General features: G+C 70.7%; 49 protein-coding genes (1 of these 49 running past the window's edge). 26 read left to right on the top strand and 23 right to left on the bottom strand.

The window, feature by feature from the left end:
• Positions 1 to 351 carry the 3' portion of a hypothetical protein gene (locus ACFXOM_RS15380; protein WP_384929534.1) on the top strand. 51 nt of this gene lie to the left of the window's left edge, so only the last 351 of its 402 coding nucleotides appear in the window; its start codon lies beyond the left edge, outside the window; its stop codon occupies positions 349 to 351.
• Here ACFXOM_RS15380 and ACFXOM_RS15385 read toward each other — a convergent pair.
• Positions 330 to 1,214, bottom strand: coding sequence for a potassium channel family protein (locus tag ACFXOM_RS15385; RefSeq protein WP_385038126.1), 885 nt, complete (start codon positions 1,212 to 1,214; stop codon positions 330 to 332). The two genes, ACFXOM_RS15380 and ACFXOM_RS15385, sit on opposite strands and share 22 nt — an antisense overlap.
• A gap of 201 nt (positions 1,215 to 1,415) precedes the next feature.
• On the opposite strand from ACFXOM_RS15385, the gene ACFXOM_RS15390 reads away from it, so the two are divergent.
• The gene (locus ACFXOM_RS15390; RefSeq protein WP_384929701.1) at positions 1,416 to 3,344 is read left to right on the top strand and encodes an NAD-binding protein; all 1,929 of its coding nucleotides are present in this window, start codon (positions 1,416 to 1,418) and stop codon (positions 3,342 to 3,344) included.
• 591 nt (positions 3,345 to 3,935) lie between these two features.
• On the opposite strand, the gene ACFXOM_RS15395 is transcribed toward ACFXOM_RS15390, so the two are convergent.
• Positions 3,936 to 4,955, bottom strand: coding sequence for an SPFH domain-containing protein (locus tag ACFXOM_RS15395; protein WP_384929529.1), 1,020 nt, complete (start codon positions 4,953 to 4,955; stop codon positions 3,936 to 3,938).
• Positions 4,956 to 4,958: 3 nt separating this feature from the next.
• Positions 4,959 to 5,390 (bottom strand): NfeD family protein, encoded by a 432-nt coding sequence (locus ACFXOM_RS15400; protein ID WP_384929526.1) that lies wholly within the window; start codon positions 5,388 to 5,390, stop codon positions 4,959 to 4,961.
• A gap of 500 nt (positions 5,391 to 5,890) precedes the next feature.
• Between ACFXOM_RS15400 and ACFXOM_RS15405 the strand changes: the two genes are divergently transcribed.
• The 3 genes from ACFXOM_RS15405 to ACFXOM_RS15415 are packed head-to-tail and all read left to right on the top strand — an operon-like array spanning position 5,891 to position 7,043.
• Positions 5,891 to 6,040: a hypothetical protein gene (locus ACFXOM_RS15405; protein ID WP_384929523.1), complete on the top strand. Its 150-nt coding sequence runs from the start codon at positions 5,891 to 5,893 to the stop codon at positions 6,038 to 6,040.
• Positions 6,037 to 6,603: a PRC-barrel domain-containing protein gene (locus ACFXOM_RS15410; RefSeq protein ID WP_384929520.1), complete on the top strand. Its 567-nt coding sequence runs from the start codon at positions 6,037 to 6,039 to the stop codon at positions 6,601 to 6,603. Before ACFXOM_RS15405 ends, ACFXOM_RS15410 begins: the two co-directional genes overlap by 4 nt.
• On the top strand, positions 6,600 to 7,043 hold the full coding sequence (locus tag ACFXOM_RS15415; protein ID WP_384929517.1) for a PRC-barrel domain-containing protein: 444 nt from the start codon (positions 6,600 to 6,602) through the stop codon (positions 7,041 to 7,043). Before ACFXOM_RS15410 ends, ACFXOM_RS15415 begins: the two co-directional genes overlap by 4 nt.
• Positions 7,044 to 7,171: 128 nt before the next feature.
• On the opposite strand, the gene ACFXOM_RS15420 is transcribed toward ACFXOM_RS15415, so the two are convergent.
• Positions 7,172 to 7,615, bottom strand: coding sequence for a hypothetical protein (locus ACFXOM_RS15420; protein ID WP_385038128.1), 444 nt, complete (start codon positions 7,613 to 7,615; stop codon positions 7,172 to 7,174).
• A 347-nt stretch (positions 7,616 to 7,962) separates the two neighbouring features.
• On the opposite strand from ACFXOM_RS15420, the gene ACFXOM_RS15425 reads away from it, so the two are divergent.
• Both ACFXOM_RS15425 and ACFXOM_RS15430 read left to right on the top strand, forming a co-directional pair.
• Positions 7,963 to 9,201: a cation:proton antiporter gene (locus ACFXOM_RS15425; RefSeq protein WP_384929511.1), complete on the top strand. Its 1,239-nt coding sequence runs from the start codon at positions 7,963 to 7,965 to the stop codon at positions 9,199 to 9,201.
• 156 nt (positions 9,202 to 9,357) lie between these two features.
• Positions 9,358 to 10,656: an SLC13 family permease gene (locus tag ACFXOM_RS15430; protein WP_384929508.1), complete on the top strand. Its 1,299-nt coding sequence runs from the start codon at positions 9,358 to 9,360 to the stop codon at positions 10,654 to 10,656.
• Positions 10,657 to 10,726: 70 nt separating this feature from the next.
• Here ACFXOM_RS15430 and ACFXOM_RS15435 read toward each other — a convergent pair whose 3' ends face one another.
• Positions 10,727 to 12,421 carry a multicopper oxidase family protein gene (locus ACFXOM_RS15435; RefSeq protein WP_385038131.1) on the bottom strand — a complete coding sequence of 565 codons (1,695 nt, stop codon included), beginning with the start codon at positions 12,419 to 12,421 and terminating at the stop codon, positions 10,727 to 10,729.
• 716 nt (positions 12,422 to 13,137) lie between these two features.
• Here ACFXOM_RS15435 and ACFXOM_RS15440 point away from each other — a divergent pair.
• On the top strand, positions 13,138 to 13,623 hold the full coding sequence (locus ACFXOM_RS15440; protein WP_384929502.1) for a CBS domain-containing protein: 486 nt from the start codon (positions 13,138 to 13,140) through the stop codon (positions 13,621 to 13,623).
• 138 nt (positions 13,624 to 13,761) lie between these two features.
• Here the strand turns inward: ACFXOM_RS15440 and nhaA are convergent, their stop codons facing one another.
• From nhaA to ACFXOM_RS15470, 6 genes are all read right to left on the bottom strand, one after another.
• Positions 13,762 to 15,078 (bottom strand): Na+/H+ antiporter NhaA, encoded by a 1,317-nt coding sequence (nhaA, locus tag ACFXOM_RS15445; RefSeq protein ID WP_384929499.1) that lies wholly within the window; start codon positions 15,076 to 15,078, stop codon positions 13,762 to 13,764.
• Between the two features lie 246 nt (positions 15,079 to 15,324).
• Positions 15,325 to 16,860 (bottom strand): alanine/glycine:cation symporter family protein, encoded by a 1,536-nt coding sequence (locus ACFXOM_RS15450; RefSeq protein ID WP_384929496.1) that lies wholly within the window; start codon positions 16,858 to 16,860, stop codon positions 15,325 to 15,327.
• Between the two features lie 651 nt (positions 16,861 to 17,511).
• A complete protein-coding gene (locus ACFXOM_RS15455) occupies positions 17,512 to 19,107 on the bottom strand; it encodes a ricin-type beta-trefoil lectin domain protein (protein ID WP_384929493.1) in 1,596 nt (531 codons plus the stop codon).
• Positions 19,108 to 19,597: 490 nt separating this feature from the next.
• The gene (locus ACFXOM_RS15460; protein WP_384929491.1) at positions 19,598 to 19,849 is read right to left on the bottom strand and encodes a hypothetical protein; all 252 of its coding nucleotides are present in this window, start codon (positions 19,847 to 19,849) and stop codon (positions 19,598 to 19,600) included.
• A complete protein-coding gene (locus tag ACFXOM_RS15465; RefSeq protein WP_384929489.1) occupies positions 19,846 to 20,142 on the bottom strand; it encodes a hypothetical protein in 297 nt (98 codons plus the stop codon). The genes ACFXOM_RS15460 and ACFXOM_RS15465 overlap by 4 nt, the downstream gene beginning before the upstream one ends.
• 380 nt (positions 20,143 to 20,522) lie before the next feature.
• Positions 20,523 to 21,584, bottom strand: a complete 1,062-nt coding sequence (locus ACFXOM_RS15470; RefSeq protein ID WP_384929486.1) for a PucR family transcriptional regulator — start codon at positions 21,582 to 21,584, stop codon at positions 20,523 to 20,525.
• 268 nt (positions 21,585 to 21,852) lie between these two features.
• Here ACFXOM_RS15470 and ACFXOM_RS15475 point away from each other — a divergent pair, with 268 nt between their 5' ends.
• The 3 genes from ACFXOM_RS15475 to ACFXOM_RS15485 all read left to right on the top strand — a co-directional run bounded on the left by ACFXOM_RS15475 (position 21,853) and on the right by ACFXOM_RS15485 (position 29,607).
• Positions 21,853 to 22,458: a hypothetical protein gene (locus tag ACFXOM_RS15475; RefSeq protein ID WP_384929483.1), complete on the top strand. Its 606-nt coding sequence runs from the start codon at positions 21,853 to 21,855 to the stop codon at positions 22,456 to 22,458.
• Between the two features lie 48 nt (positions 22,459 to 22,506).
• Complete coding sequence (locus tag ACFXOM_RS15480) at positions 22,507 to 24,552, top strand: SPFH domain-containing protein (RefSeq protein WP_384929480.1); 2,046 nt, start codon at positions 22,507 to 22,509, stop codon at positions 24,550 to 24,552.
• Positions 24,553 to 24,648: 96 nt separating this feature from the next.
• On the top strand, positions 24,649 to 29,607 hold the full coding sequence (locus ACFXOM_RS15485) for a DNA repair ATPase (protein ID WP_384944029.1): 4,959 nt from the start codon (positions 24,649 to 24,651) through the stop codon (positions 29,605 to 29,607).
• A gap of 31 nt (positions 29,608 to 29,638) precedes the next feature.
• On the opposite strand, the gene ACFXOM_RS15490 is transcribed toward ACFXOM_RS15485, so the two are convergent.
• Both ACFXOM_RS15490 and ACFXOM_RS15495 read right to left on the bottom strand, forming a co-directional pair.
• Positions 29,639 to 30,181, bottom strand: coding sequence for a MarR family winged helix-turn-helix transcriptional regulator (locus ACFXOM_RS15490; protein ID WP_384929475.1), 543 nt, complete (start codon positions 30,179 to 30,181; stop codon positions 29,639 to 29,641).
• Positions 30,182 to 30,371: 190 nt separating this feature from the next.
• The gene (locus ACFXOM_RS15495; protein ID WP_384929698.1) at positions 30,372 to 31,370 is read right to left on the bottom strand and encodes a PP2C family protein-serine/threonine phosphatase; all 999 of its coding nucleotides are present in this window, start codon (positions 31,368 to 31,370) and stop codon (positions 30,372 to 30,374) included.
• A gap of 231 nt (positions 31,371 to 31,601) precedes the next feature.
• On the opposite strand from ACFXOM_RS15495, the gene ACFXOM_RS15500 reads away from it, so the two are divergent.
• The 7 genes from ACFXOM_RS15500 (at position 31,602) to ACFXOM_RS15530 (ending at position 38,564) form a co-directional block, all read left to right on the top strand.
• A complete protein-coding gene (locus tag ACFXOM_RS15500; protein ID WP_384929472.1) occupies positions 31,602 to 32,135 on the top strand; it encodes a nitroreductase family deazaflavin-dependent oxidoreductase in 534 nt (177 codons plus the stop codon).
• 153 nt (positions 32,136 to 32,288) lie between these two features.
• Complete coding sequence (locus tag ACFXOM_RS15505) at positions 32,289 to 33,026, top strand: DUF4142 domain-containing protein (protein ID WP_384929469.1); 738 nt, start codon at positions 32,289 to 32,291, stop codon at positions 33,024 to 33,026.
• Positions 33,027 to 33,286: 260 nt separating this feature from the next.
• Entirely contained in the window at positions 33,287 to 34,981 is a 1,695-nt protein-coding gene (locus ACFXOM_RS15510) for an acetolactate synthase large subunit (protein ID WP_385038133.1), read from the top strand.
• A 301-nt stretch (positions 34,982 to 35,282) separates the two neighbouring features.
• The gene (locus ACFXOM_RS15515) at positions 35,283 to 35,801 is read left to right on the top strand and encodes a hypothetical protein (protein WP_384929463.1); all 519 of its coding nucleotides are present in this window, start codon (positions 35,283 to 35,285) and stop codon (positions 35,799 to 35,801) included.
• A gap of 80 nt (positions 35,802 to 35,881) precedes the next feature.
• The gene (locus ACFXOM_RS15520) at positions 35,882 to 36,724 is read left to right on the top strand and encodes a DUF4097 domain-containing protein (protein WP_384929461.1); all 843 of its coding nucleotides are present in this window, start codon (positions 35,882 to 35,884) and stop codon (positions 36,722 to 36,724) included.
• An 80-nt stretch (positions 36,725 to 36,804) separates the two neighbouring features.
• Complete coding sequence (locus ACFXOM_RS15525) at positions 36,805 to 37,782, top strand: ATP-binding cassette domain-containing protein (protein ID WP_385038135.1); 978 nt, start codon at positions 36,805 to 36,807, stop codon at positions 37,780 to 37,782.
• On the top strand, positions 37,779 to 38,564 hold the full coding sequence (locus ACFXOM_RS15530) for an ABC transporter permease (protein ID WP_384929455.1): 786 nt from the start codon (positions 37,779 to 37,781) through the stop codon (positions 38,562 to 38,564). Before ACFXOM_RS15525 ends, ACFXOM_RS15530 begins: the two co-directional genes overlap by 4 nt.
• A 174-nt stretch (positions 38,565 to 38,738) precedes the next feature.
• On the opposite strand, the gene ACFXOM_RS15535 is transcribed toward ACFXOM_RS15530, so the two are convergent.
• Positions 38,739 to 39,212, bottom strand: coding sequence for a universal stress protein (locus tag ACFXOM_RS15535; RefSeq protein WP_384929451.1), 474 nt, complete (start codon positions 39,210 to 39,212; stop codon positions 38,739 to 38,741).
• Between the two features lie 5 nt (positions 39,213 to 39,217).
• A complete protein-coding gene (locus ACFXOM_RS15540) occupies positions 39,218 to 40,474 on the bottom strand; it encodes an SLC13 family permease (RefSeq protein ID WP_384929695.1) in 1,257 nt (418 codons plus the stop codon).
• Positions 40,475 to 41,556: 1,082 nt separating this feature from the next.
• Between ACFXOM_RS15540 and ACFXOM_RS15545 the strand changes: the two genes are divergently transcribed.
• The 3 genes from ACFXOM_RS15545 to ACFXOM_RS15555 all read left to right on the top strand — a co-directional run bounded on the left by ACFXOM_RS15545 (position 41,557) and on the right by ACFXOM_RS15555 (position 44,441).
• Entirely contained in the window at positions 41,557 to 42,999 is a 1,443-nt protein-coding gene (locus tag ACFXOM_RS15545) for a DUF2252 domain-containing protein (protein ID WP_384929449.1), read from the top strand.
• A gap of 57 nt (positions 43,000 to 43,056) precedes the next feature.
• Positions 43,057 to 44,004: a hypothetical protein gene (locus tag ACFXOM_RS15550; protein WP_384944033.1), complete on the top strand. Its 948-nt coding sequence runs from the start codon at positions 43,057 to 43,059 to the stop codon at positions 44,002 to 44,004.
• Between the two features lie 92 nt (positions 44,005 to 44,096).
• Entirely contained in the window at positions 44,097 to 44,441 is a 345-nt protein-coding gene (locus tag ACFXOM_RS15555; RefSeq protein ID WP_384929444.1) for a rhodanese-like domain-containing protein, read from the top strand.
• 225 nt (positions 44,442 to 44,666) lie between these two features.
• On the opposite strand, the gene ACFXOM_RS15560 is transcribed toward ACFXOM_RS15555, so the two are convergent.
• The 6 genes from ACFXOM_RS15560 to paaA all read right to left on the bottom strand — a co-directional run bounded on the left by ACFXOM_RS15560 (position 44,667) and on the right by paaA (position 49,484).
• Positions 44,667 to 45,827, bottom strand: coding sequence for an acyl-CoA dehydrogenase family protein (locus ACFXOM_RS15560; protein WP_384944034.1), 1,161 nt, complete (start codon positions 45,825 to 45,827; stop codon positions 44,667 to 44,669).
• 141 nt (positions 45,828 to 45,968) lie between these two features.
• Entirely contained in the window at positions 45,969 to 47,021 is a 1,053-nt protein-coding gene (locus tag ACFXOM_RS15565; RefSeq protein WP_385038141.1) for a 2Fe-2S iron-sulfur cluster-binding protein, read from the bottom strand.
• Positions 47,022 to 47,516 (bottom strand): 1,2-phenylacetyl-CoA epoxidase subunit PaaD, encoded by a 495-nt coding sequence (paaD, locus tag ACFXOM_RS15570; protein WP_384929435.1) that lies wholly within the window; start codon positions 47,514 to 47,516, stop codon positions 47,022 to 47,024.
• Complete coding sequence (paaC, locus tag ACFXOM_RS15575; protein WP_384929432.1) at positions 47,510 to 48,211, bottom strand: 1,2-phenylacetyl-CoA epoxidase subunit PaaC; 702 nt, start codon at positions 48,209 to 48,211, stop codon at positions 47,510 to 47,512. Before paaC ends, paaD begins: the two co-directional genes overlap by 7 nt.
• On the bottom strand, positions 48,208 to 48,498 hold the full coding sequence (paaB, locus tag ACFXOM_RS15580) for a 1,2-phenylacetyl-CoA epoxidase subunit PaaB (RefSeq protein WP_385038144.1): 291 nt from the start codon (positions 48,496 to 48,498) through the stop codon (positions 48,208 to 48,210). Before paaB ends, paaC begins: the two co-directional genes overlap by 4 nt.
• A complete protein-coding gene (gene paaA / locus ACFXOM_RS15585; protein ID WP_385038146.1) occupies positions 48,495 to 49,484 on the bottom strand; it encodes a 1,2-phenylacetyl-CoA epoxidase subunit PaaA in 990 nt (329 codons plus the stop codon). Before paaA ends, paaB begins: the two co-directional genes overlap by 4 nt.
• A gap of 111 nt (positions 49,485 to 49,595) precedes the next feature.
• Between paaA and ACFXOM_RS15590 the strand changes: the two genes are divergently transcribed.
• The 3 genes from ACFXOM_RS15590 to ACFXOM_RS15600 are packed head-to-tail and all read left to right on the top strand — an operon-like array spanning position 49,596 to position 52,239.
• Entirely contained in the window at positions 49,596 to 50,402 is an 807-nt protein-coding gene (locus tag ACFXOM_RS15590; protein ID WP_384929692.1) for a DUF5819 family protein, read from the top strand.
• Entirely contained in the window at positions 50,399 to 51,580 is a 1,182-nt protein-coding gene (locus ACFXOM_RS15595) for an HTTM domain-containing protein (RefSeq protein WP_385038149.1), read from the top strand. The genes ACFXOM_RS15590 and ACFXOM_RS15595 overlap by 4 nt, the downstream gene beginning before the upstream one ends.
• Positions 51,577 to 52,239, top strand: a complete 663-nt coding sequence (locus ACFXOM_RS15600) for a TrmH family RNA methyltransferase (RefSeq protein ID WP_384929422.1) — start codon at positions 51,577 to 51,579, stop codon at positions 52,237 to 52,239. Before ACFXOM_RS15595 ends, ACFXOM_RS15600 begins: the two co-directional genes overlap by 4 nt.
• A gap of 223 nt (positions 52,240 to 52,462) precedes the next feature.
• Here ACFXOM_RS15600 and paaN read toward each other — a convergent pair whose 3' ends face one another.
• Positions 52,463 to 54,124: a phenylacetic acid degradation protein PaaN gene (gene paaN, locus ACFXOM_RS15605; protein WP_384929419.1), complete on the bottom strand. Its 1,662-nt coding sequence runs from the start codon at positions 54,122 to 54,124 to the stop codon at positions 52,463 to 52,465.
• 124 nt (positions 54,125 to 54,248) lie between these two features.
• Between paaN and ACFXOM_RS15610 the strand changes: the two genes are divergently transcribed.
• Both ACFXOM_RS15610 and ACFXOM_RS15615 read left to right on the top strand, forming a co-directional pair.
• Entirely contained in the window at positions 54,249 to 55,820 is a 1,572-nt protein-coding gene (locus tag ACFXOM_RS15610; RefSeq protein ID WP_384929417.1) for a 3-hydroxyacyl-CoA dehydrogenase, read from the top strand.
• Positions 55,817 to 56,410 (top strand): TetR/AcrR family transcriptional regulator, encoded by a 594-nt coding sequence (locus tag ACFXOM_RS15615; protein ID WP_384944040.1) that lies wholly within the window; start codon positions 55,817 to 55,819, stop codon positions 56,408 to 56,410. The genes ACFXOM_RS15610 and ACFXOM_RS15615 overlap by 4 nt, the downstream gene beginning before the upstream one ends.
• Before the next feature lie 14 nt (positions 56,411 to 56,424).
• On the opposite strand, the gene ACFXOM_RS15620 is transcribed toward ACFXOM_RS15615, so the two are convergent.
• Complete coding sequence (locus ACFXOM_RS15620; RefSeq protein WP_384929689.1) at positions 56,425 to 56,934, bottom strand: Lrp/AsnC family transcriptional regulator; 510 nt, start codon at positions 56,932 to 56,934, stop codon at positions 56,425 to 56,427.
• Positions 56,935 to 57,000: the final 66 nt, after the last annotated feature.

A 57,000-nucleotide genomic window follows, 5' to 3' on the forward strand; every position in this document is an offset into this window, starting at 1 on the left:
TCCCAGCAGGACGTCGATCAGCTTCGCGACGACGTACAGAGGATCCTGCACCGGGCGACCGAGAGCGACAGGACCTCGTCCCGGGTCCTGAAGGCCATCGCCGACCAGGCGGAGTTCGGCTTCTCCGGCGCTGCGTACGGGGACCGCGATTCCGCGATCGATGCACTGCGCAAGGCCGAGGAGGCCGCGAAGCTCATCAAGGAGAAGGGCGACGAGATGTCGCCCGCGGAGTTCCAGAAACTCAATTCCGTGCTCGGCTCATACAAGAGTGGGCAGATCGGACGGAGGCATCGAGGAACCCGGGCGCGCGGGAACGCGGTACTCGTGCATCACCCGCCGTTTCTGCCGTGATCCTTCGCGTAGGCCCGGAAGACGTCGTGAGGGGCGCCGCCACTGTGGAGGAAGCGTTCGTCGAGGACGGTGGCGAGGTCCGCGAGGGCCGTGGTGAGCAGAGCTGCCGCGAGTCGTACTTCGGCGTTCCGGGCGCTCCTGCCGCGGTCGGCGAGTTCCATGGCGTACGCGATGTTGGCGGCCAGGGACGTCTGGTCCTGGCCTTCGTGGAAGTAGTAGGACTCGGCGTACTGGAGCAGGTCGACGGAGATCCCCGCCAACCGGTTGCCGAGGTCGTCGAGGACGCTCGCCCCCAATGAGGAGTCGAGCCTCGACCACGGATCGTCGCGCTGCAGGTCGTTGCGTTGCAGTTGGGACAGGCGGAGTGCCACGGCCCGTCTGCGGCTGAGTGCCGGGTAGATCTCGAGAATCCAGGAGACCGTCGCCGTGAGCAGTGCGAAGCCGACGAGTGCTTCCAGAGGGGCGACGATGCGCAGCCACGGTTCGGCCGGGGCGATGTCGCCGAGCCCCAGGGTCGTCACGGTGACCAGCGAGATGTAGAGCGAGTTGACGGGCCCGCCGTGCTGTGCCGGCTCCAGGCCGGTGGCGAAGGAGAAGGCACCCGGCAGGTGGGGCCAGTAGATCAGCGCCCATCCGATGACGACCGTGCCCGCCCACATGGCCACCACGGTCACCATGGCGAGCGGACCGGCCAGTCCCGCCGCCCGCTTTCGGAAGGGCAGGTGTTGGGACAGCTTCCACAGTCCGGCCATGACGTGCCGACTCAGCCCGCCGTGACGGGTCGGGTGCCACAGCGTGTGGAAGACGTCCCGCAGCGCGGCCATGGCCAGCCCGGCTCCGAGTAGTGAGACCAGCCATTTCATACGCGTCTCCCAAGGCGCGGCGCAGCCAGTGCCCAGCATGCACGCTGGGGTGCCGGGAAGGGTGTGCGGCGCGCCTCGAAGGACGCCCACGGACGGGCCGAGATCTCCGACGGTGCGTGCGACGGTGCGTGCCCGCACTGAGAGGCTAGAGGCGTGTCGTTTCTTCCTCAGCAGCCTCAACGCGTCGTGTCAGCAGGGCACATGATCGTCTGCGGCGATGACGCGCTCGCCACCCGTCTCGCCGCCGAGCTGCACGACGTGTACGGGGAGCGGGTGACGCTGCTCGTGCCCCCTTCCGGTTCTACCGCAAGCCGTCCGCCCGGCATCGCCCCGACCCGCCTGTGGCCATCAGCCCTTCTCGGACGTGTGTCGGCCGCGATCACCCAGCCCGATGACCCCGACCAGATCGGCGCGAGCGGTGAGTTCCTGCTCCCCGTACGGGAGTTGGGTGCGGACCAACCGTCGGAGGAAGCGCTGCGCGACGCCGACGTGGAACGGGCGGCAGCGCTGGCCCTCGTCTACGACGACGACGAGACGAACATTCGGGGGGCACTGACGGCCCGTCGGCTCAATCCGGGGCTCCGGCTGGTGATCCGACTCTACAACCGCAAGTTGGGCCAGCATCTGGAGGAACTGCTCGACCAGGCCGCGATGGTCGCGATGCCCGGACTGGACACCGTCGTGCTGGACGCCTCCACCACGGTGCTGTCCGACGCCGACACCGCCGCTCCGGCGCTGGCGGCGACCGCCGTCGCGGGGACGAGCAAGGTCGTCCAGGCCGACGGGCTGCTGCTGCGAGCTGCGGAGCGCACGCCACCCGGGCGTGGCGAGGTGCCCGCTCCCGGCCTGGTCACCCTGGCGCTGCTCTCGTCGACGACGAACGATCCGGCGGGGGCGGAGGGGTCGGACAGCAGCGGCACCCAAGGACCGATGCTGCTGCCCGACGACGCCACGCTCAGGGAGGCCACCGGCCGTGGGACCGTGGTGCTGGAGACCGTTTCGTACGCCGGTCCGCCGGTACCGCCACGTCAGCTGACCCGTTGGGGTGCGCCGTTGGGTGAGGTCTTCTCACGGCGACTGCGCTGGTCGCTGGCCGGTGGTGCGGCGGCGGTGCTCATGCTCGCCGTCGCCTCCTGGCTCGCCATCGGCGGCCACCCCCTGCATGCCGCGTACCTCACGTTCCTCGACCTGTTCGCGATCAACGATCCGGCGATCGGCGAATCCACCTCCCGGCAGGTGCTCCAACTCCTGACCGGGCTGGTCGGGCTGGCGTTGCTGCCGGTCGTCGTGGCCGGTGGGCTGGAGGCTCTCGGAGCCTTCCGCGGAGCCCACGCGCTGCTCCGACCGCCCCGGGGCCTGTCCGGACACGTGGTCCTGCTGGGCCTCGGCAAGGTGGGTACGCGGGTCCTGGCCCGGCTGCGGGAACTCGACATCCCGGTGGTGTGCGTGGAGGAGGACCCGGAGGCTCGCGGCATTCCGCTCGCACGGAGGCTGCGGGTGCCCGTGGTGCTGGGCGACGTCACGCAGGAGGGTGTTCTGGAAGGTGCCAAGGTGCACCGCGCTCACGCGCTGCTGGCCTTGACCAGCGCCGACACCACGAACCTGGAAGCCGCCCTGTACGCCCGTACGGTCAAGCCGGATCTCCGGGTGGCGCTGCGGCTGTACGACGATGACTTCGCCACCGCCGTCTACCGCACCCTGCGGGTCGCCCACCCCGAGGCGCTCACGCGCAGCCGTAGCGTTTCGACGCTCGCCGCACCTGCGTTCGCCGGAGCGATGATGGGGCGCCAGATCCTCGGTGCCATCCCCGTGGAACGCAAGGTCCTCCTGTTCGCCGCGATCGATGTGGCGGGTCATTCCCAGTTCGAGGGCCGTACCGTCGTGGAGGCGTTCAAACCCGGTGCGTGGCGGGTGATCGCCCTGGACACCGCGGCGCCCGCCGAACGCCGTCCCGACCTGGCAGCGACACGCTCCGACGACGAGCAGGAAACGGCCGGCCTGCTCTGGGACCTCCACCCCGGGTACGTGCTGCGGGCCGAGGACCGTGTCGTCCTCGCGGCGACCCGCCGCGGACTGGCAGAGCTCCTGGGGCGGCGGACGGTGCCCCGGCGGGACCCTCGGACGTCCTGAAGACGGCCGTCTGGAGGGGCGGCGGCGCACGGGAGCCGCCGGGTCGGCGGATGGGCGCCGAGCCGGTACGGCCCGCCCCCGGGGTGATGCGCGTGCCTGGTCGCCCGACCCACCGGGCCGGGGCACGGCAGCCACCGGGCGAGGAGGCGGTCCGGGGAGCCGACGTCACCGGGGCAACGGGCAGGGGGGCGCGCCAGGGGGCCGGCGGCCGTCGCCAGGAGGAGGGTGCAGGGGGGTGGGAGGACGCAGGAAGACGGGGGCGCAGCCGGGGCGGGGCGAAGACGGCGAAGCAGGACAAGTGCCTGGACGATTTCTTTGCACTGTGCAATGCTTTTCGGGACGGAGCCCGAACGGGGGAGGCCTCCGTCAGGGCTCCGGAGCGGGCAGGTTCAACAGCCCGGCAGGTAGCACCGATCGGAGCTCTTCACTCGGGTCGGCTTCAGGCGGGGCATTCGGGTCGCTGCCGGTGCCAACGGAGAGCCTGGAGCCGGCTTTGAGTGCGCCCTTGCCGATGCTGCTCTGCGCGGCGCGCTGCTACGGTCCGGTGTCCACCCAGGGTGCACCGCTCCTCCCCCGGTCTTTCGTCACGCGTCAGGTGCCGGGTGCTCCTCCGTCGGCCTGGACCGCGTCGGCGAGCGCCTCGGCCGCGGCTTCCGCCGCTTGCGCAGCGTCGTCGGCGGCTTGCCGGCCGGCCCTGGTGTCGGGGGACGACTCCCGGGTCGCCGGCGACTGGGGCAGTACCTCGCTGAAGGCGCGGGAAACGCCCTGGAGCGCCGAGGTGACCTCGCCGGGGATCACCCAGAAGGTGTTTCCCGTGCCCTGTGCGAGTTGGGGCAGCACCTGGAGGTACTGGTAGGCGAGCAGCTTGGGGTCGGGGTCGTTGCGGTGCACCGCCTGGAAAACCTCCTCGATCGCCCGGGACTGGCCTTCGGCCTTGAGGATCTCGGCGGTCCGGTTGCCCTCCGCCCTCAGGACGGCGGACTGCTTCTCGCCTTCCGCTGTGAGGATCTGAGCCTGGCGTTGGCCTTCGGCTCCGAGGATCGCTGCCCGCTTGTCCCGCTCGGCCCGCATCTGCTTCTCCATCGCGTCCTTGATGGACTGCGGAGGGTCGATGGCCTTGATCTCCACGCGATTGACCCTCAGCCCCCACTTGCCTGTGGCTTCGTCGAGCACGCCCCGCAGCTGGTTGTTGATGATGTCGCGCGACGTGAGGGTCTTCTCCAGATCCATCGACCCCACCACGTTCCGCAGGGTGGTGACGGTGAGCTGCTCGACCGCCTGGAGGTAGTTCGCGATCTCATAGGCGGCAGCGCGGGGGTCGGTGACCTGGAAGTACACGACCGTGTCGATCTCGACGACGAGGTTGTCTTCCGTGATGACGGGTTGCGGCTGGAAGGACACGACCTGTTCCCGGAGGTCGATCACCGGGTAGACCCGGTCGATGTAGGGGATGACGACGCTGAGTCCGGGTTGCAGCGTGCGGTGGTACCTGCCGAGTCGTTCGACGTTGCGGGCGCGTGCTTGGGGCACGATGCGTACCGCCCGCAACACGGTGAAGACCGCCAGCAGCGCGACGACCAGGCCGACGAGGAAGAGCGCCGAAGCCTCCATGATTCACTCCCGGGGGTAGACGAGTGCGGTGGCGCCGCTGATCTCCATGACGTCCACGGCCGTCCCGGGAGGGATCACCAGCGTCTCGTCATAGGCACGAGCCGTCCATTCCTCACCGCCGATGCGGACCCTGCCGTCCGCGCCCGTCACCTCGGACACCACATAGGCGGTCCTGCCGACCAGCGCGCTCACGCCGAATCGTTCCTTCTGAGGCTCGCGAATGCGGCGCAGGACGACGGGACGCAGGAACAGCACGCTGACCACGGCGACCACGGCGAACACCAGCAGCTGGACGGGCAACGGTGCTCCGAGTGCCGCGGATCCCGCCGTGACCAGGGCGGCCACGCCGAGCGTGCCCAACGCGGCGGTCAGAGTGACGATCTCCGCCAGGACCAGGACCGCAGCGATGATCAACCAGATCGCCCATAGATCCATGGGTCCCCTCCTTGCGCATGCGGGGGCACGGGACGCCGGACGCCCTCCGGCGTCGGCGGTCGGGTGGCCGGGCGTCGGCACCGGTCGCTCCCTTCCTTCTGCCTACCCCCGCCGATCAAGCGGGAATCTGACTTTTCTCATAGTTCGATGAGAATTCTCCTTTAAAGGGTGTTTTTCACTCTTGCGCTGCCGTGCAGCGCCGACGGGTCACCATGGGGCTCCGATGCCCCGCCGCGGATGTCCTCCTGTCGTGGGTGACACGGGCCTGTGTGGGTAGCCGCTAGGCAAGCCCTCATCGGACGGGCATCCGAGGGAGCAACCCGCTTCGGCCGTCACGTCGCCGACGCAGTCGGCGCCGGCCCCTGCGGCAACGCACAGGTGGAAGCCCCGGCACCACCTGACTCGGGTCGAGAACGGAACTGCCGTGGCGTCGGCGCCCATCGGCGCCGCGGTGGCCCTCCACCCCACGGAAGGCCGGCCGGGGCTGGGAGGTGTTTTTCATGGACTGGTGGAGCTGGCTGATCATCGCGGTCGCCGTGCTGGCCGCCCTCGCGTCCTCGGCGCTGGCCCTTCAGGCCCGGCGCCGTAGCGGCAATGTCATAGCCGGCGGTAGGAAGCCGCCGTCCGGCAAGAAAGGGGGGCGGACGTGAATACGTATCTGCGAGCCAGGGACATCAGCGAGGAGCCGGTGGTCACGCTCGGGGGCGAGGACGTCGCCCAGATCAAGGACGTCATCTTCGACCCGATGCACGGCAACATCATGTGCTTCACGCTCAGCGGACGGGGAATGCTCGCCGGTCCGCTGAAGAGGGCACTGCTGTGGCGGAAGGTCCACGGGCTGGGCCCGGACGCGGTGATGATCCGCGACGAGAAGGCGATGGAGGACGACGACACGGCCGCTCAGGAGTACACCCGTGCACCGGGCTCAGGAAGGATCATCGGCGCCCGCATGATGACCGAGGACGGCACCGGTCTGGGCACCGTCACCGACGTCATCATCGAAGTCGGCAAGAGCGCCCGGGTGATCGGGTACGAGGTCGACTCGGCCACGGACACGGGACGGACCGTGTTCCTTCCCGTGATCAAGCCGAAATCCGTCTCCGAGGAAATGGTGGTCGTACCGGCGTGTACGGCCGAGTTCACGGCAGGCGACGCGGCCGGTCTGCCGACCGCGGCGGACGGCTTGCGGCGACGACTCGAGGGGGAGACATGATGTTGTTCAGCAAGGCTCAGGGGCGCAGCGTGGTGGACGTCCGAAGCGCCGAGACCTTCGGGCGCGTCGTCGCCTGCTCCGTCGCACCCTCGCCGCCCCGCATCTCGGCGGTCCGCCTCAAGGCCCGTCATGGGCACAAGGCCTACGCCGTGACGTGGCGGAACATCCAGTCGTTCGGCAGGGACGCCGTCACCGTCCGCTCGGCGGAGGACCTGCTGCCGGAGGACGAGATCGATTCCCTCGCGAAGGAGCACGAGAGTCACGAGCCCTTCGCCAAGCCGGTCCTCTCCGAAAACGGCGAATGGCTGGGAACCGTCAAGGACGTCGAGTTCGACGAGGAGGACGGGCGGCTCTGCGCACTCATCACCGAGGACGGACGACTTCCTGGAGACTGCGTCCTCGGCGTCGGCAGCTACGCCGCCGTCGTCCGCCAACCGTAGCGGGCAGTCCCGTGGCGGGTTTTCTGGGCCACTGCCGGTGGGCGGCCGCCGTCCGGGCAGCCCGTCGCGCGGCTGTCCTCCGTCCGGGCCCCCGGGTTCCGGCCCGGGGCGAGGACGCGGCGGGGGTGTCACGGCAGGTCGGGGCGGCCCAGCCAGGAGGGCTTCACGGGCACGCCGTCCGCGTATCGCTCCTCTGGTGCTGGTGCTGGTGCTGGTGCTGGTGTCGGTGTCGGTGTCGGAGGAGCGTCCGCGGGCTTCGGTTCGGCCTCGCTCGTGGCTGCCCGAGACACGACCGGTGCAGCGCTGTCCTCCAGCAGCTCCGCGAGCGTGAACCGCGTGCTGTAGGACTGCCAGGCGCCGTCGACGACCAGGAGGAAACCGTCGGAGTACCGAAAGAGCCGCCGGCGCTTCGGACTCCGGGGATGCTCCGGGAAGTGCCGCCTGGCGCGCCTTTCCAGCTCCGCCAGAGCCTCTTCGCGCGCACCTTCCACGTGCGCCAACACGTAAGCCTCGGAGTGCTTTCGCTCCCCCGTGCCCACGGTCATCTCGACGATCAGTCCCCAAGTCGCCATGTCCCGCCCTCCGAGTGCAGATCACGAACAGCCTAGAAAGACCCGGAGGAGCAGGCTCCCACAAGGGGGCGCAGGGGTCCGCCGGGAGGCTCAGGCCGACGGTCTCACCGGAGTCGTCGGCGGGTGGCGACGTCGGGCGGCTCCTCGTCACTCCCGGCCGGTGCCGGAGCTGCGTACGAGGAGGCATACGGGCATCTTGCCGGGTTCCGGCAGTGTGGCCGCGTCGGGTGTGCGCCAAAGGGGCCTGTCAATGTCGCGTAAATAGCCTGTAGGGTGCCCAGCGGTGTGCCGGGAAGTCTGGTCGGCGAATTCGAGAGAGCTCTCTTTGCCGATCGGGGGACGTCCACATGGTGCTCGTTGCCGTTTTCGGGGTCGCACTGCTCATCGCCGTGCTGCTCTCCGGGCTCGCTGCCCGTACGGTGCTGTCCACTTCCCTGCTCTTCCTCCTCGGCGGCGCGCTGGTCAGTGACGGATTCCTGGGGCTGATCCACGTCACGCCGGAGAGCGGAATCGTTTCGGTCACCGCGGATCTCGCACTGTTCGCGGTGCTGTTCACGGACGGCATGCACGTGTCCTTCCCGACACTGCGGGCGAACTGGAAGAACCCCGCGCGGGCCCTGGGCCTGGGCATGCCGCTTGCCTTCGTCGGCATGGCCCTGGTGACGCACTACCTGGTGGGACTGGACTGGACGACGTCCTTCCTGGTCGGAGCCGTGCTGGCGCCCACCGACCCGGTGTTCGCCTCGGCGATCGTCGGGCGGAAGGAAGTGCCGGCCAAGCTGCGGCAGCTGCTGAACGTGGAGAGCGGCATCAACGACGGTCTCGCGCTTCCCGTCGTCCTGGTCCTCATCGCCGCGGCCGGTCCGACCGCGGGCCAGGGGGATGCGTCGTTCGGGGAGATCGCTGTGGAACTGGGGCTGGGACTGGCCTTCGGGATCCTGCTGCCGCTGTTCGTGGCCGGTCTCGTGCGTTTCCGGCTGCTGGGAGCGGAGCCCAAGCTGCAACCACTGCTGCCGCTGGCCGTCGGGATCATCCTCTACGGGCTGTGCCACCTCACCCACGCCAACCCCTACCTGGCGGCCTTCTCCGCTGGGGCGGTCCTCACCGCGGCCTCGCCGGAGGCGAAGGCGGCGTTCGAGCCGCTCGGTGAGGCACTGGCCGAGCTGGCGAAGTTCGCCGCGCTGCTGGTCTTCGGCGCGCTGCTCACCCCGCAGCTCTTCGCGGACCTCTCCCTCGGCGGATACGTCGCCGTGATCCTCGCGATCGTGCTGATCCGGCCGGCCTCCCTCCTGCTGTCGCTCGTCGGGACGCGCTTCGACCGGAGGGAAAAGCTTGTCGCGGCGTGGTTCGGCCCGAAGGGCTTCGCCTCGGTGGTGTACGGATTGCTGGTGCTGCAATCAGGAATTCCGCAGGGGCAGCAGGCCTACACGCTGATCGCGGTGTGCATCGCGGCCTCGATCATCGCCCACAGCAGCACGGACGTGCCGATCGCCCGTCTTTTCCACGTCGACGACCTGGCGGGCATCCCGGCGGACCAGGAGACGGCGGAAGCCCCCCACCGGACGGAGGCCGACCTTGCGCGATGACGAACCCGTCCCCATCCGCTCGAGATGGGGGACGATCCGCCCTGTGGACCCCCCGGGTAGTCCTGTGGTCCCGGCCCTCGCGGCCGTGGAGGACGAACGCCGTGCCGGGTCCATCGTCACGACGTCCCCCAAGGGACAACGAATCATCGGAGCATCGTGAACAACTGGCAGAGCTGGGCCGCCATCGCCGTCTTCGCCGGCACCTACGCCCTGATCATCAGCGAGAAGATCCACCGTGTGGCGGCCGCCCTCGGCGGCGCCGGACTGATGTTGGCGATCGGAGCGACGAACGACGCGTCGGCCTTCTATTCCGAGCAGAGCGGCATCGACTGGAACGTCATCTTCCTGCTGATGGGGATGATGATGATCGTCGGCGTGCTGAAGAAGACCGGCATGTTCGAGTACTTGGCCATCTGGTCCGTGAAGAGGGCGAAAGCCAAACCCTTCCGGGTGATGGTCATGTTGGTGGTGATCACGGCCGTCGCCTCAGCGCTGCTCGACAACGTCACCACCGTGCTGCTCATCGCCCCGGTGACACTGCTGGTCTGCGAGCGACTCGCGCTCCCGGTGGCGCCGTTCCTGATCGCCGAGGTGCTGGCCTCCAACATCGGCGGAACGGCCACCCTCGTCGGTGACCCTCCCAACATCATCATCGCCAGCCGGGCGGGCCTGACCTTCAACGACTTCATCGTCCACCTGGCCCCCCTGTCAGCGGTCCTGATCGTGGTCCTGGTCGCCATGTGCCGCTGGTTGTTCCGCGACGCCTTCGTGTACGACGAGGCCCGGGCGGCCGAGGTGATGGAACTGGAGGAGCGCGAGGCCATCCGTGACCCGCGGCTCCTCGTCCAGGGCCTGGTCGTCCTCGCCCTGGTCATCGCGGGGTTCGTCCTGCACCCGGTACTCCACTACGCGCCCAGCATCGTGGCACTGCTCGGCGCCGGCCTGCTGATCGCGCTGTCCACTGCGGAGACCTCGGACGTACTCGAAGAGGTCGAGTGGCCCACCCTTGCGTTCTTCGCCGGGCTGTTCATCATGATCGGCGGACTGATCGAGACCGGGGTGATCGGCGAGGTGTCCAAAGCCCTGGCCGGCGCCATCGGTGACAACGAACTCGGCGGCTCCATGCTGATGCTCGGCGCCTCCGCCGTGCTGTCCGGCGTCGTCGACAACATCCCCTACGTCGCCACGATGGCCCCCATCACCAGCGACCTCGTGCAGTCCATGGGCGGCGGCGCCGACCACGTCATGTGGTGGGCCCTGGCCCTCGGCGCCGATCTCGGGGGCAACGCCACGGCCATCGGTGCGAGCGCCAACGTCGTCGTCCTCGGCATCGCCGAGCGCAACCGCACGCCCATCTCCTTCTGGCAGTTCACGAAGTACGGACTCGTCGTCACCGCCGTCACCGTCATCATCTCGGCGGGGTACCTGTGGCTGCGCTACTTCTTCCTCGCCTGACCGTCGTGGCGGGCGTGGACCGCGGTGCTCGTGCCGGGAGCAGCCGGGCGAGGCGGAACGGCCGGACCGGCTACCGGTAGCCGAGCGTCGTCATCATCCCGGACTCCGAGTGGTAGACGTTGTGGCAGTGCAGCATCCACAGCCCCGGGTTGACCGCGTCCAGGTCCGCCACGAGCTTCTGGTGCGGCAGCACCACGGACGTGTCCTTGCGGGCGCCGAAGCAGTCGATGCCCGCAAGGCCGTAGGTGTGGCCGTGGAGATGGACGGGGTGCCACATGTCCGTGGCGTTGATGACCACCAGGCGCACGCGCTCCCCGCGCTCGACCTCGTGGATCCTGTCCGGCGAATACGGCATGTGGTCGATGCCCCAGTCGAAGTCCTTCATGCTGCCGGTCAGGGTGATCTTGAGCTGGCGGTCGGGGCGGCGTCGGTCCAGCGCCACGGACTCGTCCGGCCGAAGACTGCGGGCCGACACCAGCACGTTCCGGTGCAACTCCGCCGGACGCACGGACGGCTTCGGCACGGCGCCGCCGCCGGTGCGCAGGACGGCCAGCGCGGCCCCGCCCTTGCCCTCGGCGAGCGCGGTCAGGGGGAAGACCCCGTCCTTCACGGTGACGAGCGCGTCGTAGCGCTCGGCCATCCCCAGGAGCACCGCGTCCACCGGGTGGTGCTGTACGGGGAAGCCGTCGCTGTGGGTGATGGTGAGCCGATGGCCTCCGAGCGCCACCCGGAAAGGCGTCTCGGCCGCCGCGTTGATGATGCGCAACCGGATGCGCTCGCCCGGCCTGGCCCGGAACTGTGTGGGATCTTCCGCTGTCTTCCCGTTGACCAAGTAGTGCGGGTAGTCGACGTCCCCTGCATGACCGCCCAGCAGTCTGCTGGCGGCCCCCTTCAGCAGCCGGAATGCGCCGTCGGCGTGGTACGGCGGCGCGGACGGGTCCCGTCGGCCCGGCTCGTGGGCCCACGCCGGGCCGTATCCGGCGTCCACCCCTCCGGCGGGCCGGGACGGTCGGCTCCCCCGCGCGTGATCACGTCGTCGCCCGTCGTTGCCCGTCCCGTGCCCCATCGCCGGCCTGCCCTTGCGGAGCCGCGTGAAGACGTCCTGCGGAGCGGTGCCGTTGACCCCGTCGATCCAGTCGTCCAGGATGACGACCCACTCGCGGTCGTAGGCGAGGGGCTCGTTGCGGTCCTCCACGATCAGTGGTGCGTAGAGCCCTCGGTCGAGCTGCAGGCCGAGGTGCGGGTGGAACCAGTAGGTGCCGGGGTGCGGGACGCGGAAGCGGTACGTGAAGGACGCCCCCGCACTGATCGGCCGCTGTGTCACGTCCGGTACGCCGTCCATGTCGTTGCGCACGGCGACTCCGTGCCAGTGGACCGTGGTGGGCTCCGGCAGATGGTTGTTCAGCGTCAGTTCGACCGTGTCGCCCGTGGCGACACGGAGTTCACGACCCGGCAGGTCGCCGTCGTACGTCCACGTCCTGACGGTGTGCCCGCCGCCCAGGTCGACCGTGCTCGCGGTGGCGGTGCAGACCAGGCGCCGGGGCGAGCGATCCGTGCCCGGCGTACCTGTGGCTGCCGTCTTCCGGCCGCCCGGCGGCGGGGTGTTGCGTGCGGGAGCGGCGCCGGGGGCTCCGTCGTGGCGGCCGCCGGCGGGTGCCCCGCCGGAGCACGCGGAGAGCAGTCCCGATCCCGCGGCGGTGATCCCGGCGCAGAGTACGGCGCGCCGGGAGTGGGACGGCTGACTCGATGATTCTTGCCCGTACATGGCCATCCGGTTCGGTCGAGGGTGCGCCCACCCGCCGGGAGTGACCCCGGATGGTCTGGACGCAGGGACATGAGCAAGCCGATGTGCAGGCACGGCCTTGCCTTTGCTCCGCGGGGTCACTGGCAGCGGGGACCGGTGGCGCTCCGGCCGGCGTCCACAGGTGCAGTCGGCCGCCTCCGGACGTGTCCCCTGTGGCTGGCTGGGAGGAGCTCGAGTGCGCGCGCCAGGAGCCGGTCGTGAGGCGAATGCACCGAGCGTGGTCCGCATCTCGGCCCGAGCCGCCTGCACCTCGGAAGAATTGCATAGTGCAAAGGAAGGTTCCAGGAGCCGAGCACACTTCGCGGAACGTGTCGTGGGCCTGCCGGGGCTTCGTAGCCGTGTCGACTCGTGCGCGGCGCCGGCCCGCTCCTCGCGGGGACGGGGCGAACGCACACGCAGCGCCGCGTGGTGCTCGTGCCCCGAAGATGCTCCCGCGCGTCGGGGCGGGTGCTCGAAATGACGTTCCGACCGGGCCGCTCGCCCACGTCCATGGCCTACCGATGCCCCGGGGCTCGCCGCACCGCACTGTCCGGCGACCACAGCGACGGGACTGAGCGCCCGGCGGGGTGCGGCCGTATGGATCGTGTCAAGGCCACGCGGCGAGCCGGACGATGGTCGACGCTGTAAGCAGGGACCGTCCGAGCGGACGGGCCGTCGTGAGAGACAAGGAGTCGGCCGTGCGTGCACGAGACCTGGCGGTGGAGTACGAATCGGTGAGCGTCGGCAGTGACGCGCTGGAGGCTGCCCGACTCATGGCCGGGCACAAGCTCCCCGGCCTCCTGGTGCTGGACGAGCGCGGAGAGCCCAAGGCGATCCTGCCGGCCTCACAGATGGTCAGGGCTCTGGTGCCCGAGTACGTGATCGAGGACCCCACGCTCGCCGCGGTGGTCGACGAGAAGCACGCCGATCTGCTGTGTCAGGCCCTGACCGGACGCACCGTCGGGGACTGCCTCCCGGGCACCACGTCCCCGCCGCCCCTGGCCGAACCCGACGACACCGCACTCGAGGTGGCGGCCCTCATGGCCCGGGTCCGGAGCCCCCTCGTGGCGGTCGCGGAACGGACCGAGGACGGCACCCGGCTGCTGGGCGTGATCACCGCCGCCCACCTGCTGAACGAGCTGTTCGGAGCCGCGGAAGGCCCTGCCGGGAAGCCACGGTCCTGACGACCGGACGAGCCCGTTCCTCCGGGGCGGGCACGGAATCCCCGTGGTCCGGCCGGCCACGGGCGATCGCACGTGCGAGCACCTGGAAATCGGCGTCGGCGGCACGCCCGCGCTGCTTCGACGGCGCGGCGGTCCGTGTCACCGCCCGGGAAGGCCGGCCCCCTGTACGACGGCAGTGCGCTGGTAGATGTCGGGGGTGCCGTCGCCGTCCTCGTCGCGGGTCTCTTCCTCGTACAGCCGGCGGTAGACGCCGTTGCGGCGTCTGATCAGCACGGCGGCCAGCGCTGCTGCGATCAGCGACCCGATGAGGACGGCGGCCTTGATGTGCTCGGCGGCGGCGGGGTCGGGGAAGGCCAGCTCCCCGATCAGGAGGGCGACGGTGAAGCCGATCCCGGCCAGTACGGCGAGCGCCAGGACATCCGCCCACGCCAGCTCCGGGTTGAGGCGGGCCCGGGTGAAGCGTGCGGCGAGATAGGTGCCCGCGAAGATGCCCACGGTCTTGCCGACGATCAGGCCCAGCACCACGCCGAGCGGCTCCGGCCGGCTGAACACGTCGCCCAGCGAGGCGAGGGAGACGCCGACACCGGCGGCGAAGAGGGCGAACAGCGGCACCGCCACCCCGGCGGACACCGGGTGGAGCAGGTGGGACGTCCGCTCGGCGGGTGAGGAGTCCTCTCCCTTGTCGCGGGTGGTGCGCAGGATCAGGCCCATCGCCACTCCGGCGACCGTCGCGTGGACGCCGCCGTTGTACGCGAGCGCCCAGATCGCCACGCCGAGCGGCACGTACCACCACCAGCCGCGCACGCGGAGCCGCTGGAGGACGTAGAAGAGGACCAGCCCGGCCAGTGCTCCGCCGAGGGCCGGGAAATTGAGATCACCGGTGAAGAAGACCGCGATGATGAGGATCGCGCCGAGGTCGTCGACGACGGCGAGGGTCAGCAGGAACGCCCGGAGGGCGGAGGGAAGGTGGGTGCTCAGGACGGCCAGGACCGCGAGGGCGAACGCGATGTCCGTGGCCATGGGCACCGCCCACCCGTCGGCCGACCCGCCCCCGACCGTCGTGGCGGCCACATAGACCAAGGCGGGCACCACCATGCCGCCGATCGCGGCGACGACGGGGAGCGCCGCGGTTGCGGGTGTCTTCAGCTCGCCGACGACCAGCTCGCGCTTGAGCTCGATGCCCGCCACGAGGAAGAAGATCGTCAACAGTCCGTCGGCCGTCCAGTGCTCGACCGACAGGTCCAGCCCCAGGGCGGATATCCCGAAGTGGTGGTCACGGACCTGTTCGTAGACGCCGCTCCAGGGGGAGTTCGCCCAGAGGAGGGCCACCAGGGCGGCTGCCAGCAGTATGAGACCACCGATGGTCTCGGTCCGCAGGGCATTGGCCACGGCGTTGCGTTCCGGTAGGGGCAGTACGCCGAGGAACGGGGAGCGCTGACGCGGGGCGTCTGACATGGGAGGGGCCTTCCGGACCGTCGATGAGGCGGGCACACGTCGCCCTCGGACCGCCGACCAGACTTCCCGGCACACCCATACGCGTCTCTTGACGCTTTCTTTACACTCTATCGGCCCGCTCCCGGAGCTGCCAGGAGGGGCTTCACCTGCTGCGACGGGAGGGAGCCCGCATACGCGATGTGCTGGCGTATGCGGACTCCCTCCCTTCCCGGCGGCACCCTCGTGCGAGTCGTGCCGCAGGGCCGGTCAGACGGCGGTCTTCGCCGGCTCCTGGTCCTCGTCGGACGGGTCCGGCTCGCCGGCCTTGCGGGCGCGGACGAACTCGAGGAACGAGTTCAACTCGCGCTTGACGATGGGGGCGAGGAGGTACAGACCGATGATGTTGATGACGGCGAGCATGAAGAGGACTGCGTCCGCCATGTCGATCAGGGTCTGCAGCGTGAGCAGCGAGCCCGCGACCGCGAACAGCGTGTAGATGACCTTGAACGTCAGCTCGCTGACCTTGCTGCGGCCGAACAGGTACGTCCACGCCTTCAGGCAGTAGTAGCCCCAGGTCAGCACGGTCGAGATGGCGAACAGCATCACCGCGACGGTGAGGACGTACGGGAACCACGGAAGCACGGTGCCGAAGGCGTCGGAGGTGATCGTGACACCGCCGATGGACTCGCCCGCGCGGGCCTCGGCCCAGCTCGCCGGATTGGCGATCACGATCGTGAGGGCGGTCATGGTGCAGATGAGCACCGTGTCGATGAACGGCTCGAGCAGGGCGACCAGGCCCTCACTGGCGGGGTGCTTGGTCTTCACCGCGGAGTGGGCGATGGGGGCGGAGCCGAGACCCGCCTCGTTGGAGAAGGCGGCCCGCTTGAAGCCGATGATCAGCGCACCCAGCACACCGCCGGCCACGCCCTCCGGTGCGAAGGCGCCGCTGATGATCGTGGCGACGGCATCGGGCACCTCGGTGACGTTCACCAGGATGACGACCAGGCAGGCGGCGATGTAGATCGCGGCCATGGACGGGACCAGCCTGCTGGTGACGTTGGCGATGGAGCGGATTCCGCCCAGCAGGACGATGCCGACGATCGCGGCGATCAGGATGCCGAAGAAGAGCGCACCCGCGGAGGAGCCCAGCATCCCGGACTCGCCGCCGGAGACGGAGACGAGCTGCGCGTAGCTCTGGTTGACCTGGAAGAGGTTGCCGCCGAAGAGGCCGAAGAAGAGGACCATCGCGGAGGCGAGGACCGCGAGCACCTTGCCGAGCGTCTTGCCGTTCTTGCCGAAGCGGTCGGCGAGGCCCTTCGGCAGGTAGTGCATCGGGCCGCCGGAGACCGTTCCGTCGGCGTGCACCTCGCGGTACTTCACACCGAGCGTGACCTCGACGAACTTCGTGGCCATGCCCAGCAGGCCGCAGAGGATCATCCAGAACGTCGCGCCGGGTCCACCGATGGAGACGGCGACGGCGACGCCGGCGATGTTGCCGAGGCCGACGGTGCCGGAGACGGCGGCGGTCAGGGCCTGGAAGTGGTTGACCTCACCGGTCGAGCCCTTCTCGTCGTACTTGCCGCGCACCACGTTCACAGCGAGCCGGAACTTGCGTATCTGCACCAGCCCGAACCAGCTGCTGAAGACCAGGCCGGCGACGACGAGCCAGGCGACGATGAGGGGGAGCTCTGTCCCGCCCACGGGAACGGAGTAGAAGACGACTTCTCCGAGCCACTTGGCGATGGGTTCGAAGAGTCCGCTGACGGCTTCGTCGACGGATCGGGTGACGGAGTCGAGTGACACTGTTGCTACCTCAATGGCGCGGGGGAACCGGCGCCTCGGATTGCGCCGGGTGTGCGGTCTTTTGGGCGAACGCTGCCGTCCGATCGGCGCCCCTGGGTGGTGGCCCGTGGACTCGGACCGTCCACCTGGTCGTGCTGCCGGTGAGGGCCGGCACTCCACAGCCCGCCGAGATTGTGGGGGCGGTTGTGGAGTTGCGCAGTTTTAACACGCTCTTTGGCAAGGGTTTGGTGATGGAGATCACATAACGGTGGGTAGCAATGGAAAGTCCCAGGGGGCGTGACTGGACCGTTATCCGGACAGAGCGTCGTGTTTACCGTGCGCGTCTTCCTGTTGGCTCAGTGTGTTCGCAGTGGGTTTCCGGGGACTCCGGGCACCCATCTGAGCTGCTCAAACGGACTGATGGTCGCGTCGCGGCCCGCTCGGAACCCCCGTTGAGCAGGGAGGATGGCCATGTTGCCGTCGAGCGATGCCTGCGCCCGGCAATCTTTGCGGGCTCAGGCTGCCGTGCTCGGGCAGTGACGCTCCTCACATGAGCAGCCATGATCCCTGCGTCACTTGTCGCAGTCGTGGACCTCTGCTGGTCGTCGATGTGGGCGGCGGTGGCGGCGCGGCGCTTCAGGGTGGTGCCGGCCCCGTGCCGGGCATCGTGCGTCAGCGCCCGCCGGTCGATGCGCTCGGTTTGGCGGACGCGAACGACTCCACGGTCCAGTCCTGGTCGCGCTTCGCGTCCACGGTGCGGAGCACCAGAGGGACCGGGCTGTCCACCCATTCCGGATCCGGGATGAGCGCGGCCGTCGGAGCCGACTTCGGTCGTATCGCACCCGACGGTCCGACGATGAAGGCCATCTTGTCGAGTTTCTCCGGGTTGTCCGAGGAGCAGGGGCGGAGGCCGACTCCAGCTCCGTCGCCGTCCGCCTTGAGGCAGAACGTGGAGTCGTCGAGGTTGTGGAGACGCCCCAGCGCATCCAAGGCCCACCGCTGCGTGATGGCCTCGGTGCACCGGGCCGCCACGGCACCTCCGCGTTTGGAGACCACTCCGTTCTCGACGTCCAGGCACAGCCCGCTGCTCGCGTGCACGATCCGTCCGTAGGCACCCGGCGGTGGTGTGCTGTCCGCTCCGGGCACCGGCTGCGCGGTGCCGGTCGGGGGCTTGCTCGGGGCTGCCGACGTCGGGGGGCGGTCCCCGGCCCGGCCCTGGTCCGCTCGTGTCCCCTCTCCCGCGAGCTGCCCCGCGATGAGCAGAAGGGGAACCGAGACGGCGACCGCCGCCGCGGCGGCAGCGACGACCCTCGTCCGGCGCCTGGGCGGACGCCGTGAGGAGGTGACGCGGCCGGCGGTGCCCTCGTGCTCCGCCGGGCCGGCCTCGGCCTTCTCCCCACGGTCCCACGGGGCTTCGGAGCCCGACGTGTGCCGTTCCCGCGCGACGGCGGACGTGTATGCCGCTCCGTCCCGGATGAGCAGTCCGTGGGCCAGTGCGGTGCGGAAGTCGTCCGAGAGCAGGATCAGTTGCGTCAGCAGGCTCTCGCACGCGAGGCACGAGTCGAGGTGGAGGGCGAGGTCACCGCCGCGCGGGTTCTTGTCGGTGACCGCCGCGGCCTCGATGAGGCGCCGGAAGCCGTTGCAGCGGGTGTCCCCGGCGCGCTCCGCGTGCGCCTGGAGGAAGGCGTCGCGCAGAGCCTGCTGGGCCTTGGCCCGCAGCGCCGGAACGGCAACGGGAGCCACCCCGACGTAGGCGGCGACCCTCTCGTCCGGTTCCTGGTCCACCAGTGAGTACCACAGGACGCCCCTCGCGGGCTCGGGAAGGGCGAAGAAGCCGTTGCGGAGCGCCTGTTTCTCCCCCGATTCCGCCGGCGCCGCCCCGCCCCCACCGGGGGCGTCCGCCCAGGCGAGGAAGGCGGGCCGGAGCAGAGCCCTTCTGCTTCCGCGAGCCCAACTGCGGGCCGCGTCGTGCACATGGGTCAGGACGAAGTCGCGCCAGGTGCCCGAGGGGTCGACACCCGAGCGGGCCGCTTCGACGGTTTGCTCCAGGGCCTCGTGCGTCAGCCGGTCGGCGGCCGTCCGGCCCCGGGTGCACAGCCGTGCGCAGACCGCGGCGTACGGGGCGTGGCGCTGCTTCAGCGCGGTTTCGGCCCCGTGGCCGGCCGGGCCCTGGGAACGTATGCACTCGGCGAGTTCCCTGTCGGTCAGATGGTCGTAGCCACCCTCCCGGGACAGGGTCGTCGGTCCGACCTTCTGCGGCTTCGGCATGGGACCCCTCACTTGCTGCGCCGCTCCGCGCCCGGTGCGCATCGGACGCCGCAGAGAGGCGGTCGTTGCGGGGGAAGGGCGTGAGGTGGCTCAACTCCTCTCCCCCGTAGTGCGGTTTGCAAGCGCTTATTGAATCACCAAGCTGGCCGGCCTGAAGGTGTTTCCCCCGGTAAGCTCCGTGAGCGGAGCGGAATCCTCCGCGTGCCCCGGGGCGCCCCGCGCCGGCCCGGACGAGCATCCGCGGGGCCCCGGCGCAGGTCAGCGCGGGGGCCGGTCCGACAGAGACAACCCTCGAGCGGAGGGGCGGAGTACGGCGCCCCTCGGATAGGCCTGACGGCTCGGGCCACCCGTGTCCCGACCGGACCCACCCCGAGCGTGCCGTCTTTCGACGGTGGTGCGTCCGGGGCAGGACTCAGCTGTGGCGATGAGGAACCAGCGGGCACGCGACGCGGATCAAGGCGATGCCGGCAACGCGACGGCCGGCACCTGTTCACCTCCGGGGCGGTTCGACGGCAGCGGCCGACCGGCGCCCGGCCGCGGGGTGGCGTGCCCGCCAGCGCCTGCGCACCCAGTCACCGGTCTCCCCGATGGCCGCCAGGAGCGCGGCCGAGGCGGCACAGGAAGCCGCGGAGGCGGGCTGGCCCGTGGCTCGGCCCACGAGCCACAGACCGAGGGCCAGCGGCAGCCACCATGCGAGCAGGGATCCGGCGAGCCGCCACGTCCGGCGGGAAGGGCCGCTCACCGGACGGAGATCCGGGCGCGACAGGTGGCGACGGTCGCCAACGTGCAGCCCGAGACGGCCAGCACGCCGCCGAGGACCGTGGCGGTCAGGACGACGGCGGGCGAGGCACCGGCGAGGCGGGGCAACGCGTTGATCGGTGCGACCGCGTACAGGGACAGGAGGGCCAGTCCCCAGGGTCGTGTCGGCACGGCTGTGGAGCGCAGCCGGCGGGGGATCCGGTCGGTGAGCAGGGCGACGGCCACCGGCAGGACGGTGAGGGTGAAGACGGCGAGGGCGGTCCACTGCCAGATCACGGGTCGTCGGTTCCTCTCGCATAAGGCGGGGGTTCTGGTGCGGCGGGCGGCGGCGAGCCCCCTGACACCCTGGCGCGCCGTGCCCCGGCGCGCCGCTCCCTCCAGCGGAGGCGGCACCCCGTGAGCGCGCGGGCGGCCGTCGCGTACCTCCGGGTACGACTGGGACGCGGGCCCTGAGCCGCAGACCGGACTTCCCGGCACACCGCGCGCCGTGGGCGGCGCGTTCCGCGCACACTATCGGCCCGGAGGGTCGGTGCCCAGGGCTGCTTCCGACGAGTGTTCGCGGGCGACGGGACGCCCGCGAACACCGCCCGCGGACCGCTGTCTCCGTTGGGCGGGGGAGAGCGGCCGACCATCGCCGTGGGCCGCTTGGGCGCTCCTCAGAGGTCATGCCTCGGCCAGTCCAGCAGTCGGGCGCCGATGACCGCCGTCTGGAGGGTGTAGCGGTGGACGGGGTCTCCGGGGTCGGCGCCGGTGAGTTGGTGGATGCGTTCGAGCCGGTAGGTCATGGCCCGCACGCTCAGGGAGAGCCGCCGGGCCGCCTCCGCGGCCACGCAACCCGAGTCGAAGTACGCGGTCAGGGTGTCGATCAGCGGCTGGGCTCCGCCGCGAGCGCCCTTGAGGGGGCCGAGGATGCTTCTCACGAGTTCCGCCATGGCCTGCCGGTCGCGGGTGAGCACCGGGTAGACCAGCAGGTCCGAGGCGTGCAGAACGGGGTCCTCCAACCCCATGCGGGCAGCCAGATCGAGGGCGTTCAACGCCTCCTCGTAGGAGTGGACGACGCCGCCCGCTCCCGGGTGGGCCCGGCCGACGGCCGCCCGCCCCCCGTCCGTCGCCGCGTACGCCTGCTTGGCGAAGTAGCCGAGTACATCGGACTGGTCGCCGGGAGCGATGCAGATCAGCCGGCCGTCCTTGGTGGTGAGCAGGATGCGGCGGTCGCCGAAACGGGAGACCAGCGAGGAATCGATCCGTCTGGTGACGGGGGAGCCGTCGTCGTACGGTTCCGCGCCTTCTGCCACGGCGACCGCGTGGGCGTGGGAGAGCAGCAGGCCGAAGCGCTCGGCGCGCTCGGCGAGACGGCCCAGGTCGCTGCGCCCGTAGAGGAGGTCGTCGATGAACTCCCGGCGGGCCGCCTCCTCCTGCCGCACGGCGAGACGCTGGGCCCGGTCATGGCCCTCGGCGAAGGCGTCCACGGCCTGCTCGACGGCGGCCAGGAGGTGGCCGCCCGCGTGCGCGGGCAACTCCGTCCGGACCGTTTGCGCGGCGGCGAGATGGGCCCGCACCAGGGCACGCAGTCCGAGACCGGCCTCTGCAGCCCTCTCACCCTGGCCCCGGAGGGATTGCAGCTCGTCGCGCGTCAGCCTGCGGCCCGTGGCGCAGGCTGACGCGAGGGACTGTTCGTACCCCCGCAGGTATTCGTGCGGGACCTCTTGCTCGGCCATGGACCCTCCCCGTTCTTGGCGTGCCTATGACGACTTCCTGACGCGCGCAGGTCTCAGGGCGGACCTCCCACCCGCGTGCGGCGACCGGCATCAAGGGTACGTAAACATTGCCGGTGGACGGCAATGCGGGCGGCCTGGACGAGCTGTCAGGATTCCATCACGCCGGGGATTTCCGCCGAGAGCGACGGCTTCCTGCCGGGAGCCGGAAAGCTTCCACTCCACACACCTTCGGCGCCGGTCGGTTCACGAGAAAGATGGGGGTAGGACGATGGCCGAGTTCCTGGACGCCGTCGCCGGCTTTCCCACGGTGCTGTTCACGGCAGCGCTCGCGGTCGTCCTCGGCTTCTGGCTCTTGGTGCTCGTCGGAGTCACCGGCCAACACGACTTCGACATCGACGTCGACACCGACGCGCTGAGCCTCGGCGGGGTACCGGTATCCGTGTCCGGGTCGCTTCTGGTCGTCCTCGGCTGGTTCACCAGCCTGACGGGCACGGTGCTGCTCGCCCGCGCGGGTCTGTCCGGTCCCTCGCTCCAACTGCTCCACGTCACACTGCTGTTCGCTTCACTGGCCCTCTCCTGGTGGGTCACCCGGCTTCTCGTGAGGCCGCTGGCGAAGCTGTTCCCCGATGAACCCGCGCCGTCCCGGCAGGACTTCGTCGGACTGACCTGCACCATCCGCACGAGCCGGGTGGACGCGGGCTTCGGCCAGGCGGAAGTCGCCGCCCGGGACGGCTCCACCGCAATCGTCCAGGTGCGCCAGCCCGGATCAGAGGCGCTGGCGCTCGGCAGCACGGGGCTGCTGTACGCCTACGACGACGACGGCGAGTTCTTCTGGGTCGCGCCGTACGACACGGCGCTCGATCCCCGCGGCTGACTCGGCCGCGCTCCTCCTTCGTTCCCACCACTCATCAGGGGATTCCTCATGGATGCCATCTCCATGGGCATCGGTGTGCTCATCGCCGTTGCCCTGCTCATCGCCGTCGCGATGCTGCTCGTGATCAGTCGGCTCTTCCGCAAGGTGGAGCAGGGCAAGGCTCTGATCGTGTCGAAGATGCGGAAGGTCGACGTCACGTTCACCGGGCAGGTCGTCCTGCCCGTGCTGCACAGGGCCGAGGTCATGGACATCTCGGTGAAGACCATCGACATCTCGCGGACCGGCCGGGACGGGCTCATCTGCCGGGACAACATCCGCGCCGACATCCGGATCTCGTTCTTCGTGCGGGTCAACAAGACGGTCGAGGACGTCGTCAAGGTCGCCCAGGCCATCGGCACCGCCCGGGCGAGCGACCAGGCGACGCTTCAGGACCTGTTCAACGCCAAGTTCTCCGAGGCGCTGAAGACGGTCGGCAAGCAGCTCGACTTCACCGATCTCTACACCAAGCGGGACGAGTTCAGGGACCGCATCATCGAGGTCATCGGCACCGACCTGAACGGCTACAGCCTCGAGGACGCCGCGATCGACTACCTGGAGCAGACACCGCTCGCGCAGCTGGACGCCAGCAACATCCTCGACGCCCAGGGCATCCGGAAGATCACCGAGCTCACCGCCGTCGAGCACGTGCGCACCAACGAGTACCAGCGGCACGAGGAGAAGGAGATCACCCGGCAGAACGTCGACGCCCGCGAGGCCATCCTGGAGCTCGAACGCCGACAGGTAGACGCCGAGATCAAGCAGAAGCGGGAGATCGAGACGGTGCGGGCCCGCGAGGAGGCCGAGACCGCGCGGGTGGTGGAGGAAGAGCGGCTGCGAGCGCAGACGGCGTTCCTCAAGACCGAGGAGCAGCTCGGCGTCCAGCGCGAGAACCAGGCCCGCGAGGTCGCCGTCGCCGCGAAGAACCGCGAGCGCGTCATCGCCGTCGAGAACGAGCGCATCGAGAAGGACCGCCAGCTGGAGGTCATCGCCCGGGACCGGGAGACCGAACTGACGCGGATCTCCGCCGAGAAGGAGGTCGAGGCGGAGCGGCGCGACATCGCCGAGGTGATCCGCGAGCGGGTCGCGGTGGATCGCACGGTCGCCGAGCAAGAGGAGTCCATCAAGCGTCTGCGCGCGGTCGAGGAGGCGGAGCGGCAGCGGCAGGCCCTGGTCATCGCCGCCGAGGCGGAGGCACAGGAGCGGCTGGTCAAGGACATCAAGGCCGCGGAGGCCGCCGAGCAGGCAGCCGTTCACCGCGCTGCCGAGGAGCTCACCCTCGCCGAGGCCCGCAACAAGGCCGCCGACATGGACGCCCGCGCCAAGATCCGTCTGGCCGAGGGCATCCAGGCCGAGGCGGCGGCCGAGGGCCTGGCCGCCGTCCAGGTGCGGGAGAAGGAAGCCGACGCCATCGAGAAGGCCGGACGCGCCGAGGCCGAGGCCACCGCGGCCCGGCTGAGGGCCGAGGCCGAAGGAGCCCGGGAGAAGGCGCTCGCGGACGCCACCGCGATCGGCGAGAAGCTCAAGGCCGAGGCCGAGGGGCTGACCGAGAAGGCCGCAGCCATGGCTGCCCTTGACGAGGCGTCCCGCACCCACGAGGAGTACCGACTGCGCCTCGAGGCGGAGAAGGACATCCGCCTCGCCGGACTGGACGTGCAGCGGCACGTCGCCGAAGCGCAGGCAACGGTGCTCGCCACCGGCCTGGAGAGCGCCGACATCAACATCGTCGGCGGCGAGTCCGTCTTCTTCGACCGGCTGGTGTCCTCGATCGCCCTCGGCAAGGGCGTGGACGGCTTCGTGCAGCACTCCGAGACCGCCCAGGCCCTGGCAGGACCCTGGCTGGACGGCTCGGCGTCCTTCACCGACGACCTGACGAAGGTGCTGGGCTCGGTCTCGACCGCCGACGTGCAGAACCTGACGGTCTCCGCGCTGCTGATGAAGCTCATGAAGACGGGCGGGGCTCCCTCCGCGCAGCTGAGCCAGCTGCTCGACAAGGCCGGCGAGCTCGGCCTCGCCGACACCCCGCTCACCGCGCTGAACGGCGCTGCCAAGAACTGACCGCTCGGGGGGAGCGGTCTCGGGTTCCGGAGCCGCCGGACGGGGGTCAGCGGCTCCGGAACCTCAACCACACGTGCGTACGACGGAAGGGAGACGATGGACATGGGCACGGACGCCGTGGACGCCGGTGCCTACGAGGTGCTGCGGGACCGGCTGCGGGCGCAGGCCGCGGAACTGGCCCGACGGGCCGAAGCGCTCAACACGGCCCGGATCACGGAATTCGGCTCCACCGAACTCGCCCTGACCACCACCGGGCGCATCAGGACCACGACGCGCACGGTCGCCCGCGACGTCGTGGCCGTGGGCGAGGTGCTCCTCTTCGGGCACGACCCCGCGGAGGCGCTGTCGCCCGGGACCACGGTGGAGGAAGTCTTCTCGCTGTACGACCGCGACCTGAACCCGCTGCCCCACACGGCAGTGCCCGGTCTCCTGGACGCCGAGGACTTCCGCCGGGAGTTCGGCGCGCTGTGCCGCTACTACCAGGGCGCACGGCTCCACCGCCTCCGCCTGGTGGGCGGCAGGCTCCTCGCGGTCTTCCGCACCGCGGGCGGCTCCCCCTCCGGCGAGCGCGGGGACCAGGCCGAGGACATCCGCGTCCTGCGCTGGGAGCTGGGCGATGGACCGTCCGCGGTGCGGGGCGGTGGGGCCCGATTCCTGGACGCCCGGGGTGAGCGCGACCACGTCCTTCCACCGGCCCAGGAGATCGACTGGACCGGAACCACCCGTGACGACCACGTGCTGGGCCGCCACCCGCACGTCTCCCTGGCCGGCGGTGAGCTCCACGTCACCACGGTTGGCGGTTCACTGACCGTCAAGACCGAGAACGACACCGAGTCCGCGCTGGGTGTCCACAGCGAGCCCGTCGACGAGCCGCTGCAGTCGCTCGCGGACGCGCACGTGGCGTGGGCCCGGGTGGGGGCCCTGATCCTGGCGCGGGTACGCCCCTACAAGGAAGACACCGACCGCCACCTGGTGTTCAACACCCTCACCCGGACGGTGGTCAGGATCGACGCCATCGGCCGGGCGTGCCTCCGTCTGCCCGACGACCAGGGCATCGTCTTCCCCGGCGGCTACTGCCTGAGCACGGGAACCGTGAAGACCTTCGACGCGGACGCACCCGCCGATCTCGCGCTCGAGCGCACCGTGCGTTCCTCCAACGGAGAGGACGTGCTCTACGCCTTCCACTCCCCGGCCGCCGGCCGCAGCCTGCTCCTGTCCTACAACGTGATCCGCAAGGAGACCGCGAGCCCCCTTTCCTGCCGGGGCTACGCCCTCTTCGACGACGGGACCCTCGCCGTGCTGCGCGAGCAGGACGCCGACGGGCCCGCCGCGGTTCACCCGCTGCAGCTGTGGCGGACCCCGTACGCCTCGGACATGCACGCGGCTGCCGTCACGTCCGGCTCGGGTCCCCTCGCCAGGATCGGCAACGCGGACCTTGTGGCCGGTATCTCCGCCTGTCTCGCCGTCGCCCGGCAAGTCTCCGAGACCACGCCGACCGCCGAGATGTACGAGGACCTCGTGGCCGCCTGCGCGCGGACCGCCGACATCCACCACTGGCTGGGCGACGGCGAAGCGGGCGATCTCCGTGCTCCGCTCGAGGAGGTCCGCACCACGGCCGGGCAGGTGCTCGAGGAGTTCCGCACTGTCCAGGACCTCAAGCGGCGGGCGGCCGACGCGGTGGCCGGCGCGGCCGACAGGATCAGCCGTCTGGACCGGCGCATCCGGGGCGAGGCTCCGGCAACGGCCGAGGAGTGGATCACCAGAATCGGTGAACTGCGTGCGTCCCGGGGCAACCTGGAGACCCTGCGCGAGATGCACCACGTCGACGCCGACCGTATCGACGAACTCGTCCGGCAGGTCGACGCGGGGGCCGCCTCCGCCGCTCGGCGTGCCATCGACTTCCTGCGCGGGGACGACGCCTTCGCCGGTCATCGGGCGGACGTCGAACGGCTCACCGCGGAAGCGGCGGCCATCGCCACCGTCGCCGAAGCCAAGCCGGTCGGCGAGCGACTGGACGAGCACGCACTCGGCCTCCGGGCGCTCAGCGAGACCGTCGCCGGCCTGGACATCGCCGATGCCACCGTACGGACCACCGTCCTGGGGCGGATCTCGGACGTGCTCGGCGGGATCAACCGGGCCCGGGCGGCCCTCGACGGGCGCCGCAGGGAACTGCTCGACCGGGAGGGACGGGCCGAGTTCGCCGCCGAACTGACCCTGCTCGGGCAGTCGGTGACCAGCGCCCTGGCCGCGGCCGACACGCCTGAGAGCTGCGATGCACAGCTCGCCCTGCTGGTGCTCCGCCTGGAGGACCTGGAATCCCGCTTCGCCGAGCACGACGACTTCCTGGTCGAGATCGCGGACAAGCGGTCGGAGATCCAGGACGCCCTCTCCGCCCGGCGGCAGGTGCTGCAGGACGCCCGTGTGCGCAGAGCCCAGCGGCTCGCCGAATCGGCGGACCGGGTGCTGGAGACGATCGCACGCCGGGCGTCCTCCCTCGAATCCGCCGACGACGTCACGACGTACTTCACCTCCGACCCGATGGTGGCGAAGGTCCGCCGCACCGCGGAGGAATTGCGCGACCTCGGCGACCAGGTACGAGCCGATGAGCTGGAGAACCGCCTCAAGGCGGCCCGCCAGGAGGCCGGCCGGGCGCTGCGGGACCGCACCGAGCTGTTCACCGACGGCGGTGCCACGATCAGGTTCGGCCGTCACCTCTTCACGGTGAACACCCGGACGCCGGAGCTCGCCCTCCTCCCGGACGAGGACGCCATGGCGTTCGCCCTCACCGGAACCGACTACCGCTCGCCCGTCACCGCACCCGAGTTCGCCGCCACCCGGCCCTACTGGGGGCAGCACCTGCCCTCCGAGAACGACTCCGTCTACCGGGCGGAACACCTCGCCGCCCGCCTGCTCGCCGAACACGGCTCCGACGCCCTCGTGGACGCCGACCTGCCCGCCCTCGCGCGCCGGGCCGCGGAGGGTGCCTACGACGAGGGGTACGAGCGCGGCATCCACGACGAGGACGCGGCCGTGATCCTCGGCGTCCTGCTCCGGCTTGGCCGGAGCGCCGGGCTGCTGCGCCACCCGGCCCGAGCCCGTGCCGCGGCCCAGCTCTTCTGGGCCCATGGGACCACCCCGGACGCGCGGGAGGCATGGACCCGGCAAGCCGTGTCGCTGGTAAAGGCACGGGACACCTTCGGGTCCGCCCCGGCCCTCGACGCACTGCGCGCCGAGATCGGCGGGGCGATGGCCGCCTTCACCGCCCGTACACCGGGCGTCGGCGCAACACCACCCGCGGGCGCCGCCGCGTACCTCATCGAAGAGCTGGCCCGCGGAGGCTCGTTCACGACCGGCCCGTCGGCCCGAGCCCTGCTCGAAGGGGTCCGGCACGCAACCGGGACAGCACCGTACGAGACGGACGTGCACGACCGGCTCACCGCCGGCGACCTTCCGGGTGCCCACCGGATCGTGTCGGGCTGGCTCACCGCCTACGCCGGCGCCCGGGCGGAGGACGTCCACGAAGGCGACCTCGACGAAGCCATCGTGATCGAGTTGTGCCCCGACCTGGCGCGCCACGACGTGGACGCCCCGCTGACCGGTACGGCCGACGGCCTCCTGGGCACGCACCCGCGCATCACGGGCGGCCGGCTCACCGTCCGCCTCGACGAATTCCTGGCCCGTACCACCGACTTCGCCGAGTCCGTAGCGCCCGGCTTCCGCGCTTACCAGAAGCTGCGGAACACCCTCGCCGCGGCGGAGCAGGACCGGCTGCGCCTGGAGGAGCACCGTCCACGGGTGATGTCCACGTTCGTGCGCAACCGCCTGGTCGACGAGGTCTATCTGCCACTGATCGGCGACAACCTGGCCAAGCAGATCGGCGCCGCCGGGGACCGGCGGCGCACCGACAGCAGCGGTCTGCTGTTGCTCCTGTCCCCGCCCGGCTACGGCAAGACCACGCTGATGGAATACGTCGCCGACCGCCTCGGCATGCTCCTCGTCAAGGTCGACGGGCCCGCCCTGGGCCACGGCACCACCTCGCTCGACCCCGCAGCCGCCCCCAACGCCGCCGCCCGCCGCGAGTTGGAGAAGATCGGCTTCGCACTGGAAGCGGGCAGCAACGTGCTGCTGTACCTCGACGACATCCAGCACACCTCGCCCGAACTGCTGCAGAAGTTCATTCCGTTGTGTGATGCCACCCGCACCCTGAACGGCCACGACCTGCGCGGCAAGCGCTTCGCCGTCTGCATGGCCGGTAACCCGTTCACCGAGACCGGCCAGGCCTTCCGCCTCCCGGACATGCTCGCCAACCGCGCCGACGTCTGGAACCTCGGCGATGTCCTGACCGGCAAGGAGGAGGCCTTCGCCACCAGTTTCATCGAGAACGCCCTCACCTCGAACCCGGTCCTGGCCCCCCTGGCCGACCGCGACCGTGCCGACCTGGAGACGCTGATCCACCTTGCCGAGGGGCGTCCCGACGCCCGACGGGAGCGGCTCACGCACGCGTACGCCCCGGCGGAGCTGGACCGTGTCCTCGCCGTGCTCCGCCATCTGCTCACCGTCCGGGAGACGGTCCTCGCGGTCAACCGCGCGTACGTCGACTCGGCGGCGCAGGCCGAGGCCGACAGCACCGAGCCGCCCTTCAGACTCCAGGGCTCGTACCGCAACATGAACAAGATCGCGCAGCGCCTCGTGCCCGTCATGAACGACGCCGAACTCGCCGCGGTCATCGAGGACCACTACGCGGCGGAAGCCCGGACCCTGACCACCGCTGCCGAAGCGAATCTGCTCAAGCTCGCCCAGTTGCGGGGGACGCTCACCCCCACTCAGGCCGCCCGCTGGACGGAGATCACGTCCGCGTACGCGCGCCGTCAGGCTCTGGGCGGTTCCGAGGACGATCCCGTCACGCGCGCGGTCGCGGCCCTGGGGATGCTCGCCGACAGGGTGGCGGACGTGGAGTCCGCCATCGTGCGGGCGGTCGGCCCCTTCCCTGCGGTCGTGACGTACCAGCCGCGTCACGCTGCTCCGAACGGCACCGTGGGGAGAGGAGACGGCTGAGTGCGGCGGCCGAGTGCGGCGTTCCCGCGGCTCAGCCCCCCTTCGGTACGGAGGCGTCCGCCCAGCCGAGGGGGTGCAGGCTGCTGTCCGCCGCGGTGACGGCCGGTTCGCCGCCCGCCTCGTTGAACGCGGTGAGGGCCCCGACCAGCGCGGTCCGCTGCTCGGGGGCGATGCGCTGCACGATCGCGGCGATCTCGTGCTGCCGCCGGGCGGTGACGTCCTCGACGAGGTTGCGGCCCTCGTCCGTGAGCTGCAGGACGGTCTCGCGCCGGTTGCCGGGGTTGGTGTGCCGGTCGGCGAGCCCGGCGGCGATCAGCCGGTCGATCATGCGCATCGCCGTGGAGGGATTGACACCGAGCCGGTCGGCGAGGACGACGAGCTTGGCGGGGCCCTGGGTGGACAGCACCACCAGCAGCCGGAACTGCGGCAGTGTGACCCGCTCCTCGACGGCGGCCAGGGACCTGGCGGACACCGCCACCAGGAGCCGGGACGCGGTCAGCACGGCACGGGTCACGGCTTCGACGTCGTCGTCGACGTCGCCGATGTGCTGAGGGGACTGCCTCCTGTCGGCCATGCCTCTTTTCTACCGTGTCCCGCCGCCCCGGCGGTTCTCAGCCCCGCGGAACCCGGTCGAGCCCGGACCCGTTCCACGCGGGTCCCCTGCTCCGCCCCTCGTCGACCGGGCGGGCTGGGCGGGGCATCCCGCCGTACACGGTTCCCCGGGTGTCGCCCTACGACGACATGCCTCCCACGGCATCGCGTCGTCAGTCGTGGTACCGCAGGAGCAGCATGGCCGCATCGTCGTGGAGCGGTCCCTCGACGTGCCGCACCAAGTCCCCGCGCAGCGCCCGAAGGGCACACTCCGGGTCCGGGTCGGTCAGGAGGGCGGTCCGTTCGCCCAGGGGGTAGAAGCGGTCTGCGTGGTCGCGTGCCTCGGACACGCCGTCCGTGTACAGCAGTATCTGATCGCCGGGTCGGAAACCCTCGGCGTACGGTTCCGGACCGTTCGTGCCGTGTATCCCGAGACCGAGCGGCAGGGCGTAGCCGGGAGGTTCGGCGAAGCGCGCCGCTCCGTCGGTGCGCACGATCACCGGTGCCGGATGGCCGTAGTTGAGCAGCGTCACCTTCCCGTCGTGACCGACCTCGGCCAGGATCGCCGTCACGAACTTCTCCCCCCGCAACTCCCGGTCGGCCACCCGCTCCAAGCGCGCCCCGACACCTGCCAGGTCGGGCTCGTCGTGCGCAGCCTCCCGGAAGGCGCCCAGGACGAGGGCCGCCGTCTCCACCGCGTCCAGCCCCTTGCCCTGCACGTCGCCCACGATCACCCGGACTCCTTGGGGTGCGGCCACGACCTCGTACAGGTCACCGCCGATGCGAGCCTCGGCGACCGCGGAGGTGTACGAAACCCCCACGCGCAAATGCCCGGCGCTGCGCGGAACGGGTCGCAGCAGCACCCGCTGGGCCACCTCTGCGATGGAGCGGACGCTGGCCAGCTCCGTCTCCCGACGCTGCCGCATCACCGCGGCCACGAGACCTGCGGCCGTGACGCCCGTCACCGATGCCAGCGCGGTGTAGCCGCGGCGGCCCGGCATCTGTCCGTCGTAGGTGCCGAGGACCAGGCACAGGATGAGGGCGAGCCCTCCGATGAAGGCCGTCCGGCGCCAGCCGCCCGCGAGTCCGGCGAAGGCCGGTCCGAGGGAGACCAGCGGGAGAAGGCCCACCGAGGGACCTGCGACGACGTCGATGGTTCCCACGACCGCCATGACGGCGTAGGGCAGGGCGGACAGCAGGGTGAAGCGCTGTGGCGTCTCTTCGGCCAATGCAGGCCTCCGCGGTATGCCAGGCGGTGCGCGCGGCGTGGAGCCGGGGCCCCGGCACCGCGTCACGGACCCCCGAAGCTTTAGCCTATGCAAAGCTTACCCTTGCGAATAATTTTCACGGATCCCGTTACCGAACCGCTGCCGGGCTCGGCGCGAGAGGACCGGAGGTGCACCATGGAAACGCCGGACACGGAGCCGCATCGGCGCGAGCCGCCGACCGGCTGGGCGCGCCTGGCCGCCCGACTGCCCATCCACATGTACCGGTGCGGTCTCGGCTTCCTGTTCGGACGGAGGATGCTGCTCCTCATCCACACCGGCCGGCTGTCCGGTGCCACGCGTCGCGTGGTCCTCGAGGTCGTCGAGTACGAACCCGATTCCGGCGCCTGGACGGTGGCCTCTGGCTTCGGCCCGACGGCCCAGTGGTACCGCAACCTGCAGCACGTTCCGCAGGCCACCATCCAGGTCGGGCGGCGCTACCACGCCGTCACCGCCCGCTTCCTGCCCGCCGAGGACGGTTCGCGCATCATGGCCGGGTACGCGGAAGCCCATCCCCGTACTGCCGCGCGGTTGTGCGCCTACCTCGGCTTGCCGGGCGACGGCACCCAGGTGGGGTACCGGGCGGCCGGGGAACAGATCCCCTTCGTGCGGCTGGAGCCCAGCCCCGCCCGCGGCGAGACGCAGCCGCGGCGGCCCGAGGAACGAAGGTGACCGGGACGGCTCCGGATCGGCCGCGGACACGTCACAACCACCGGTGAACGGACCGACGTCCACATCCGTACCTCCCACTGCGCGCCGTGCCAGCCGCCACAACCAGTTCCCGACGACATAGAGCAGTTCTCCATGCCGAACCGGGAGGCATCCATGCGTCCGAACCGACGCGCAGTCCAGTCCAGCGTCTCGATGAAAGCCGTCGCGATCATTGCGGCCGTCTGCGCAGCCGTGGTGGCCGTGCTGGTCGTGGTCCGGGGGAGCGACGACAAGGCTTCTGCCGCACCCGCGGGCGTCGCTGCACAGGACGGCTACGGACAGTCCGCGAGCGCGGGTTACGGGCACTCCGACTCCGGCCATTCGACGAGCGCCGGATCGACCGACGGCGAACAGACCCAGCCCTCCGGCCCCCAGCCGACGACCGAAGTGGACAAGGTCTTCCTGGTGAAGGTGAGGCAGGCGGGCCTGTGGGAGATCCCGGCGGGGCACCTGGCCCAGACGCACGCTTCCAGCGAGGCGGTCAAGCGGGCGGGCCTGCACCTGATCGACGGGCACAGCAAGCTCGACCAGCTGGTCCGCGAGGACGCGAAGATCCTTGGCGTCCCGCTGCCCAACGAGGCGACCGCAGAGCAGCAGGGCTGGGTGAAGCAGATGGAGAACGCGCAGGGGGCGGAGTTCGACCGGCTCTTCGCCAACCTCCTGCGCGCCTCGCACGGAAAGATCTTCGCCACGATCGGTGAGGTGCGGGCCGCCACCCAGAACGACCTCATCCGCCGGCACGCGCGGCAGGCCAACCAGACCGTGCTGGACCACCTGGAGGTCCTGGAGGACACGGGGCTCGTGGACGCCGCGACCTTCCAGGACGTCGAGAAGACCGTGGCGCCGAAGTAACCGCCGGCTCCAACGGGCCCTGCAGCCTTGCGCCGTCATGGTGGCGCAGTCGTCGTACCGCGATACCCGGCCCGGCCGAATCCCTCCGCGCGAAGGCGCCGCCGGCGCGGGCTCGCTGACGCGGAGGGTGAGGCCACGACCGGGACGGCGGGATTCTGCTCCCGCCGGTCCGGTCGGCGTCGGGGCGGCCACGCCGGGCGTTCACCCGGGCGGGGGCCGGTGCGTGGTCCGTACACACCCGGCATGCCTAGGTTCGGGTCATGGACACTCACCGCAGCCCTGGCGGGCAGAGCCACGGAACCGCGACCGACGACGTGGCCCACCTCCTGGTGCGCTGCCTGGAAGCCGAGGGCGTGGGTTACGTCTTCGGGATCCCGGGCGAGGAGAACATCCGCTTCGTCGACGCCCTGACCGGCTCGACCATCCGGTACGTCCTGGTTCGCCACGAGCAGGGCGCCTCCTTCATGGCGGAGATCTACGGGCGGCTCACCGGCAAGGCGGGGGTGTGCTCGGCCACCTTGGGCCCCGGTGCGATCAACCTGGCGCTCGGCGCCGCGGACGCGATGACGAACAGCACCCCGCTGGTGGCCCTGGCCGCGCAGGGTTCGCTGGGGCGGGTCCACAAGGAGTCGCACCAGGTCATCGACCTGGTCTCCATGTTCGCGCCGGTCACTCAGTGGTCGGCGCGCGTGCAGGCTCCCGGGGCGGTGCCCGAGATGGTGCGCAGGGTGTTCAAGACGGCGCAGAGCGAGCGTCCCGGAGCGGTCTTCCTCGCGGTTCCCGAGGACGTCGAGGCCGCGCGCACCGAGACGCGGCTCGCTCCCCTGGAGGTCGACACGGTCTACGCGGACGCTCCTTCGCCGTCACAGGTCGCCCGTGCCGCGGAGGTCGTCGCGGCGGCGCAGCATCCGGTGGTGCTCGCCGGCCACGGCGCCGCCAGGGCGGGCGCGTCCGCGGCCCTCCTGCGATTCGCCGAACGACTGAACGTCCCGGTGGCGACGACCTTCCACGGGAAGGGCGTCTTCCCGGACGACCACGCCAACGCGCTCGGCGCGGTGGGCTTCATGCGCCATGACTACGCCAACTTCGGATTTGACTCGGCCGACGTCCTGATCTGCGTGGGTTACGAGATCCAGGAGTTCGATCCCGTGAAAATCAACCCGGATGGCGACAAGCGCATCGTCCACCTGCACCGCTTCCCCGCCGAAGTGGACGCCCACTACCCGGTCGCCGTGGGCGTCGAAGGTGATCTGTCCCTGGGGCTGGATGCGCTGGCAGCGGCGCTTCCCGACGGCCTCGCCTTCGAAGTGGGGGCCGGTGGACGCATCCGCTCCCTGCTCGCCGAGGAGCTCGACTACGGCCGGACCAATGACGCCTGGCCCCTCGTGCCGCAGCGCGTGGTGGCCGATGTGCGGGCCGCGCTCGGCAGGGAGGACATCGTCCTCGCCGATACCGGCGCGGGGAAGATGTGGATGGCCCGGCTCTATCCGACCTACGCGCCGGACACCTGTCTGGTGTCCAACGGCCTTTCGACCATGGGCTTCGCCCTGCCCGGTGCGATCGCGGCCAAGCTCGCCCGTCCGGAGCGCCGGGTGCTGGCCATGATGGGGGACGGCTCGTTCCTGATGAACTCACAGGAGCTGGAGACGGCCGTCCGCGAACGCGTCCCCCTGGTCGTGCTCGTCCTGGTCGACGAGGAGTACGGCCTGATCACCTGGAAGATGGAGCTCGAACTCGAGCGCCACAGCCACACCCGTTTCACCAATCCCGACTTCGTCGCCTACGCGGAGAGCTTCGGCGCGCGCGGCCACCGGATCGAGGCGGCCGCCGAACTCCTTCCGACGCTGCGGCGTGCGCTGGACCACGACGGTGTCTCCGTGATCGCCTGTCCGGTCGACTACTCCGAGAACCTGCGGCTCACCGATCGGCTCGGTGAGCTCCACGGGCCCTTCTAGGGCCGACGGAGCCCTGCCGTCCGACAGCGGCCACGGAGCGAGGCGTCCTCCCGTCGTCGATCCGTACCGCAACCCCGGGGCGACAGCGGGAACGGAAGCCAGCCGTGGCGCCCGTTGGCGCCGTTTGGTGCCATCCGGTGCCATCCGGTGTCATGGGGGTCGGTAGAGCGTGCCTGATGTCCTTCTGTGTCGGCGCGCCCTCGCCTTGTTTCTGCAGGTCGGGAGGGTGTGTCGAGCCGGGGTGCACCAGGGTGGCATGACGGGCTTGCGTATGGCGCCATAGTGATGCCATTATGGCGCTATGGATCTCACCCCCTATGTCGACACCCTCCGCCGTGAGCTCGCGGTAGCCGCCGCAGCCGGCGGGGAAGACGCCCGTGAGCTGGCCGAGAGGCTCACCGCTCCGCTGGAGTCGGCGACCCGGCTGACCATGCTCAACGTGCTTTCCGCCGCAATGGACGAGATCACCCGTGAGCTCGCACCCGGCTCGGTCGACGTACGGCTGCGCGGCCTCGACCCCGACTTCGTGGTGACACCGCCGCCCACCGACGGCGGTGCACCCGCGGAGCCGGCTGCATCCGTCGAACCGCTCAGGCCCCCGGCCCCCGCCGAGGGCGACGACGGCGGCACCGCCCGCGTCAACCTGCGCCTGCCCGCCCACCTCAAGGCCCTCGCCGAGGAGGCCGCGGGCCGCGAGGGGCTGTCGGTCAACGCGTGGCTGGTGCGTGCCGTGTCGGCAGCGGTCGACGGCGGAACGCGGCCCCGTGCGACCGAGAAGACCCGCACCGTCGGACAGAGCATCACGGGCTGGGTGCGCTAGCCGCCCCGCCCCCGCACCACTTCACCCACACCACGTCCCACCAGCGGGACGTCCCACGGATCCAAGAGGACGGGACAACCATGCCTTCTTTCGACACCCCCGAACCGATTTCGGCCACGGCACACGTGGAAGCCGGTTCCCTCCAGTTCAGCGCGGGCGATCGCCTCGACACCGTCGTCGAGGTGCGGCCACGTGACCCGAAGAAGGACCAGGACGTGCGGGCAGCCAGCCAGACCGAGGTCACCTGTGCGAGCGGCGCACTGGCCGTCAGGACCCCCAAGTCCAACATGTTCGGCCGCACGGGCACGGTCGACGTGACGATCGAACTGCCCACGGGCTCCAACGTCGACATGACCGGCGCCTGGGTCCAGGTGCTCGGCGAGGGCCGGCTCGGCGAGGTCCGCGTGAAGACCTCGTCCGGCGACGTCCGCCTCGACGCGACCGGCCCGCTGAAGCTGACCGCCTCGCACGGCTCGATCACCGTGGACCGGGTCGAGGGCCCGGCCGAGATCGCCACCAGCTCGGGCAGTCTGCGTATCGGTCTCGTCGACGGTCACGCCGTCCTGAAGAACTCGCACGGCACCACGACCGTCGGCGCCGCGACCGGCGAGCTGCGGGTGAGCGGCGCAAACGGCGACATCGAAATCAGGCACGCCGGGGACTCGGTCACCGCGACCACCGCGCACGGCACCGTGCGCGTAGGAGAAGTGTCCCGCGGCACGGTCCAGTTGGAGACCTCCTACGGCGCCATCGAGGTCGGCGTCCGCGAGGGCACCGCCGCCTGGCTCGACGTCAGCTCGGGTTCGGGCCAGGTGCGCAACACGCTCGCGCCCTCCGAGACCCCGGAGGGAGAGGAGGAAACCGTCAAGATCCGCGCCCGCACCCGGCATGGCAACGTCGACATCCTCCGGGCCAAGCCCTGAGCGCCACGTCCGCACAGCCGCCCCGCATCCCCCGTCCCAGCCTTCGAACGGAGGGCGCCATGCGCGCTTCTGTCATGCCCATGCCTGAGAAAAAGGGCTCCGCATCGTCCGTCGCCGTCTCCACCGCCGGCCTGCGCAAGTCGTACGGCGACAAGACCGTGCTCGACGGCGTCGATCTGCACATCCCCGCCGGCTCGGTCTTCGCCCTGCTCGGCCCGAACGGCGCGGGCAAGACCACCACCGTGCAGATCCTGTCCACCCTCATCGGCGCCGACGGCGGGCAGGTCCGGGTAGCGGGTCACGACCTCGCCACCGAACCGCAGGCCGTGCGCGCCGCGATCGGCGTCACCGGGCAGTTCTCCGCGGTGGACGGTTTGATCACCGGGGAGGAGAACATGCTCCTCATGGCGGACCTGCACCATCTCCCCAAGCGGGAGGGACGGCAGGTCGCCGCCGAGCTGCTGGAGCGCTTCGACCTCGCCGAGGCCGCCAAGAGACCCGCCTCCACCTACTCCGGCGGTATGAAGCGCCGTCTGGACATCGCCATGACCCTGGTCGGCAACCCGCGCATCATCTTCCTCGACGAGCCGACCACCGGTCTCGACCCGCGCTCCCGGCGCACCATGTGGCAGATCGTCCGCGAACTCGTCACGGGCGGCGTCACCGTCTTCCTCACCACCCAGTACTTGGAGGAGGCCGACGAGCTCGCCGACCGCATCGCCGTGCTCAATGCCGGCAGGATCGCCGCCCAGGGCACCGCCGAGGAACTGAAACGGCTGGTCCCCGGCGGGCACGTCCGGCTCCGCTTCACCGACCCGGCCGCGTACCAGAGCGCCGCCCACGTACTGCGCGCGGCAACCCGGGACGACGAATCCCTCGCGCTGCAGATCCCCGGCGACGGCAGCCAACGCGAGCTGCGCTCCGTCCTGGACCGGCTGGACTCGGCAGGCATCGAGGCCGACGAACTGACCGTGCACACCCCCGACCTCGACGACGTCTTCTTCGCCCTGACCGGCGGCACCGACATCCCCGACCACCCCCAGGAGGCCGTCCGATGAGCTCCCTCTCCCTCGCCGTGCGCGACTCCTCCACGATGCTGCGCCGCAACCTCCTGCACGCCCGGCGCTACCCGTCCCTCACCCTGAACCTGCTGCTGACCCCGATCATGCTGCTGCTGCTCTTCGTCTACGTCTTCGGTGACGTGATGAGCACGGGCATGGGCGGCGGTGACCGCTCCGCCTACGTCGCCTACGTCGTGCCGGGCCTCCTGCTGATGACCATCGGCAGCACCGTGGTCGGCACCGCGGTCTCCGTCTCCAACGACATGACCGAGGGCATCATCGCCCGGTTCCGCACGATGGCGATCCACCGCGGGTCCGTGCTCATCGGACACGTCGTCGGCAGCGTGTTGCGGTCGCTCACCGGCGTGGTCCTCGTCGGCGCCGTCGCCGTGGCCATCGGCTTCCGCTCCACCGGTGCCACCGTCCTGGAGTGGCTCGCAGCCTTCGGGCTGCTCGTGCTCTTCGCCGTCGCGCTCACCTGGATCGCGGTCGGTATGGGCCTGGTCAGCCCGAACGCCGAGGCCGCCAGCAACAACGCGCTGCCGCTGATCCTGCTGCCGCTGCTCTCCAGTGCCTTCGTCCCGGTCGACGCGATGCCGGGCTGGTTCCAGCCGATCGCCGAGTACCAGCCGTTCACACCGGCCATCGAGACCCTGCGCGGCCTGCTGCTGGGCACCGGGATCGGCAACAACGGATGGCTGACCGTCACCTGGTGTCTCGCTCTCTCCGCGCTCGGCTACTTCTGGGCGAAGACGACCTTCCACCGCGATCCCCGCTAGCCGGGACGAGCGGGACGCCTTCCCGGGGGCGGCGCGCACCTCCCGCCACCCGCCCCACCCGGGAGCGGCGCACACCGGCACCCCGCCGGCGTGCGCCGCCCGTCCGGCGTCCCCGGCCGCCGGCCGGGGCCCGGGTCAGTTGAAACGGCGACCGCATCGGGGTCGGTGGCCCGGTCAGTGCGGGATCGTGGCCGTACCGGGTGCCGCTTCCGGCCAGACGAGCAGGACCGGGCAGGGCGCGTGGTCGACGACGAAGCGCCCGGCGGGCCCGAGGCTGCGGGGCCCGAGGTGGCTGCGGTCCCCGTCGCGCGCGACGACGAGCAGGTCGGCACCCTCGGCGGCGGCCACGACCTCCCGTTCGGGGCGTCCCGCACGCTCCCGCCGGCTGCAGGGTCGTCCCAGCCGCTCCGCGGCAGCGGCCAGGAGCTCTGCGGCGGAGTCCGCGGCCAGGTGTTCCAGGGCGGTGCCGGGGTCGCGGTCGGGTCGGGCACGGCCGAAGAGCGCGGCGTAGGCGCCGTGCGCCGCGGCGGGCACCTCGGCCCCGCTGACGTGCAGCAGGACGATGTCGGCGTCTTCGGGCGCGTGGGCGCGTGCGGCGTCGACACAGGCGGGCCAGGTCCCTTCGACGATCCAGGCGATGACGGTCATGGTGGTCACCCTCCGATCACGTGGAGCGAGGCCCACAGTGCCACCACCGAGCCGAGGAGCGTGGTGGGCACGGCGAGCAGGCCGAGACGGGTGAACTCGCCCAGCTGCACGTCGCTGTCGTGTTCCCGGACGATGCGCCGCCAGAGCAGGGTCGCCAGCGATCCCGCGTACGTGAGGTTGGGGCCGATGTTCACCCCCAGCAGCACGGCGAGCACGGCGCCGGGTCCGCTGGGGGCGGTCAGCGGCAACAGCACCAGGACGGCGGGCAGGTTGTTGATGAGGTTCGCCAGTACGGCGGCCAGCGCTGCGACGGCCAGCAGGGTCGGTAGGCCCGTACCGGTCGGCACGAGGTGGCCCAGCAGCCCGGCGAGGCCGTTGTCGACGACGGCCCGGACCACGATCCCCAGTGCCAGGACGAAAGCGCAGAACGGCAGGCTCGCAGAGCGGACGACCGCGACCGGGGTGGTGCGTCCCGCGGTCAGGGCACGGCCGGCCAGTACGGCGGCACCCGCCGCGGCCGCCCAGGCCGGATTGACCCCGAGGGCGGAGGTCACGACGAAGCCCGCCAACGTGCAGCCCAGCGTAGCGAGGGCGAACACCGGCACCTCGCGGGGACCGGGCAGCTGCGGGGCCCGGGCACCGGCGTCCAGGTCCGTGGCGAAGAACCGGCGGATCACGAGGTACTCGATGCCGATGGCGACCAGCCAGGGCAGGGCCATCAGGGCGGCGAAGCGGGTGAACCCCAGACCGCTGGCAGCGAAGGCGAGCAGGTTGGTGAGGTTCGAGACCGGCAGCAGCAGTGAGGCGGTGTTCGACAGGTGGGTGCAGGCGTAGACGTGCGGTTTCGGACGGGCGCCGAGCCGGGTGGCGGTCGCGAACACCACGGGCGTCAGCAGCACCACCGTGGCGTCGAGACTCAGGACCGCGGTGATCAGGGAGGCGGCTGCGAACACGTGCACCAGCAGCCGGTGCGGGCTCCCCGCAGCCGTGCGCGCCATCCATCCGCCGCAGGCCTGGAACAGGCCCTCGTCGTCGCACAGTTGGGCGAGGACGAGGACGGCTGCCAGAAACCCGATCACGGGCCCCAGGCGCGCTGCTTCGTCCGCCGCGTGATCCGGTGAGATCGCGCCGGTGGCGATGACGATCCCGGCAGCCGGGACGGCGACGACGGCTTCCGGCCAGCCCCACGGGCGCACCACCGCGCCGGCCAGTACGGCCAGGAGCAGGACGAGGGAGAGTGCTTCTGCGAACGAGGCGTTCAGGGCGGGGACCTTTCCGGAGCGCCGGCCGCTGCGGCCGAGGACCGAGCCGGGTCTGAAGTCGTATCGGCGCGGCGACGTCGACACCCTTCCTACCCCCGCGCGGCACCGGGGAGCGGCACGGCTCGGGTCGCTGCGGCCGTCCGGGCGTGGCGCGACCACCCGCCTGCTCGCCACCGCCGGTCGCGTGCCCTGCTGATCGAGTGGGCCGCGCTGCCCCTGCTCCCCTTCCGCGCGCCCTCCGCGGCTGCGGTTTCCCGGAGAAACAGAATCCGCATGTCCGTACGCTTCCGACTCGCTTCCACCGGACGCCGACGTGCGTTCGTGGCGCTCGACACGTCCGCCGTCCGCGACGTCCCGGTACCTCCGTGAAGATCTCCCTACCTGAGCCCGGGTCAGGTCGGAACACGCGGCGTTTTGCACGGTATCGGACCTGGAACTCTCCTTTGCACTGTGCAATGCTCTCGGGAGAGGGGGGTTCGGTGGTCGGCCGCGCGTGCCTCGGGAGCTGGGGCGCTGGCACGGTGACGCAGCTGTGAACGGTACGCAGGCCCCTCCGCCAGAGCCCCCCTCGCCCAGGCCTCCTGCGCGACGGTCGTGGTGCGCCGTGCGTCTGCGCCGGCACGTGACGTCGAGCGGCATGCGGGGCACGCGTCGAACGTGCCGTGTGTCGCCGTCCTTTGGCGCTCCATCAGGTGCCGCAGGTACTTCGGTTGCCCGAGCGGGCACGTGGTGTTCCGGACGTTAGCACGCCCCGCCTCATGAGGACCGTTGGCTGCGGTGTCCGTGTACGGGGACGGTCCCCGATGGGTACCGAGGGGATCCAGGCGGGCTGCGCACGAGGCGGAACACCCGGGTGCAAGACGTCGACGACGGCCGTGGCGAAGGCCCCGGGGACACACCGGAACCACGCCGGCACGGGGCAACGACGGCGCAGCAACGGCGCGGAACACGCAGGAAAGAGACGGTCCGTCCGGCCTGGGGTCCGTGCCGTCGCGAGGTTGTCCACAGGGGGAGACGGCCGCTCGGCGTGGCGGTACGGTCAGGGCGGTTGATGTTGCGCGACGGCGGGGGAGGCGTTCCACGTGGGTGAGGTTGCGGTGGCCCGTACGGTCCACGGAGAGGCGGCGGAAGTCGTGCGGGTGCCGGAGGTCCCCGGCTTCGCACGGCACGGGGAGGGCCCGGAGCGGGACTCTCCGAAGAGGATCGGCAAGGCGCTGCGCAGGCAGGTCCCGCGTTCGTCGCACGACTCGTTGGTGATGCCGGAGGGCCGCCCGGACGCGGTCGAGGCGGTCGAGGAGTCCAGCCGGGGCCGTGTTCCCGAGCTCACGCCGATCCGGGTGGGGCGGATGGCCGCCAGTCCCTTCGCCTTCCTCCGCGGCTCCGCCGGGTTGATGGCCCACGACCTGGTGGGCACACCGACCACGGGCGTCGCGGCGCAGATATGCGGCGACGCGCACGCGGCGAACTTCGGGCTGTACGGCGACGCACGCGGGCGCCTGGTGATCGACCTCAACGACTTCGACGAAACCGTGACGGGCCCCTGGGAGTGGGACCTCAAACGGCTCGCCGCCTCGATCGTTCTCGCGGGCCGTGAGGTGGGTGCGGACGCGGACACGTGCCGCAAGGCGGCCTTCGACGCCGCCGGTTCGTACCGGCGGACCATGCGGCTGCTGTCCAAGCTCCCCGTCCTGGACGCGTGGAACGCGATCGCTGACGAGGAGCTCGTCTCGCACGCGGACGCCCGCGACCTGCTCGGCACCCTGGAACGGGTGTCCGAGAAGGCCCGGAGCAACACCAGCGCGCGGTTCGCCGCGAAGGCGACCGAGGCAGGGCCGGACGGGAGCCGCCACTTCGTGGACGCGCCGCCCGTGCTGCGCCGGGTGTCGGACGAGGAGGCCTCCGCCGTGGCCGCTTCGCTGGGCCCTTACCTCGAGACGCTGTCCGAGGACCGCCTGCCGCTGCTCGCCCGCTACACGATCCACGACGTGGCGTTCCGGGTCGTGGGTACCGGGAGCGTCGGGACGCGGTCGTACGTGGTGCTGCTGATGGACCACCGCGGCGAGCCGCTCGTGCTCCAGGTGAAGGAGGCGCGCGAGTCCGCGCTGCTGCCGCATCTGAAGGCCGCCGGCTTCGAGGCGGCCGAGGCGATGCACGAGGGACGCCGTGTGGTACTGGGCCAGAAGCGGATGCAGGTCGTCAGCGACATCCTGTTGGGCTGGACGACGGTGGAGGGACGGCCCTTCCAGGTTCGGCAGTTCAGGAACCGCAAGGGCAGCGTGGACCCTGCCGCACTGGCGGCGGACCAGGTCGACGACTACGCACGGATGACCGGCGCCCTGCTGGCCCGGGCCCACTCGCACAGCGTCGATCCACGGCTGATCGCCGGCTACTGCGGCAGGAACGAGGAGCTGGACGAGGCAGTGGCCGGTTTCGCGGTGCTGTACGCGGACCGTACGGAAGGGGATCACGCCGAACTGCTCGCGGCGGTGCGGAGCGGTCGCATAGCAGCAGAACTGGGGGTGTGACGGGCCGGGCAGCCGACGCCTGCCGGGGAGCCCGGCGCTCTGCCATACGCTGGGCGGGTGACCCAGGACGCTCCCGGGGGCCCGACGACCCGGAACGATGACGAGCAGGACGACCACCGCGTGGACGACCAGAACGTGCAGGACGTACAGCACGCGCCCGGTGCGCACGACGCACCGGGCGCAGCTCACGGTGTGCCGGGCGGCCAGCAGGATGCGGCGGCGCCGGGCGGAGAACGGCCCGAGGCACGGCTGGAAAAGGCCGTGCGCGCCGCCGAGCAGGCGCTGATCGACTTCGAGATCGCGGTCGAGACCTTCCGCGTCGAGGTGGAGAACTTCTCCCGGCTGCATCACCAGAAGCTCGGCCCGATGTACTCCCGTTTGGACGAGCTGGACGCCTTGATCGCAGAAGCCCGCGCGGCTCGCAGCGGAGATCCGGAGGACCGGCGCAAGGCCGAGGAAGCACGGGCCATGGTGATGCCGATGCCCGGCGTCGACGAGCTCTTCCACAGCTGGATCGACTCGGACGGTCTGTCGCCCGAGGCCGCCGCGATGCTCAGTGATCGGCCGGTACAGCCGCCGAAGCGGGTGCGCCCCACCGAGGAGGCCCGGAAGCTCTACCGCGAGCTCGCCCGGAAGGCCCACCCCGACCTGGCCCAGGACGAGCGGGAGCGGGCTCGCCGTGAGGAGTTCATCGTCCGGGTGAACGCCGCCTACAGCCGTGGGGACGAGGCACTGCTGGGGGAGCTGCTGCAGGAGTGGGACGCCGGACCGGCGCCCGAAGCGTCCCCGCTTGCCGAGAGCGAGGAGCTCTACGCCCGGCTGGAGTGGCTGGCACGGCGCAAGGAGCTGCTCACGATGGTCGCCCAGGAGCTGGAGGGGAGCGCCATCGGCGCGATGTTGCGGATGGCCCCCGATGACCCCGACCGGCTGCTCGACGAGATCGCCGAACAGTTGCTGGCGCAGGTCGCGGAACGCGAGGCCGAGCTGGCGGGACTGGTGCAGTAAATTCCGACAGGGACGTTTCCGCCCCGCTGGCGCCCGGCTGGGGCGGTGCGCGACGGGTGAGTCCGGACCAGCAACGAAAGAAGGCCATACCGATGAACTTCGCCCCGCTGCCCTCCGTGGGTGCCGCGTCCGTGCCGGCCGACGGCCTGGTGCTCGACGTCCGGGAGGACAACGAGTGGGCGGCCGGTCATGTCGACGGCGCCCTGCACGTCCCGATGAGCGACTTCGTCGCCCGTTTCGGCGATGTGACCGAGGCGGTGGCAGAGGGGCGCCGTGCCTATGTGATGTGCCGGGTGGGTGGGCGCTCCGCGCAGGTCACCCAGTACCTCGTCCAGCAGGGGATCGACGCCGTGAACGTCGAGGGCGGAATGCTGGCGTGGGAGGCTGCGGGTCGCAGTATGGTCACGGCAGACGGCAGTCCGGCCTTCGTGCTGTAGTCCCTCTCCGCCGGCAGGCCCTCGCACCGGCACGTTCGCCCGCTGCCCGCGCTGGTCCGTCAGCGTGCGTGCACGCGCCCCACCTCGGCGTCACCCGCGGCGAGCCGGCGTCCTTCGGGCACCGCGTCCTTCGGGTCGCTGCGTCCTTGCGGTCTTCGGTGGCATCGTGCTGCGTCCGTCGGTGGCGGTGGCCGCATCCCTGGGGGAAGGCCTGGCGGTGGCTCGTCAACTGAGGGAATGGGCGGCGAGGAGATCGCCGAGTACCTCTTCGTACGCTGCGGCCGGGCCGAGGGACAGCTCCAGCTGCTTGGCCCAGGCGTGATAGCGGTGCAGGACGTAGTCGGTGTCCGCTCCGAAACCGCCGTGCAGGTGCTGGGCGGTCTGGACGACCCTGCGTACGCCCTCGGACGCCCAGATCTTCGCCACCGCCACATCGGCCGCAACGGGCAGCCCGCCGCCCGCCGGGTGCTGGCTCCCCGCGGTGCTCAGGCGCCACGCCGCCTGCCAGAGGGTGGCCTCCATGGCCCGGAGGTCGATGTAGCGGTCCGCGGCTTGCACCGCGACGGCCTGGAACGTCGCCACCGGGAAACCGAACTGTTCCCGCTTGCTCGTATAGGTGCTGGTCATGGAGAGGACGCGTTCCCCGAGGCCAAGAGCCAGCGCGCAGGTGCCCGTGGTGAGCAGCTGGCGCAGCCATGTCCAAGCTTCCTCCGTGTCGATCACATCGGCGTCGTCGATCCGAACGGCATCGAGCCGGACCTCGGCGAGCAGCTCACCGCTGGTTGAGAACTGCTCGGCACGGCTGAGCCCGTCCTGGTCGCCGGCGACCAGAGCGATGATGCTGCGGCCGTTCTCCGTACGGGCGGGCACGGCGATGTGGTCGGCGCTCTGCGCCCACGGGACCGCGGTCTGGATCCCGTCGAGTGTCCAGCTGGTGCCCTCGCCACTCGGGTGCCTGCGAGCCGTCACGGCGAACTCGGCTGGATCGTGGCCGGTCCGGCCGCTGGCTGCCGCGGTCAGCACCAGCTCGCCGCGGCCGGCCCGCGGGAGGAGACGGGCGGTCAGCTCGGCGCTCCCGTAGCGTTGCACCGTCAAGGCGACCGCGCTGCTCTCGAGGAGTGGCACACGGGCCAGTACCTTCGCCGACTCGCGCAGAACCAGGCAGAGCGCAATCGGGTCCAGGCCCGCCCCATCATGCTCCGGGGCGAGGACCAGACTCAGAAGGTCGGCGTCCGCCAGCCTGCCCCACAGGGGCCGGTCGAAGTCGTCGGCCACCGCACCTCGGGCGAGCGCGGGGCTCGGTACTCCGTCGGGCGCCACGCCCGAGAAGACCGCCCTGGCCGCCTCGACGGCCGCTTGCTGCTCCTCGGTGAAGGTGAAGTCCACAGCCCTGCCCTCCCATGCACCGGCTCTGCCCGACGGGTCCGTCGCGCTCCGTCCGCCCGGCCGACATCACCGCCGGCTGGGGGCATCAGGATCTGACGAATCGTCAAAATAGAACAGGTTCTCGCGGAAGGGAATGGGGCGTCAGCGGTCGAAGTCCAGCTCCACGTCGCTGGTCACCGGATGGGACTGGCAGGCCAGCACATAGCCCGCTTCCGTCTCGTCCGTTTCCAGAGCGAAGTTGCGGTCCATCCGAACCTCGCCCGACACCACGAACGCTCGGCAGGTCCCGCACACGCCGCCCTTGCAGGCGTAGGGGGCGTCGGCGCGTGCCCGGAGGACGGTCTCCAGCAGGGACTCCCCGTCCTGCACGGGCCATGTGCCCGAGCGTCCGTCGAGCGTCGCGGTCAGAGTGCTGTGCTCCGGTGCGGTGACCGGCACCGGGGCAGGCGCCTCATCCACGTGGAAGATCTCCTCATGGATGCGGGCCCGGTCGACACCGAGGCCGCGCAGTGCCCGCTCGGCGCCCTGCACCAGCCCGAACGGCCCGCAGAGGAACCAGCCGTCCACCGCCGTCACGGGAAGCAGCGAAGCCAGTAGTGCCGTGAGCCGCTCCTGGTCGAGACGGCCCGAGGGCAGCCCCGCCTGCTGCTCCTCGCGGGAGAGCACGGTCACCAGCTGGAGGCGGTCCGGGTAGCGGTCCTTGAGGTCGGCCACCTCGTCGAGGAACATCGTCGAGGCCGCGGTGCGGTCACTGCGTATCAGGCAGAAGCGGGCCTGCGGCTCCCGTGCCAGCAGTGTCGCCGCGATCGACAGCACCGGGGTGATGCCGCTGCCGCCGACGATCGCCGCGAAGTGTCCGGGGCGCGGCTCCAGGACGAAGCGGCCCATCGGCTGCATGACCTCGACCGTGTCCCCGACCGACAGCTCCTTGAGGGCGTATGTGGAGAACTCTCCGCCGTCGACGAGCCGGATGCCCACGCGGAGCACCGGTTCCTCGTCAGCAGGGGCTGCGGGGGCGCAGATCGAGTACGTGCGGCGGATCTCCTCGCCGTGCACACCGGTACGACGTACGGCGACGTGTTGGCCCGGCGTGTGGCGGAAGGCCTCACGCAGTTCGACGGGAATCGCGAGGGTGACGGCGACCGAATCGTCCGTGAGCCGCTCGACCTCGCTGACCCGGAGCGGATGGAACATCTACAACTCCTTGAAGTGGTCGAACGGTTCGCGACAGGCAGTGCAGCGCCGCAGTGCCTTGCAAGCAGTGGAGGAGAACCGGCTGAGCAGCTCCGTGTCCGTGGAGCCACAGTGCGGACAACGCACGGTGAGGGCCAGCGGGACGGGTCCGTCGGCGGCCTGTGGACGCGGCGGCGCGATGCCGAACTCCTCCAGTTTGCGGCGGCCCTCCGCGCTGATGTCGTCGGTCGACCACGCGGGGGTGAGTACCTTGACCACCGACACGTCCGGTATGCCGTGGTCGTGCAGCACCCGCTCGATGTCAGAGGACATGGCCTCGACGGCGGGGCAGCCGGTGTACGTGGGGGTGAGCTCGACCTCGACCTTGCCCGGGCCGAGCACCTGCACGCCGCGGAGCACACCGAGCTCCTCCAGCGTCAGTACGGGCAGCTCCGGGTCCGGCACGGATCCCGCCAGCCGTCGCAGCTCCTCCTCCAGCAGCGTCTCGGTCACCATGACGCCCCCGGATGGCTGCGGTGCAGATGCTGCATCTCGGCCAGCATGCGGCCGAACGGCTCCGTGTGGAGCCCCTGTCGGCCGGCTCCCGCCGACCAGGCTCCGGTGTCCGCCGACGACGGCACGGTGAGCGTCGCCCGCTCCAGCACGGTGGTGATCGACTCAAGCCAGCCCGTGCGCAGCGCCTCCCAGTCCACGTCCAGCCCCTCCATCGGCTGGAACATCTCACCGGTGAACCGCCAAAGCGCATCACAGGCGCGCTGCATGCGCTCATGGCTCTCGGCCGTGCCGTCGCCCAGCCGCAGCGTCCACTGCTCGGCGTGGTCCTGGTGGTAGGCGACCTCCTTGACCGCCTTCGCCGCGAGCCCCTTGAGCTCGCCCTCACCCGCCGCGAGTCGGCCGAACAGCAGCTGCTGGAAGGTGGAGAAGTACAGCTGGCGGGCGATGGTGTGGGCGAAGTCCCCGTTCGGCTGTTCGACCAGCTGGAGGTTGCGGAAGGCCCGCTCCTCGCGCAGATAGGCGAGCTCGTCCTCGTCACCGACGAGGGAGAGCAGCGTCCTGGCCTGGCCCAGCAGGTCCAGCGCGATGTTCGCCAGTGCGACTTCTTCTTCGAGGACGGGGGCGTGCCCCGCCCACTCCCCCAGCCGGTGCGACAGCACCAGCGCGTCGTCGCCCAGGGCGAGTGCGGCGCTCACAGGTGCTTCACCCCTTCCGGGATGTCGTAGAAGGTCGGGTGCCGGTAGGGCTTGTCCGCCGACGGTTCGAAGAACGGGTCCTTCTCGTCCGGCGAGGACGCGGTGATCGCCGCCGACGGAACCACCCAGATGGATACGCCCTCGTTGCGTCGGGTGTAGAGGTCACGGGCGTTGCGCAGAGCCATCGCGGCGTCCGGCGCGTGCAGACTGCCCGCGTGGGTGTGTGACAACCCGCGGCGGGAGCGAACGAACACCTCCCACAGCGGCCATTCGGTCGAGCTGCTCATGCCGTTGCCTCCACCTGCGCCTCGTCGCGCTTCTTGTTCGACACGGACTTCGCGGCGTGCGCCGCGGCCGCCTCCCGGACCCAGGCGCCCTCCTCGTGGGCGCGGCGCCGCTGGGTTATCCGCTGTTCGTTGCACGGGCCGTTGCCCTTGAGGACCTGCCAGAACTCGTCCCAGTCAATGGCCCCGAAGTCGTGGTGACCCCGCTCGTCGTTCCACCGTAGATCCGGGTCCGGCAGGCTCAGGCCCAGGGACTCCGCCTGCGGGACGCAGATGTCGACGAAGCGCTGACGCAGCTCGTCGTTCGAATGGCGCTTGATCTTCCAAGCCATGGACTGCGCCGAGTGGGCCGATGCGTCGTCCGGCGGGCCGAACATCATCAGGGACGGCCACCACCAGCGGTTCACTGCGTCCTGTGCCATCTCGTGCTGCTCCGGAGTGCCCTGGGAGAGTGCAAGCAGCAGCTCGTAGCCCTGGCGCTGGTGGAAGGACTCCTCCTTGCAGATGCGGACCATGGCACGGGCGTAGGGACCGTAGGAGCAGCGACAGAGTGGCACCTGGTTGGTGATCGCGGCGCCGTCCACCAGCCAGCCGATGGCACCGACGTCGGCCCAGGTCAGCGTGGGGTAGTTGAAGATCGACGAGTACTTCTGGCGGCCCGAGTGAAGCTTGTCGAGCAGCTCGTCGCGGCTGGTCCCCAGCGTCTCCGCGGCGCTGTAGAGGTACAGGCCGTGACCCGCCTCGTCCTGCACCTTGGCCATGAGGATGGCCTTCCTGCGCAGGGAGGGGGCCCGAGTGATCCAGTTCGCCTCGGGCTGCATGCCGATGATCTCGGAGTGCGCGTGCTGAGCCATCTGGCGGACCAGCGAGGCCCGGTACTCGTCGGGCATCCAGTCGCGCGGCTCGATGCGCTCGTCGGCGGCCACTGCAGCATCGAATCGCGCCTGGTACGCCGTCGCCGCCGTCGTCTCCGGTGTCACTGCCGTCATCGGGCCCCCTACCGACCGATCGTTCGGTTGAATGACTTCAATGGTGAGTCGGCGGCCCGTAAGGTGTCAACCCTGTGGATAACCGCGGTGGACGAACGGGATCGGGGCGGGATGGACTCGTACGGCGACGACGGTGCAGCACGCGCCGATGAGGCCATGGCCGCCGGGTCGGGCGACATACGTGAAAAGGGCGGGGCGGACGAGCCGGATGGGGCCGCCCGGACCGGCCCTTCGGTCGTCGGTGGCGGCATCGTCGGCCTGTCCATGCCCTACCAGGTGGTGGCCGCGGTCGCGCTCGCCCTCGTCGGTGTCCTCGGCTGCGCCCACCTCGGCATGGTCTTCCTGCACGTCGCGCCGGCCAACACGGTGAGCAAGCAGTACGGCAAGGCCGTCGACGCATGGATCTACCCCGAGTTCGAGCAGAACTGGAAGCTCTTCGCTCCGAATCCGCTCCAGCAGAACATCGCGGTTCAGGCGAGAGCCGAGGTCACGGCCAGTGACGGCAACCGCAGGACCACTCCCTGGATCGACTTGTCCGCCGAAGACGGCGAGGCGATCCGCGGCAGCCTGCTCCCCAGCCACGTCCACCAGAACGAGCTGCGGCGCGGCTGGGACTTCTACACGAACTCGCACACCGACGACAACAAGCCGAACGGTCTGCGTGGCCAGCTCTCGGAACGCTACGTCCGTCGGATCGTGATGCTGCGGCTGGACGGCCGGGACCTCGGCGGAGACGTCGAGCGCATCCAGCTCCGCTCCGCCACCCGCTCCGTCGCGGCGCCGGCGTGGAGCGACGAGCGGATAGACACCCGGCCCTTCTACCGCGTCCTCCCCTGGTGGACCGTGACGGCCGCGGACCTCCCCCAGGCGCGGGAGAGCGGCGCGGTCGGCGCTCACGGGACGGAGGCGGTCCGGTGACCGACAGCCCCCAGCACAAGCTGGCCGCGGCCATACAGCGGGTGACGTCGACCGCCCTCGGCCCCTACCAGAGCGCAATCGTCCGGATCGGCTTCTCCGCGACCTGGCTGCTCTTCCTGCTGCGTGAGATCCCCAACCGGCGGGAGCTCTACGGTCCCGACGGCCCCTGGTCCTGGGACATGGCCCAGCAGCTCACCGCCGACAACCACGCCTTCTCCGCTCTGATGGTGTCCGACAGCACACTGTGGTTCGAGGGCGTCTACGCCGTCGCCGTCCTCTCCAGTGCCCTGCTGCTGGCCGGCTGGCGCACCCGGGCGATGTCGGTCGTGTTCATGATCGGCGTCCTGTCGCTGCAGAACCGGTCGATCTTCATGGGCGATGGCGGCGACAACGTGGTCCACCTGATGGCGGTCTACCTGGTCTTCATACGCTGCGGTCGGGTGTGGTCGCTGGACGCCAGGCGTGCGGCGCGCGACAAGGCAAGGGACGCAACCGGACCCGTGCTGTGGTCGGTGCTCGGCGCGCTCCTGCTCGCGGGGACTGTCATGGGCAGCGGCACGGGTGCGTGGTGGATCCTCCCCCTGCTGTGGGGACTGTGGGTCTCCCAAGGCGTCTGGTGGGCGGTGGAACGCCGCGCCCCGGGCAGCGAGCTGCGCACGCTGTTCGACGTCCTGGCGAACCTCGTGCACAACGCCACGCTCGTCGTGATCATGGCCGAGGTCTGCCTGATCTACGCCACGGCCGGCTGGTACAAGATCCAGGGATCGCGCTGGCAGGACGGCAGCGCCCTGTACTACCCGCTCAAGCTCGACTACTTCACGCCCTGGCCCGCGCTTTCCGGCCTGCTCGCGAGCAGCGGCATCATCGTGATGCTGCTGACCTACGGCACGGTCGTGGTGCAGGTGGCGTTCCCGTTCACGCTGTTCAACCGGAAGGTCAAGAACGTCCTGCTGGTGGCCATGATGCTGGAGCACGCCGGCATCGCCGTGCTGCTCGGTCTGCCGTTCTTCTCGATGGCGATGATCGCAGCGGACGCGGTCTTCCTGCCGACCTCGTTCCTCAAGCGGGTCGGCGGCTGGGCCACACGGACGTGGGGGCGCTTCGTCGACCGCTCCGCCGAGGTCCCCGGGCAGCGCGGTACCCCCGAGGAGCAGCCCGCACGTACTCTCGTCGGGTGAGCACCGAGACCCAGGAACCCCTCCAGTACGACGACGGCTACGGGACCGAAGTCGGCGTGGGGCCGCATGCGCTCCCCTGGCCCGAAGGCGGACCGTACGACCCCGACCTGCTGGCCGAGGGGGACCGGCGCAACGTCGTCGACCGGTACCGCTACTGGACGCGTGAGGCGATCGTCGCCGATCTGGACACCCGGCGCCATGACTTCCACGTGGCGGTGGAGAACTGGGGCCACGACTTCAACATCGGTTCCGTGGTGCGGACGGCCAACGCGTTCCTCGCCAAGGAGGTCCACATCGTGGGGCGGCGCCGCTGGAACCGGCGCGGGGCGATGGTCACGGACCGGTACCAGCATGTGCGGCACCACCCGGACACGGAATCGCTGACCTCCTGGGCCGCGGCCGAGGACCTGCCGGTCATCGGGATCGACAACCTGCCGGGCGCGGTTCCGCTGGAGCGGACCGAACTGCCCCGACGCTGCGTCCTGCTCTTCGGGCAGGAGGGGCCGGGGCTGACGGAAGAGGCGCGCAGACACGTCACGATGGTGTGCTCGATCGCCCAGTTCGGCTCGACCCGCTCCATCAACGCCGGTGCCGCCGCTGCCATCGCGATGCACGCCTGGATCCAGCGCCACGCGGAGATTGCCGACGGCGCGAACTGACCGCGCGCGCCTGCCCAGCGCGGACGGACGGAGCGGCGCGCTGGGCGGCGGAAACACGGGTGCACGACCGGCCGCGGGCGGCCCCACTGGCTGCCGAGGCCCCGTCCTCCGGGTACCGGACGTACGGGTTGCCTGACGGGCTCGCGAATCCGCCCCGGACGGGTGCCCTGCCCGCCCGACCGGGCAGGGCACGGGCCGGGCACCCGTCGTGTGGTGTGCGTCGTCAGGCCTGGCGGCGCACTTCCACCACGCGGAAGCGGTTCGACACGAAGGCGCCGTCGCACAGTGCCGCGTTCGCCGCAGGGTTGCCGCCGGAGCCGTGGAAATCGGAGAAGGCCGCCGTCTGGTTCACGTAGACGCCGCCCGTGAGGTTCAGCGAGAGCTGCGCTGACTCCTCCAGGCAGACGTCCTCGACCGCCCGCTCGACGTCAGCCGAGGTGGTGTAGGCGCCAACGGTCATGGCGCCCTTGTCGCGCACCGTGCGGCGCAGCAGCTCCACCGCGTCGGACGTCGAGTCGACGGCGACGGCGAACGACACCGGGCCGAAGCACTCGGACAGGTAAGCGGCCTCGTCGTCGGGCTTGGCCCCGTCCAACTTCACGATCACCGGCGTGCGGACCACCGCGCCCGGGAATTCGGGGTTGACGACCTCGCGCGAGGCCAGGGCCACCTCGCCCAGACCGGCTGCCGCGTCGAGCCGTTCCTTCACATCGGGGTTGACCAGCGCGCCCAGCAGCGCGTTCGCCCTGGCGTCATCGCCGAGGAGACCGCCCACCGCGGCCGCGATGTCGGCGACCACCTCGTCGTAGGACTTCTGACCGCCGTCCGTGGTGATGCCGTCACGCGGGATCAGCAGGTTCTGCGGGGTGGTGCACATCTGACCGCTGTACAGGGACAGCGAGAAGGCCAGGTTGGACAGCATGCCCTTGTAGTCGTCAGTGGAGTCGACCACCACCGTGTTGACGCCGGCCTTCTCGGTGTAGACCTGCGCCTGGCGGGCGTTCTCCTCCAGCCAATCGCCGAAGGCAGTGGAGCCCGTGTAGTCGATGATCTTGATCTCGGGGCGCAGGGCGAGCGTCTTGGCGATGCCCTCGCCGGGACGCTCGGCGGCCAGCGCCACCAGGTTCGCATCGAAGCCCGCTTCGGCCAGCACCTCGCGGGCGATGCGAACCGTCAGCGCCAGTGGGAGTACGGCCCTCGGGTGCGGCTTGACCAGCACCGGGTTGCCGGTGGCCAGGGAGGCGAACAAACCGGGGAACCCGTTCCACGTCGGGAAGGTGTTGCAGCCGATCAGCAGGGAGATACCGCGGGGGGCGGCGGTGAAGGCCTTGCGCAGCTCCAGGGGATCCCGCTTGCCCTGGGGCTTGGACCAGTCGACCGACCTCGGTGTGCGCGTCTGCTCCTCGTAGGCGTAGGCCACCGCCTCCAGGCCCCGGTCCTGCGCGTGCGGGCCGCCCGCCTGGAACGCCATCATGAACGCCTGGCCGCTCGTGTGCATGACGGCGTGCGCGAATTCGTGGGTGCGCGCGCTGATACGGGAAAGGATCTCGATGCAGACCAGCGCGCGGGTCTCCGGACCCGCATCGCGCCAGGCCGCCATGCCCGCGCGCATCGCGGGCAGCAGCACGTCGATGTCGGGGTGGGGGTACTCGACGCCCAACTCCGGTCCGTAAGGCGACACTTCGCCGCCAGTCCAGTCGTCGGTGCCGGGCTGGTCGAGCTCGAAACGCTTGCCGAGCAGGGCCTGGTACGCCGCGAGGCCGTCGGCCGCGCCGTTCTCGCCGTATGCCTTCGGGTGCTCGGGGTGCGGAGACCAGTACGCCCGCGAGCGGATCGCTTCGAGGGCCTGGTCGAGCGTCGGCCGGTGGGTCTCGGACAGCTGCATGGAAAGACCAACTCCTCGATGAGCTGGGCAGGGGTACGCGGACAGAGTTAGAGTAACCGAACGATCGGTCGGGACAAGGGGGTCCGCAGATCCTGTGGATAACCCGTAGGGGAGGATCACAGTCATGACCGTCACCGATGCCACCACGGGCACCAGCGGTACCGGCGCCATCGCCCCGGACCGCGTGGTCGCCGTCGTGGGCGCCGGGACCATGGGCCAGGGGATCGCGCAGGTGGCGCTGCTCGCCGGTCACCGCGTGCGTCTCTACGACGTCGTCGCCGAGCAGGCTCACGCAGGCGTCGGCGCGATCCTCGCCCGCCTGGAGAGGTTGACCGAAAAGGGGCGGTTGACCGAGGACGCCCGCAGCGCCGCCGCCCTACGGCTGGAGCAGTCCACCTCACTCGCGGACCTCGCCGACAGCGCGCTCGTCGTCGAGGCAGTCGTCGAGCGGCTCCCCGTCAAGCAGGAGCTCTTCGCGGCGATCGAGGAGGTCGTCGCCGACGACTGCGTCCTCGCGACGAACACCTCCTCCCTCTCCGTGACCGCCATCGCCGGGGCCCTGCGCCGTCCGGGCCGCTTCGTCGGACTGCACTTCTTCAACCCGGCGCCGCTGCTCCCCCTGGTCGAGGTGGTCAGCGGTTTCGCCACCGACGAGGAGGTCGCGGCTCTCGCGTACGCGACGGCCAAGGCCTGGGGCAAGACTCCCGTACGCTGCACGGACACCCCCGGCTTCATCGTCAACCGCCTCGCCCGACCCTTCTACGCGGAGGCCTTCGCCGTCTACGAGGAGCGCGGTGCGGACCCCGCCACCATCGACGCGGTCCTGCGCGAGTGCGGCGGTTTCAAGATGGGCGCCTTCGAGCTGACCGACCTGATCGGCCAGGACGTCAACGAGGCCGTCACCCGCTCCGTCTGGGAGTCGTTCTTCCAGCACCCGAAGTTCGTCCCGTCCCTCGCCCAGCGCCGACTGGTCGAGTCGGGCCGCCACGGCCGCAAGTCGGGGCGCGGATGGTACGCGTACGGAGAAGGGGAGCAGGCGCCCGAGCCCCACACCGCGCCCCATGCACCGGCTCCCGAGGCGATCGTCGCTCGCGGTGACCTGGGCCCCGCCGAACCGCTGCTGGAGCTCTTCGAGGCGGCGGGCGTCAAGGTCACGCGCGCCGACGGCGGCTCCGACGACGTGATCGGCGGCCGCATCGACCTGCCCGGCGGAGGGCAGTTGCGCCCGGCCGACGGACGTCATTCCTTCGAGTCCGGCGAGCACGCCACCATCTCCTTCGATCTGGCGCTCGACTACGTCCGGGCCCCTCGCATCGCCCTCTCCACCGCGGCCGGGACGCCACCGGCGGTCCTCGAGGAGGCGGTCGGGCTCTTCCAGGCGGCCGGCAAAAGGGTGTCCGTGATCGGGGACGTACCGGGAATGATCGTCGCCCGGACGGTCGCGATGCTCGTGGACCTCGCCGCGGACGCGGTCGACCGGGGAGTCGCCTCGGCCGAGGACGTCGACACGGCGATGCGGCTCGGTGTGAACTACCCCGCGGGTCCGCTCGAATGGGGTGCTGCGGTGGGATTCCGGCGGATCCGCGAGCTCCTGGCCGAGTTGCACGAGCGCTACCCCACCGGTCGTTACGCACCGGCTCCCGGGACGATCAGGCGCGGGTACGAAGAGCACCAAGAGAGCGGGGACAGCCGATGACGACCGCCAAGAGGGACACCTACACCCCGGAGACGCTGCTGTCCGTCGCCGTCCGCGTCTTCAACGAGCGCGGGTACGACGGCACCTCCATGGAACACCTCTCCAAGGCCGCCGGGATCTCGAAATCGTCGATATACCACCACGTGGCGGGCAAGGAGGAGCTGCTGCGCCGCGCGGTGAGCCGTGCCCTCGACGGGCTCTTCGGGATCCTCGACGAGCCGGGGGCGTCGCGAGGACGGGCCATCGAGCGGGTGGAGTACGTGACGCGCCGCACCGTCGAGGTGCTGATGGCCGAGCTGCCCTACGTCACGCTGCTGCTCCGGGTCCGCGGGAACACCAGGACCGAGCGCTGGGCGATGGAACGGCGCCGTGAGTTCGACCACCGCGTTGCCGACCTGCTCAAAGCCGCCGCGGCTGAAGGCGATCTCCGTGCGGACCTGGACACCCGGCTGGCGACCCGGCTGCTCTTCGGCATGGTGAACTCCCTCGTGGAGTGGTACCGGCCGCAGGCGGGCACGGGCTACGACCGGGAGCAGGTCGCGGAAGCGGTCGTGCGGTTGGCTTTCGACGGGCTCCGTTCCGACGGCTGACCCGCCGCGGGCGGTCAGCGGGTCGGGTCCAGGTCGGTCTCCTCGAAGACCAGCAGGGTGCGGGTGGAGAGCACCTCGGGGATCGACTGGATCTTCGTCAGGACGAGCTCCCGCAGGGTGCGGTTGTCCGGGGTGTGGACCAGCAGCAGAACGTCGAAGTCCCCGCTGACCAGCGCGATGTGCGCCGCTCCCGGCAGCGCCTGGAGCTGCTCGCGCACGGTCCGCCAGGAGTTCTGCACGATCTTCAGGGTGATGTAGGCGGACGCACCGTGCCCGGCGCGCTCGTGGTCCACGCGCGCGCTGAAGCCGCGGATCACCCCGTCGTCGATGAGGCGGTTGATGCGGGCGTACGCATTGGCGCGCGAGACGTGTACCCGCTCGGCCACGGAGCGTATCGAAGCGCGACCGTCCGTCTGGAGGATCCTCAGGATGTCGCGGTCGATCGCGTCCAGGGCCCGGAGCGGGGTCCGCTGGTCGGCTGCGGGCACGACTTCGTAGACGGCGCGCTCCTCCCCGTCGGCCATTTGTTCAGCTGTCACGTCCCCCCGCCTCTCTGCCGTGGACGACCTGTTCCCATCCCAAGCCGTGGC

It is taken from the genome of Streptomyces sp. NPDC059169, assembly GCF_042755225.1.
Classification (GTDB): domain Bacteria; phylum Actinomycetota; class Actinomycetes; order Streptomycetales; family Streptomycetaceae; genus Streptomyces.

Coding starts and splice junctions, on each gene's coding strand:
- ACFXOM_RS15385 (WP_385038126.1), bottom strand. CDS start 1,214: ATGAAATGGCTGGTCTCACTACTCGGAGCCGGGCTGGCCATGGCCGCG.
- ACFXOM_RS15390 (WP_384929701.1), top strand. CDS start 1,416: ATGATCGTCTGCGGCGATGACGCGCTCGCCACCCGTCTCGCCGCCGAG.
- ACFXOM_RS15395 (WP_384929529.1), bottom strand. CDS start 4,955: ATGGAGGCTTCGGCGCTCTTCCTCGTCGGCCTGGTCGTCGCGCTGCTG.
- ACFXOM_RS15400 (WP_384929526.1), bottom strand. CDS start 5,390: ATGGATCTATGGGCGATCTGGTTGATCATCGCTGCGGTCCTGGTCCTG.
- ACFXOM_RS15405 (WP_384929523.1), top strand. CDS start 5,891: ATGGACTGGTGGAGCTGGCTGATCATCGCGGTCGCCGTGCTGGCCGCC.
- ACFXOM_RS15415 (WP_384929517.1), top strand. CDS start 6,600: ATGATGTTGTTCAGCAAGGCTCAGGGGCGCAGCGTGGTGGACGTCCGA.
- ACFXOM_RS15420 (WP_385038128.1), bottom strand. CDS start 7,615: ATGGCGACTTGGGGACTGATCGTCGAGATGACCGTGGGCACGGGGGAG.
- ACFXOM_RS15425 (WP_384929511.1), top strand. CDS start 7,963: ATGGTGCTCGTTGCCGTTTTCGGGGTCGCACTGCTCATCGCCGTGCTG.
- ACFXOM_RS15435 (WP_385038131.1), bottom strand. CDS start 12,421: ATGTACGGGCAAGAATCATCGAGTCAGCCGTCCCACTCCCGGCGCGCC.
- nhaA (WP_384929499.1), bottom strand. CDS start 15,078: ATGTCAGACGCCCCGCGTCAGCGCTCCCCGTTCCTCGGCGTACTGCCC.
- ACFXOM_RS15455 (WP_384929493.1), bottom strand. CDS start 19,107: ATGCCGAAGCCGCAGAAGGTCGGACCGACGACCCTGTCCCGGGAGGGT.
- ACFXOM_RS15470 (WP_384929486.1), bottom strand. CDS start 21,584: ATGGCCGAGCAAGAGGTCCCGCACGAATACCTGCGGGGGTACGAACAG.
- ACFXOM_RS15475 (WP_384929483.1), top strand. CDS start 21,853: ATGGCCGAGTTCCTGGACGCCGTCGCCGGCTTTCCCACGGTGCTGTTC.
- ACFXOM_RS15480 (WP_384929480.1), top strand. CDS start 22,507: ATGGATGCCATCTCCATGGGCATCGGTGTGCTCATCGCCGTTGCCCTG.
- ACFXOM_RS15485 (WP_384944029.1), top strand. CDS start 24,649: ATGGACATGGGCACGGACGCCGTGGACGCCGGTGCCTACGAGGTGCTG.
- ACFXOM_RS15490 (WP_384929475.1), bottom strand. CDS start 30,181: ATGGCCGACAGGAGGCAGTCCCCTCAGCACATCGGCGACGTCGACGAC.
- ACFXOM_RS15495 (WP_384929698.1), bottom strand. CDS start 31,370: ATGGCGGTCGTGGGAACCATCGACGTCGTCGCAGGTCCCTCGGTGGGC.
- ACFXOM_RS15500 (WP_384929472.1), top strand. CDS start 31,602: ATGGAAACGCCGGACACGGAGCCGCATCGGCGCGAGCCGCCGACCGGC.
- ACFXOM_RS15505 (WP_384929469.1), top strand. CDS start 32,289: ATGCGTCCGAACCGACGCGCAGTCCAGTCCAGCGTCTCGATGAAAGCC.
- ACFXOM_RS15510 (WP_385038133.1), top strand. CDS start 33,287: ATGGACACTCACCGCAGCCCTGGCGGGCAGAGCCACGGAACCGCGACC.
- ACFXOM_RS15515 (WP_384929463.1), top strand. CDS start 35,283: ATGGATCTCACCCCCTATGTCGACACCCTCCGCCGTGAGCTCGCGGTA.
- ACFXOM_RS15520 (WP_384929461.1), top strand. CDS start 35,882: ATGCCTTCTTTCGACACCCCCGAACCGATTTCGGCCACGGCACACGTG.
- ACFXOM_RS15525 (WP_385038135.1), top strand. CDS start 36,805: ATGCCTGAGAAAAAGGGCTCCGCATCGTCCGTCGCCGTCTCCACCGCC.
- ACFXOM_RS15530 (WP_384929455.1), top strand. CDS start 37,779: ATGAGCTCCCTCTCCCTCGCCGTGCGCGACTCCTCCACGATGCTGCGC.
- ACFXOM_RS15535 (WP_384929451.1), bottom strand. CDS start 39,212: ATGACCGTCATCGCCTGGATCGTCGAAGGGACCTGGCCCGCCTGTGTC.
- ACFXOM_RS15555 (WP_384929444.1), top strand. CDS start 44,097: ATGAACTTCGCCCCGCTGCCCTCCGTGGGTGCCGCGTCCGTGCCGGCC.
- ACFXOM_RS15565 (WP_385038141.1), bottom strand. CDS start 47,021: ATGTTCCATCCGCTCCGGGTCAGCGAGGTCGAGCGGCTCACGGACGAT.
- paaD (WP_384929435.1), bottom strand. CDS start 47,516: ATGGTGACCGAGACGCTGCTGGAGGAGGAGCTGCGACGGCTGGCGGGA.
- paaB (WP_385038144.1), bottom strand. CDS start 48,498: ATGAGCAGCTCGACCGAATGGCCGCTGTGGGAGGTGTTCGTTCGCTCC.
- paaA (WP_385038146.1), bottom strand. CDS start 49,484: ATGACGGCAGTGACACCGGAGACGACGGCGGCGACGGCGTACCAGGCG.
- ACFXOM_RS15590 (WP_384929692.1), top strand. CDS start 49,596: ATGGACTCGTACGGCGACGACGGTGCAGCACGCGCCGATGAGGCCATG.
- paaN (WP_384929419.1), bottom strand. CDS start 54,124: ATGCAGCTGTCCGAGACCCACCGGCCGACGCTCGACCAGGCCCTCGAA.
- ACFXOM_RS15610 (WP_384929417.1), top strand. CDS start 54,249: ATGACCGTCACCGATGCCACCACGGGCACCAGCGGTACCGGCGCCATC.
- ACFXOM_RS15615 (WP_384944040.1), top strand. CDS start 55,817: ATGACGACCGCCAAGAGGGACACCTACACCCCGGAGACGCTGCTGTCC.
- ACFXOM_RS15620 (WP_384929689.1), bottom strand. CDS start 56,934: ATGGCCGACGGGGAGGAGCGCGCCGTCTACGAAGTCGTGCCCGCAGCC.